Genomic DNA, 57671 nt, shown 5'->3' with positions numbered 1-57671 from the left:
TGAAATCAAGCTCGAACTGATCGGTCTCGATGCGCGCCGCATCGCTCAGATCGGTAACCAGCATCACCAGCGAGTCGATATTGGAGCGTATGTTCGAGATGTACTCCTCGACGGTCGGGGTGAGCTGCCCAGCAAAGCCCATGCTCATCAGGTCGGTGTAGCCGCGGATGGCGGCCATCGGCGTCTTCAGCTCGTGCGAGACAAACGAGATAAACTCGGTCTTGGCCACATTTGCATCCTCGGCATCCTGCTTGGCGTGGGCGATCTGGGCGATCAGATCCGACTGTGCATCGTACATGGCGCGCAGCGCGGTCTCGGTGCGCTTGCGGTCGGTCACATCGTGGAACACCGCCACATGGCCGCGCAGCCGCCCGCCCTGCCGCAGCAGCGGCGTGAGGCGAATGTCGAAGTGGCGCTGCTCGCCCTCGTACTCTAGCGCGATCTCGCTATGCTCCTGCTGCACGATCTGGCCCCACCAGGGCAGCACATTGGTGATGTAGTGCCCCACCAGCAGTGTGCCTTCCTGGCCAAGGATCGGCGCGGTGCTGGTGTTGGTGGTGGCGATCCGGCCATGGGCATCCAGCACGATCACCGGATCGTGCATACCATCGACGATCAGCTTGTAGGCGATCGGGCCGATATGAAACATCTGAAAGCCAAAGATACTCCATGTGAACACAAAGGCGCTGACCGCAAAGGCAAAGGGGGTAAGATCGAGCTGCGGGATGGGGCTGAATCCAGCGATATAGATCACATTGCCGATAAAGGGCGTGATGCCGCCGATGATCATGGCGATCGTCTGATAGCGGTAGCGCCTGAGCACTGGCCGAGGCGAGCGAAACAGCGCGCTGGTGCCGATCAGCAGCGCGACGTAGGAGTAGATGGTGTGCACCCAGAAATATGGACCACGTGTGACGATCAGCGCGGGGAAGGTGCCGCGCCGAGGGGCGATGACGGTGGTCCAGTGCAGATGATGAAGGTCATTTGTCCAGATCACCAAGATCGTTATGGTGGGAATGATGCAGAGGAGAGCGATAGTGCGGCTGGTGAGAAACCTTGAGTTGATATAGCTCAGGCCAAAGACCATCCAGATGATCGGCATGATCGCGACCACCGAGATCTGCAGCTTGGCCCAGAACAGCTTCACCGCGAATGCCTGGGAGAGCAGCTCGAAGCTGTAGCCAAACGTCCACAGCGCGATGCCGATGGTGAGCAGGCTAAATGGTAAGACGGTGGGGGTATGACGCAGCGGCAGCGTGTAGGTGGTTAGGAGCAGCATTACTGCTGTGATGGTGAACAGCAAAATTGTGGCGGGCAGAAGCATGTTCATGGGCGTCAGCAGCTTGGCATATATGGGTAAACCAGCAGAGGTTTTGTCACAGTACGATAGGATTCTAACATGGTGCTATAACGTATAGGGGAAACCGATCTGCGTTAGTTCGATAGCATTATGGTGACAGAACGGCTGGTTTTATGCGCCAAGATCTGTGTGTAGATGGTTATACCTAGATTACGCGGGGTAGATGTGCTGTTAGGCTGGTGATTATCGAGAAGATTATCGCATTTCGATTGCAACTGTGTGAATCTTGGAAAGAATATATCTTTTTAAGAAAGAACGCCTTCTTAAACACATTTTGCACATAGAACTACAGGAGATAGCATGGCATAGGAAAGGGCGATGATGCAGATCATCGCCCTTTGGGTAGCGCTATGGCTTGCCATTCTTCTGGCGCTGCTTTTGGAACTTGTGCATCGAGCGGCCCCACTCCTTGCCCTGCTGCCTGCGCAGGTCTTTGGTGGTCTGGGCCTTGTCCGACTGCTTGGTTATCTGCTGAAAGGTCGGCTCGGCATCGCCGTCATCCCATGATTCGGGGTCGTACTGATGCGGCTTGATAGAAGCCATCGCGGGGTTCTCCTTGTGCTGGTGGTGGTTGGCAAACGTTGGTCTGCCGCTAGCCAGCGCCGGAAACCCGCATATGCGGCGGCGAGGCTAGCGGTGGCTTCTCACCGATGTCATCGCAGTTGTGGCATACATGGGTCTACCCTCCTTATTCTTGCTCTTGGCTCTATCGCCTGTGGGCTGAGTGTAGCATATGGGGCCGCCGCGCAGATCGTACGAGGGACGGATGGCGTTCCAGTGGGGGTTATGGTATACTTTTTGGCGCAATAGCGCCATGCTGGGAGTAGTAGGCACCCTTTGCAGAGAGCAGCCGGATGGTGCGAGGCTGCGCGCCCTGCCGAACTCGCCCGGCGGCTGTGCCAGCACAGCGGTGGCCTGGGGTGCGCCCCCTACAGCGCGCGCGAGGGCAGCGGGCCGTGGCCACCTGCCGAAGCGGGGTGGTACCACGAGGCGCTCGCCTTCGTCCCGGCGCGGGGCGGGGGCTTTTTTTATAGCTTGGGCTGGCATGTACCAATCCTACGCCGCAATCTACGATCTGGCCCAGCAGGGCCGCCTGGGCGAACTGCTGGCCTACCGCGCCCTGGCATGGCTGGCCACGCAGGGCCACGGCCCCTGGCGCGCGCTCGACCTGGCCTGCGGCACTGGCGCCGCCGCCCTAGCGCTGGCCCGCGCCGGCTGCCATGTGCTGGGCGTCGACCGCTCGGCGGCGATGCTGGGCGTGGCCCAGGCCAAGGCCCAGGGCCAGCGCACCCCGGCGCAATGGCTGGAGCGCGACATCTGCGCGCTGGAGGACGAGCGCAGCATCGAGCCGGGGTCGTACGACCTGGCCACCTGCCTGACCGACAGCGTGAACTATGTGCTGGACGAGCAGGCGCTGGCCGGGCTGTTTCGCGGGGCCGCGCGGGCGCTGCGCCCCGGCGGGCGGCTGCTGTTCGACCTGAACACCGAGGCCGAGTACGCCACCTGGCCCGACCGCGACGTGCTGGCCTACAGCAGCGGCGATCTTCTGCTCTACCAGCGCTTGCGTTATAATCAGCGCACGCGCCTGGGCACCGGCAAGATCGGCTGGTTCGTGCGCGAGATCGACCGCTGGTGGCGCGGCGAGGAGACCCACACCCAGCGCGCCTGGCGGCCCGCCGAGATCGCGGCGGCGCTGGACGCGGCGGGGCTGTGCATCCTCAGCTGCGAGCCCACCGAGGGCAGCCTGGATGGGCGGCGGGCCACCTACTGGTGCGAGAGGCGCACCGAAAGAAGCGAAACAAAATGATGATGGCAAGCGCACACACGCCATTTGAATATGCCGCCTGGGCCAGCCACCAGACCCTAGCCGCAGCGCGGGGCGCGCAGCATGGGCTGTGGCCATGGGCCGCAGGGGCCGACGTGTGTCTGCTTTTCTACGCTATATCTGTCAGCAGGAGCTTTTGCAATGACTGAGCCAACCGCCAAGAACCGAGGCGATCGCTTCGACCCAGCCATCGAGCCGAAGTGGCGCGAGTTCTGGGCCAACAACGGTATCTTCCGCGCCGACCGCCGCCACGATGCGCCGCGCCGCTATATTCTGGAGATGTTCCCCTACCCCAGCGGCGACCTGCACGTGGGCCACCTGAAGAACTATGTGATCGGCGACGCCCTGACACGCTACTATGTGGCGCGCGGGTTCAACGTGATGCACCCCTTCGGCTGGGACGCCTTCGGCCTGCCCGCCGAGAACGCCGCGATCAAGCGCAAGATTAACCCCGCCGACTGGACCTACAGCAACATCGCCGAGAGCAAGCGCTCGCTGGACATCGCCGGGATCATGTACGAGTGGGAGCGCGAGGTCACCACCTGCGCCCCCGACTACTACCGCTGGAACCAGTGGCTGTTCCAGCTGCTGTACAAGAAGGGCCTGGCCTACCGCGCCAAGTCGCTGGTGAACTGGGACCCGGTGGACCAGACGGTGCTGGCCAACGAGCAGGTGGACAGCGAGGGCCGCTCGTGGCGCTCGGGCGCAAAGGTGGAGAAGCGCGAGCTGGAGCAGTGGTTCTTCAAGATCACCGCCTACGCCGATCGGCTGCTGGCCGACCTGGACAAGCTGGAGCACTGGCCCGAGCGCGTGCGCACCATGCAGCGCAACTGGATCGGCAAGAGCGAGGGCGCCGAGGTGGTGTTCACCACCGAGCAGGGCGGCACGATCACTGTGTTCACCACCCGCCCCGACACGCTGTGGGGTGCGACCTTCATGGTGCTGGCCCCCGAGCACCCGCTGGTGCCCGCGCTGGCCGCCGCCGAGAAGAAGGCCGAGATCGACGCCTACATCGCCCAGGCCAAAATGCAGAGCGAGATTGACCGCTCCAGCACCACCAAGGAGAAGACCGGCGTCTTCATCGGCGCGTACGCCACCAACCCCGTGAACGGCGCGCAGATCCCGATCTGGATCGCCGACTATGTGATGATGGGCTACGGCACCGGCGCGATCATGGCCGTGCCCGCCCACGACCAGCGCGACTTCGATTTCGCGCGCAAGTTCGGCCTGCCGATCAAGGTGGTGGTGCAGCCCGAGGGCCAGAGCATCGACCCCGACACCCTGGCCGAGGCATGGCCCGACGAGGGCGTGATGGCCAACTCTGGCCCGCTGGATGGCATCCCCGCCGGTAAGGGCGAGGGCCAAAGCGTCAAAGCCGCGATCGCGTGGCTGGAGGCCCAGGGCAAGGGCAAGGGCACCACCACCTACCGCCTGCGCGACTGGCTGATCTCGCGCCAGCGCTACTGGGGCACGCCCATCCCCATGATCCACCGCGAGGACGGCTCGATCGTGCCCGTGCCCGAGGAGCAGCTGCCCGTGGTGCTGCCCAAGATCGACGACTACCTGCCCAAGGGCCGCTCGCCGCTGGCCTCGGCGGAGGACTGGGTGAACGTGGCCGACCCCGAGACGGGCAGGCCCGCCCGCCGCGACACCGACACCATGGACACCTTCGTGGACTCGTCGTGGTACTACCTGCGCTTCTGCGACGCCAAGAACGAGCAGGAGATCTTCTCGAAGGATGCCGCCACCCGCTGGATGCCGGTCGACCAGTACATCGGCGGCATCGAGCACGCCATCCTGCACCTGCTGTACTCGCGCTTCATCACCAAGGTGCTGTACGACGAGGGCCTGGTGCCCGTAGATGAGCCGTTCGAGAACCTGTTCACCCAGGGCATGGTGCAGCGCCGCGTGCGCACCGCGCTGGATGTGGATGGCGACAAGCTGCGCTTCCCCGAGGAGCTGGCCCGCAAGCTGGAGCTGCCGCGCGAGCCGCAGGGGGTGGATGAGGCCCGCGCCGCGCTGCGGCGCAGTGGCTACGCCTTGGAGCAGAACGGTACGACCTACGAGGCGGTCAGCGGCCCCGTGACCATGTCGAAGAGCGCCGGAAACGGCATCCCGGTCGGCCCGTTCGTGCGCCAGTACGGATCGGACGTGGCCCGCGTGGTGGTGCTGTTCGCCGCGCCGCCCGAGAACAGCATGGAGTGGACCGACGAGGGCGTGGCGGGCGCGCAGCGCTTCCTGAACCGCATTGTGGCGCTGTACGCTCAGACCGCGCAGGATCTGGCGAGCATCCCCGCCGCCGCGGCGCTGGACGCGGCCAGCCTGGACGCCGCGGACAAGGCGCTGTACCGCCGCCTGCACGAGACGGTGAAGAAGGTGACCCAGGACACCGAGCAGTTCCACTTCAACACCGCGATCGCGGCCCTGATGGAGCTGCTGAACGACGTGTACCGCTACCGCGCCGAGCGCGCCGAGGTCTCGCCCGTGCTGGCCAAGGTGCTGCGCGCCCTGCCCGCGCTGCTGTCGCCCTTCGCGCCCCACCTGGCCGAGGAGCTGCACACCCAGATCGGCGGCCAGGGCAGCGTCTACGACGCGGGCTGGCCCGAGGCCGACGAGGCCGCGCTGGTGCAGGAGGAGGTCGAGGTGGTGCTGCAGGTGAACGGCAAGACTCGCGGGCGTATCAGCGTGCCCGCTGGCGCGGATGAGCAGCAGCTGCGCGAGTGGGCGCTGTCCAACGAGCGTGTGCAGGGCTTCACCGAGGGCAAGCAGATCCGCAAGGTGATCGTGGTGCCCGGCCGCCTGGTGAACGTGGTGGTGTAGCGCCACCCCAACAGCGTCGTAACGCGGCAGAACGGCGAAGAGCTGGGTCTCTTCGCCGTTCCGCTGCCTGAAAGGATACAAGCGATGCCTCCACAACGGCGGCAGCGGCAGTCGCCCGCCGCGAAGACAAGCTGGGACGGCGTGGCCGAGTGGTACCGCGGCATGGTGGGCGAGGGCGGCCACAAGTTCCACCGCCGCCTGGCCATCCCCGCGCTGCTGGGCCTGCTGGCCCCCCAGCCCGGCGAGGCCGTGATCGACATCGGCTGCGGGCCTGCCCCGCTCGCGCCCTTCGTGGCCGAGGCGGGGGCCAGCTACACCGGCGTGGACGCCAGCCCGCGCCTGCTGGATGCGGCCCGCGAGCACCACGGCGGCGCTGGCACCTTCCTGCTGGGCGACGCCAGCAAGCTGTGGGCGGTGCGCGGCCTGGGCGCGGGCCAGTTCGACGCGGCCACCTTCCTGCTCAGCATCCAGGACATGGACCCGCTGCCCGAGGTGCTGCGCAGCGCGGCCTGGGCGGTGAAGCCCGGCGGGCGCGTGGTGCTGCTGATGACCCACCCGGCCTTCCGCATCCCCCGCCAGAGCGGCTGGGGCTGGGACGACGAGCGCAAGCTGGAGTACCGCCGCGTGGATCGCTACCTCTCGCCGCTGCACATCCCGCTGCGCGATGGGGCGACCCGCAGCTTCCACCGCCCGCTGAACGCCTACATCAACAGCCTGGCCAACAACGGCCTGTTGACCGAGCGCATGGAGGAGATCGACTCGTACGACGAGCAGGAGGCGGCCTCCAAGCCGCGCGCCGAGAACATCGCCGACCGCGAGATCCCGCTATTCCTCGGCCTGCGGGCGCGCAAGATCGGGTAGGGACGTTTTACCACGAAGACGCGAAGGCGCGAAGATGTGGGTAACGTCTTTTAGATAAACACAAGAAGGCCCCAAGCTCTTTTCAAAGCTTGGGGCCTTTTTTTGATAGAGAGCAATACCAGTTAGGCTATTTTCTTTGCAAAAAAGCTGCCCGCCGTAGCAGACAGCTTTTTCAAAAATAGCGGCAGGCTCAGCGCGCCTAGATGCGATCGAGGATGGCCAGGCTCTCTAGGTGTGGCGTCTGGGGGAACATGTCGTAGCCACGTAGCTCGGCCAGGCGAAAGCCCTTGAGCAGCACCGGGATATCCACCACCTGCGTGATCGGGTTGCACGAGACGTAGACCAGGCGCTTGGGCGCGATGCGCACCAGCTCGCGGCACACATCCTCGCCCAGGCCGATGCGCGGCGGGTCGACCACCACCACATCGAAGGCCCCGGGCACCTGATCCTTCAGGTAGGCCAGGGTGTCGGCGTGCACCGCCTGCACGTTGGCCACGCCGTTCTGCTGGATGTTGCGCTGGGCCAGGGCCGAGCTTTCGCCGAACTCCTCCACCGTCACCACACGGCTGGCACTGTCGGCCAGGTGCAGCGAGATGGTGCCCACACCGCCGTACAGATCGGCCACCGAGGGCAGGCCCGCGCCCAGATCGCAGGCGGCGGCTACATCATCCAGCAGCGGCCCGAGCAGGAAGATATTGTTCTGGAAGAAGGTGTTGGGGCCAATATCGAGCGAGCGCTGGCCCACCTGCATGGGCAGCAGCTCCTGGCCCCAGTGCTGGATGGAATCGCCCCACGAGAGATCGGTCAGGCGGTCGTTGAGCAGCCAGTGGAAGCTGACCACGTGCTCCTGGGCCAGCGCCACCTGGGCCAGCTGCTCCATCTCGGCGGCGTGCTCGCGCGAGGCGGTGACGACGGCCAGCATCAGGGTGCCCTGGGGGCTGCGACGCACCACAAAGTAGCGGGTGAAGCCCTGGTGCGAGCGCAGGTTGTAGTCGCGCAGGCCCAGCTCGACCGAGCGGTCGTACACAGCGCGGATGGCCGCGAACGAGGAGGGCGGGATGAGGTGGCACTCGCTGAGGTCGACCACCCAGTTGAACTTACCGCTGCGGCGCAGGCCCATGCGCCAGCGGTTGGCGGCGTAGTCCATGCGGGTGCGGTAGCCGAACGGCTCGGGCGAGGCCACCACGGCCAGCGGCTCGGGGGCTAGGCCGGGCAGGGCCTCATCCCAGATCTGCTGGAGCGCGCGGGTCTTCACGGCCAGCTGGGCCTCGTAGGCGCGGTCTTGGAAGGCGCAGCCGCCGCACTCATCGGCGTGCTGGCAGCGCATGGGGGTCGGCTCGGTCTCGCGCACCGCGCCGATCACAAACTGCTTGAGGGCTTTATTGGAAAGGATCATGCCGTGTTATCCACCTAGGTCTTCATCTTCAACAGCGCGGCGCATGTGGCCGAGCAGGGCAGCGCGGCGGGCGGCGGCCAGGGCGGCGGGCGGCAGCGGCGCGGCGGGGTAGCGCGCCCCGCCGCCGCGATCCTCCACTAGGCCCTTGGCCAGGTCGATCCGCACCAGCGCGCCATGGGGCAGGGCGCTGGCGGCCTGGGGCGCGGCCAGCACAGGCAGGCCATAGGCCCCCGCCGCCTGGCCAAACGCTGGGTCGGCCTCGGCGCAGATCGCTGCGGCCACGCCCAGCGCCTGCAGCGCCAGCACGGCCAGCTCGGCATCCGCGCCATGGCCCAGCGCGCCGCCCACCAGCAGCACGCCGCCCTCGGCCAGCGCATCGCCCGCAGCCGGGTCGGCCTGGGCCAGGCATGCCGCCGCCAGCTCGGCGGGGTCGGCCTGGGCCATGGCGGGCGGCACCACCTGGGCGCTTGAGATCGCGCCGTCTATTCGGTATATTGTCCCATAGAGCACCATTCCGGCTAGTATACCATGGCGCTCGTCCCGCCCCGCCCGACGCAGCCGCTCAGCCAGGGCTTCTGCGCTCTCAGCAGACCGGAGATTCTTCTACCACCAAGGCTCCAAGGCACCAATGGGACAAAAGGGAACGAATACCACGAAGGCACGAAGGCGCGAAGGGAAAAGGCAAACAGTCGCATAGGCCCCAGCCGATCAGAAGGAGCAAGCGAAATGAACAGCGACCCAACATGCTGGCAGATCAAAGGCCAGGAGACGATACGCGAGCTGAAGGAGCTGATGGGGATCACCGACGAGGATGCGACCACGCTGGCGGCGGCGCGGGGCGCGGCGGCCCAGCAGGCCGCGCCGCTGGCCGTGGCGCTCTACGGGCGGCTGGCGCAGCACGCCCCCTCCGCCGAGTTCCTAGGCCAGGTGGCGCGCGACGACATGCTGCGTCAGCTGACGCTCTGGTTTATCGACCTGTTCAGCGGCAGCTACGACGGTGCCCACGCCCAGCGGCGGCTGGATTTGGGCGCGGCATTCGTGCGTGCCGGGCTGCCGGTGCGCTACCCGCTGGCGCTGGTGGATGTGGCCATGCAGTATGGTGATCTGGCGGCGCAGCAGTGCCCCGACCCAGCCAAGGTGCTGGGCAGCTTCCGCAGGGCGCTCACGCTCGATGTGGCCCTGCTCAACCAGGCCTGCGAGGAAACCCAGCTTGGGCACCTAGCCGAGATGGTGGGCGGCGAGCGCCTGGCGCGGCGCGTGGTGATGGGGGGCGTCTAGCAGCGCGCGGGGCACCCTCGGCGGGAATATCCCTCACACGTATGTAGCACTGTAGTAGATAGCGTCCGGCTCCAATACCTAGGCACTATCCGTTTATACTGGTGCAGCCCCCAAGCAAAGGAGAAACGCATCATCGTGCCCACGGAGCCGTCAACAACTATGTCGGTTGGTACGCAGTTTGCTAGCAGTGTGGCATGTGATCGATCAAACCGTGCCTCGGAACCACGCCATCCCCGCCGCACCGCGATCACAGCGAGTATCCGCATCCTGAACCATGCGAGGTCTACTCTGGAAACAACACGCTCCGATGAGGTCACACAGCGCCCGTGGCGACAGGCCATCGAGGTGCTGGCGACCGGCGGCAGCATTGGCATCGCGGTGGTGCTCGCCCGGCTGTTCAGCACGCCGGGCACCACGATGCAATGGGTGGCCTTTGGCCTCGCCGCGCTCACGATCACGATCTTCCACTGCATCTTACGCCAGGGCATGCGCCAGCGCTGGGCCGCGATCCTGGGCCAGCTGATGGCCCACCAGCGCCGATCGCGGGTGTTCGAGCGCTTCGCCAACGAGGCCAACGCCAGCTGGATGGGGCTGCGCGACCCGCTCGACCTGGGCGAGCCGCTGAAGCCCAGCCACGAGGCACTTGTCCCCCGCTAGGCCGCTAGGATGCGGCAGAGGAATGCAGCGCGGCATTCCACACCCCTTCTCCCCCCAATGCTCTGAGAGACGAATCGAATACCACGAAGACGCGAAGGCACGAAGATTCTTTACCGCCAAGACGCGAAGATCTTTTACCACCAAGACTCCAAGACTCCAAGAAACACAAGAAGAATGTGGAGCGAAAAGGCGAGGCGTCTTTCTTCTCGTCGTGCCTTAGAGTCTTCGTGGTGAAAATGGTTCTCTCGTGTGGTGAAAATAGTTCTCCCGCGTGGTGATGCGGCTTGCCTATGCTATAATAGCACGGCTGTTCCCGTGGGCCATGGATGGCGCGGTGCCGTGCGGCATACGCCAAACGCGGCTGCGAGTGAGAAAGGCGCGAGGATGAGCGCTGCCGAAGAGCTTGGGCAGATCGCATCGGAGGTGCGGGGCTGCACGCAGTGCAAGCTGCACCAGACGGCAAACAAGGGCGTGCCTGGGGAAGGCCCAGCCGACGCCAAGATCATGTTTATCGGCGAGGCCCCTGGCTTCAACGAGGATCGGCAGGGCCGCCCGTTTGTGGGCGCGGCGGGCCAGTTTCTCGAAGAGCTGCTGGGGCTGGCCGGGCTGCGGCGCAGGGATGTGTTCATCACCAATGTGGTGAAGCATCGCCCGCCGAACAACCGCGACCCTGAGCCGGACGAGATCGCGCCGTGCGCGCTCTTCCTGGAGCGACAGATCGCCGCGCTGAACCCCAGCGTGATCGTCACGCTCGGTCGGTTCTCCATGGCCAGGTGGTTCCCGAACGAGCGGATCACGCGCATCCACGGCAAGCCCAAGAAGGCGGGCGGGCGGCTGATCGTGCCGATGATGCACCCCGCCGCCGCGCTGCACCAGCCGCAGAACCGCCAGCTGATCGAGGACGACTTCCGCAGGCTGCCCGAGTTCTTGGCCTACGCCGAGCGCATGGCCGAGCAGCAGGCCGCCGCAGCCGCCGAGGCCGCAGCGCAGCAGGCCGCCACCGAGGCCACCCGCGACGACCCGCCGATGGAGCAGCTCTCGATGTTCTAGCACGCTGGCGGCGGGGCCACGGCCCGCGCCGCCGCGCACACCACGCCATGCACACCTACCGCATAACTGCCGCTGGCCGCCGCATGCTGCTGGCCTATATCGTGGGCGCGCTGATCATCTGGGCGCTGGCCTTCTGGTCGCTGCGCGACACCCTGGGGGCCATGGCCACCGAGGGCTGGTTTGGCGGGCCGCAGGGGCTGGGCATCAGCCAGCTCGCGCCCGCGCTGCTGATGCTGGGCGCGGTGGTGGCGGTGCCGGTGGTGCTGTGGGGCACCCTGGCCGAGTACGACGCCCGCCTCTGGCTGGCCGAGGATGGCCTGCGCTACCAGAGCATGGGCATCGCCCACACCTTCCCCTGGGCCGACATGCGCGAGATCGCCCGCTCGGCGCAGCGCGACACCATCCTGCTGCGGCGCGACACCACCGCCGACATCGCCAGCCCGGCGGCGCGGCTGCTGCTGCGGCTGGCCTTGGGCAAGGGCCGCCTGCCGCTGCCGCGCGAGCTGGACGGCCACGAGCGGCTGGTAGAGGCCATCGAGCAGCAGATCGAGCAGCGCGCCTAACAGCTAATATAGCAACACAAGGCCCCTGGGCATATGCCCAGGGGCCTTGCTGCGCTGCCGGGGTGCTACTCGCCCCAGAGCAGCGCTGCGATCTGCGGGGTGAGCGTGATCGAGCGCCCGCCACGGCTGAGCGTGGTGCCGAAGGCGGGCGAGCTGCCCGAGACATCGAAGCGCTCGCCAGGAACCAGGCCGCCCTCCTGCAGGTAGCGCATCAGGTCGGTGTCCTCCTCGGCCTCCTCGGCGATGCGGCGGATGGTGAAGGTGTGGCCGACCTCGGCCTGGATCAGCCGGTGGGTGCCGCCGGGCAGGCTGCCGGTGCCTGGGATGGGGTTGCCGTGCGGGCAGGTGGTCACGCCGCTCACCAGCGCCTCGATCCGCTCCTCCATCAGCGGCGAGAGCGCTGGCTCCAGCCGCACCGCCTCCTCGTGGATGGCGTGCCAGGGAATACCCATCACATCCACCAAAAAGCGCTCTAGGATGCGATGTCGCCGCACCACGTTCTCGGCCACCTCGAAGCCCTCGGGGGTGAGCTTGATCTCGCCGCGCGCATCGCGGGTGATGTAGTGCTTGTCCTCCATGCGCTTGAGGATGTTGGTGACGGTGGGCGGCGTGACCCGCATCCACTCGGCCAGCCGCGCCGCGATCACTGGCTCGCTGCGGGTCGAGAGGTAGTAGATCACCTCTAGGTACTCGCGCATCTTTTCGGTCGGGCCATCTTGCCCCTGGCGCTTGCGCGCCTCGATATGTGGCATAGAGCTGCTCATGGTGTCTTCCTTCTGCACTGGGCGCGGGAGAGGGCAAGAGGGCTGGACTCGCCTGGGCGTAGGTTGGTTTTGGTATCGTAATATAAAATAGTAATTTGTTGACAAATAGCCGATATTAAAATATACTAACCCCGGCTTGAACGGTTCCCAAAGTCATCCACGATGGAGAGCAGGATGCAGATCCTGCCCATTATAGCCCGCCCACTAGGGCCACGCAAGCAGCGCTGGCTTAGTTTTCTGCGCCCATATTCCCAACGAGGAGCTTTCCGATGCGTCGCCTTCTGCCCTTCGCCCTTTCTGGCTTGGTGCTGCTGAGCGCGTGCGGCTCGACGCCGCAGGCCGCAGCGCCCGCCACCGCAGCGCCCGCCGCCGAGGCTACCACGCCCGCCACCGCAGCGCCCGCCACCGCACCCGCCGCCGAGGCCACCGCAGCGCCCGCCGCCGAGGCTACCATGCCCGCCGCCACCACAGCAGCTGCGCAGGCCGACCTGACCACGGTAAAAGCCTACCTGCTGGACAACGTGGCCAAGCTCAAGGGCAGCACCGCCGAGCTGGTGACGGCCAGCAGCGCCTACTACGACATGGCCAAGGCCGCCAACTTCGACTACGCGGCGCTGTGGAAGGCCGACCCCAAGGCCACACAGGCTGCCGTGGAGAAGGCCCGCGATGCCTGGAAGCTGGCCAGCCCCGGCTACGAGAAGATCGAAGGCCTGGTGGCGGGCGTGCCTACCCTGGCCGACTACGACGTGATCCTCGACGCCGGAGCCTCGGCGGAGGAGGGCGGCGATAGCGTTGTGCCCTTCGACCTGAGCCTGCCCGACGGGCGCACGCTGGCCAAGCCCGGCAACCTGTTCGGCGTGACCGAGAAGAGCCTGTGGGGCACTGAGAAGGCCTACACCGCCCCCGCCGAGGCCGACTTCGACGGCGACGGCAAGATAACCTTTGGCGAGGCGCTGCCCGACGCCAATGTGCTGAAGGCTGGGGCCGAGGCGCTCGACCGCTACACCGGCGAGCTGTCGGTGGCCGCGCAGAACTGGCAGCCCAGCGAGTCCGATGCCTTCACGGCGCTGGTGGTGATGGTGCCGACCATGAACGAGTACTTCGAGTCGTGGAAGAACTCGCGCTTTGTGGCGGGCGATGCCTCGACCCAGGGCGACTTCGTGGCGATCTCGCGCCTGGCCGACATGCAGGACATCCTCTCGGGCCTGGAGGTGGTGTACGGCGGCATCAGCCCGCTGGTCGACACCGTGGATGCCGCCCAGAGCAAGCAGATCGGCAGCGACCTAACGGGCCTGCGTAGCTTCATCGCCGACATCTACACCAAGGAGCAGGGCGGCCAGAAGTTCACCGCCGAGGACGCCGACCTGCTAGGGGCCGAGGCCCAGAACCGCGCCACTGCGATCACCGGCCAGATCAGCCAGGTGGCCGCCAAGCTGAACGTGTCCATCCAAGAGTAGCTCGAACTGCCGCGATGCCTGGGCCAGCGCCGATCTCACGGCGCTGGCCTCTGGCGTTCTACCAGATCTGCGAGGGCTGGAGTATGTTTCGCCGTATCTTCCCTATCATCCTCGGGCTGCTGCTGGCGGCCCTGATCGCGCCCGCCCTGGCGGCAGCGCAGGCCGCCACGCCCGCCGCCAGCGCCGAGCAGGTGCGCAGCGCGCTGGTGCAGGCCCAGATCCACATGGCCAGCGACGCCACCGCCGCGCGTGAGCTGCTGGCCCAGGCCCAGACCACCTACCAGGGCGCGCTGGCCAGCGCCATGCCCGCCGAGGCCGCGCAGCGCATCGACACGGCGTTTGGCGAGGCGGGCCGCGCCCTCGCGGCGGGCGACAGCGCCGCCTTCGCGGTGGCGCGCGCGCGGATCTGGACCGGGCTGCTGGCCGGGGGCTACGCCCAGGTCGAGCAGGCCGTGGCCAAGGGCGATGCGGCGACCGCCCAGCGCTGGCTGCCGCTGCGCGAGTTCCGCCACGCCACCCGCTTCTCGCGCCCCGACGCCGACGCCACCAAGGCCATCGACGGGCTGGCCACGGGCACCGTGAGCCAGGCCGACGCCCAGGCCGCCCTGCGCGCCGACCTGCTGGACACCTACCAGGCCCGCCTCACCGAGGCCCTGCACGACACCACCACCGCCCAGCAGCAGGGCTTCGCCGCGCGCCGCGCCGAGGCCGCCGCCCTGGCCGAGGGCTACTTCGCGCTGCTGGCCCCGGCCTACGCCGAGCAGCGCGGCCAGCAGCCGCTGGCCCAGGCCCAGGCCGCTCTGGCCGCGCTGGTGGCCGCCAAGGGCGAGGCCAACGCCGCCGCGCTGGCTCAGGTCGAGCAGGCGCTGCAGGGCTTCCGCGCCGCCCCGCTGAGCGCCGAGGAGCAGGAGCGCCGCGCCGGGCAGATGCTGCGCTTCCTCAGCCTGGTGCCGGTGGAGTACAAGCGCGGCGTGAGCGGCAACACTGTGACCACCGACCTAGAGATCCGCGAGGCCGTGACCTTCCACGAGGGTGCGGCGGCGGCCTTCGCCGACCTGCGCAGCCTGCTGGATGCCCGCGACCCGGCGCTGGCCGCCCAGGCCGCCGCCCAGTTCGCCACCGTCGAGGACATGCTAGCCAAGGCCAGCGCCCGCAGCGCCGTGGCCAGCGGCCCCCAGCTGCAGCAGGCCACCGACGCCCTGCTGGCCACCCTGCAGCAGGCCATGCCGCCCGAGTGGCAGCAGCGCAGCAGCGCGGGCGACTTCGACGTGATCGACTCGATGCTCGACCAGATGGAGGCGGCGGTGGCGGCGGGCCAGTACGACCTGGCCGAGTCGGCGCGGCTTGAGGCCTACGCGGTGCTGGAGAGCGGCCCCGAGGCCAAGCTGGTGGTGTTCGCGCCCGAGATGAAGCAGCCGATCGAGGAGCTGTTCTGGTACGGCGTGGGCGAGCAGAAGGGCCTGGCCAGCCTGATCGCCAAGAGCGCCACCGCAGGCGAGATCAAGGCCAGCCGCAAGGCGCTGGACGCCCAGCTGGCCCAGGCCAAGGTCGCGATCAGCGGCCAGAACGCGCCGGTGGCGGTCGCATCCAACGCCGCGATCATCGTGTTCCGCGAGGGCCTAGAGGCCGTGCTCATCCTGGCCTCGCTGATGGGCAGCTTGAAGACCGCCGAGATGCGCCGCTACCGCATGCCCATGTGGGTGGGCGCGGCTCTAGCCTTCGGCTTCACGGCGCTCACCTGGGTTATGTCGCACACCCTGCTGAACGCGCTGCTGCAGTACGGCATCAACTCCGAGATGCTGGAGGTGATCGTCTCGCTGATCGCGATCGGCGTACTGCTGCTGATCACCAACTGGTTCTTCCACCAGGTCTACTGGACGGGCTGGATGGCCAATTTCCACCAGCAGAAGCGCCGGATCGTGGGCGGCGAGGCCGGGAAGTGGATCGGTCTAGGCGTGCTGGGCTTCTCCAGCATCTACCGCGAGGGCTTCGAGACCGTGCTGTTCCTGCAGGCCCTGGTGCTGGAGAGCACCACGGCGGTGGTGCTGGGCGGCGTGGCGGTGGGCCTCGCGGCCACGCTAGCCGTGGGCGTGCTGGTGTTCTTCGTGCAGGCCAAGCTGCCCCACAAGCGCATGCTGATCGTGACCGGCGTGATGATCGGCGCGGTGCTGCTGCAGATGGTGGGCAAGACGGTGCACGTGATGCAGGTGATCGGCTGGGTGCCCACCAACCCCATCCGCGAGATCGCGGGGGCGCTGCCCTACTGGGCGGGCATGTGGTTCGGCATCTACGCCACCTGGGAGGGCATCATCCTGCAGTTCGCCGCCGCTGCCTTCGTGATCGGCAGCTTCTTCCTGGCCGAGGGCCAGAAGCACAAGAAGCCCGCGCCCAAGGCGCAGGAGCCAGCGGCCCAGCAGGCCCCGGCCAGCTCCACCAGCACGCAGGGCACCGACTAGGCCCTGGCGCACACCCTAGCCCTCGCGGCAATAGCCCGGCCATATGGCTGGGCTATTGCTTTACACGCGCTTAATGCAGCGTTCACAGCTATTTAGTTTTTAGCCCGCATAATTCCAGCGCAATACCTTTTGCCTCACAAAACATCTCTTCAGGCCGTGCTATAATCGCGCGGTCTTCCCACCCTTGGTAGAGAGAGGATACTATGGCGAACATCTCGCGACGCGCATTCCTCAAGCGCGTGGTCGTCGGCGCTGGCACGCTCACCCTGTACGCAAATGGCGGCTTCCAGTTCACCAACGCGCTCGCAGCCGCGCCGGTGTACAAGCTGCGCATCCTGCACACCAACGACCACCACTCGCACATCGAGCCGGTGAGCGACAGCTACAAGCACGGCGGCGTCTCGCGGCGGCAGACCTACATCGCCAGCGTGCGCGCGGCCCAGCAGGCCGCCAAGGGTGGCAGCGACCCCTACGACCTGCTGCTGGTGGATGCGGGCGACTACTTCCAAGGCTCGCTCTACTACAGCCAGTACAAGGGCTACGCCGACCTCGACTTCTACCGCCGGATGGGCTACCAGGTGGGCACGATCGGCAACCACGAGTTCGACGACGGCAACGCCAACCTGGCCAAGTTCATCCATGGTGCGGCCACCGGCACCTACCCCGACGTGCCCGCCGGAGCGCCCGTGCTGGGCGGCACCAGCTTCCCAATCATCAGCGCCAACATCGACGTGCCCGCTGGCGACCCGCTTGCGGGCCTGATCCAGCCGAACACGGTCATCGCGCTGAGCGACACCGGCAGCGAGCAGAAGATCGGCCTCTTCGGCCTGACCACGCCCGAGACCACCGAGATCAGCAGCCCGGGCGCGGGCACCACCTTCGCCGACCCTGTGGCCCGCGCCACGGCCCAGGTGGCGGAGCTGCAGCCGATCGTGGGCGCGAAGATCATCGCGCTGACCCACCTGGGCTACGGCGTGGATGTGGAGCTTGCCAAGAACACCTCGGGCATCGCGCTGATCATCGGCGGGCACAGCCACACGCCGCTGGGCGGCCAGCCCAACGCCCAGGGCGACTACCCCACCGTCGTCACCAACGCCGCAGGCAAGCCCGTGCTGGTGCTGACCGACTGGGAGTATGGCCGCTGGTGCGGCGATATCGTGGTCGGCTTCGACGCCGACGGCAACGTCTCGACCGTCACATCCTCGCCCACCGAGATGCAGGCCGACAATACCAAAGAGGGCTACATCGAGCCGGATGCGGATTTCGAGACGCTGATCGGCACCGAGACCACCGGCTACAAGAAGCAGATCGCCGAGGTTTCGGCCCGTGCCGTGGGCAAGAGCGAGATCGCGCTGGATGGCGTGACCGCCAACGTGCGCAGCCGCGAGACCAACCTGGCCAACCTGCTGACCGACGCCGTGCTGGCCAAGGTGGCCGAGGACGCGGCCAAGGTCGCCTATCCCAAGGTGGTGATCACCAACGGCGGCGGCATCCGCGCCAGCATCGCGGCGGGCGACATCAACTACGGCAACGTGCTGAGCGTGCTGCCCTTCGGCAACACCATCGCCCGCACCGACATCACCGGCGCGCAGCTGCTGGCGGCGCTGGAGAACGGCCTGGGCTATGTGGGCGGCGCATCCAACACCGGGCGCTTCCCGCAGGTGGCCGGGCTGCGCTACAGCTTCACCACCAGCCGCCCGGCGGGCAGCCGCGTGCTGAGCGTGGAGATCAAGACCGCCGACGGCTATGTGGCGCTGGATGCGGCGGCGACCTACCGCGTCTACACCAACAACTACATGCTCACCGGCGGCGACGGCTACACCGCCTTCACCGAGGGCAGCAACAAGCTGGACATCGGCTTCGTGCTGGCCGACGCGCTGGCCGAGCACATCGCCGCGCTGAGCGCCGACGGCGGCGCGGTGGCCGACGCCGACATCACCGGAGGGCGCATCGCGCGCAGCTACCTGACCTGGATTCCGATCGTCGAGACCGTGCAGTAGCCCACACGCGGCAGCGCCCCTCCCCGAACGCTCGGGGAGGGGTGCTTTTTGTGTTGGGGGTGGGCAGGACAAAGGCCAGCATCGGCCACATATCTGCTGCGCCATGGGCGTCGGCGGTAGCGTGAGGACATCACCACGCTGCGTTCGCCGGGTGCAATCAGCAGGGAGGGTGCAGGTTTTTTAGGAGAAGGAGCTAATCTTATCTCACCAACTAGGTACTCGGAAAGTCAATCTCTTCCCTGACAATATCACTTCCTCGCCAATTTTCCACACCCGTATAAAAGCGATAGATATTCTGGATACTCTGGATACCGGGCCGGAAACCTATTGATATCGGCATCCCAACAATCTGTATACTGACAGAATCGTCAATAAAGAACAAGCAGCTATGGGCAATCATATGCTGCTGTAAAAATTCGCGTATCGCTAGTAAATGTGTAGTACGGATAAGATCATACCAATGAATATCAAATGTCTCTAACCATGTCTGTTGCTCGTATTCCTCAAAAAACAAGATCTTAATCTTGAGCAACTGGTCGTTCTCAAAGGTACACTCAAAATTCTCAAAAGTAAATAGTGTGTAGGGCGGTTATATAGGTTTTAAATAAAAATCAGTTTCGCCAAAACAACTACATCAAAATTGGTGGTATAAGTACAAACGATTGTGCTCCGCGAAAAAAGAGGAGGTTATCTAAACCCTCTTCTATAGTTTCGCTAACTCTTTCATAAACACTAAAATCAGTTATATATAATCTCCCCTGAGAGTCCACATATATTGGTCTAGATACCCACATACCAATGGCATAAACTTGCAAATCATTTGCTACTGCCCAAGGTTGTATACTATGTAATGTACCTAAACCTTCACCGGCATGAAAATCTATAGCGGTATGTAATCCCAAACGAGGCTCTATTTTCAACCCGTGCAAGTTTCTTAAGAATTTTTCAGCAACATCAAATATTTGGAAACCCTCTTCAGATAATTTATCAATAAATGTTGTAATATCGACAGAACGTTCTGGCGACCATCCATAATTAACAAAAACACGACTAACTCTTTCCGACAAATTAATCATAAAGCCTCCAAGGAATATATTCCACATATACTATAAAATATACAATCAATAGCTGCCTATTTTATAGTATATGTCTTTCTAAAATTCTAGATAGAATATTATATCAAAATAGTATCTGTCTAGAGTATCTTAATTGTATAGACAAAAATCACAAGCGATCAACACCTCGAATACCCAACATAGGCAAAACAATAGAGCAGTTTGCCTCACATGGTGCAGCCAGTGTCAGATGCTTAGGATTCTCTACATTACTACGGACAAACACTGAGACTATAGTCGATCCTACTAAATCGTCTAAGCTATATCCTTTATCCATAGCTATACTTATAGCTCTTGCTTCGCCACAAGCTCCTGCTGTGGCATCCTTACACGGATTATTTTGGTAAATTTTCATCACCTCATCCCGAATAGGATATCTATCTAGCCGATTACTTCCTGCATAAAATAGCTCGCCATCAGGGGCTTGTAGAACAGTATATACACCATTCTCTTGCGATCTATTGCTTTTAGGTGCTCTCGCTCTTACTAGATCAAAAAGTTCCTGATCAGATCGAAGTGGGCAACCGGCATTATGCACGAGCGCCCGCTCGACGCCCACGAAGAAGGTGTGTGCGGTTGCGACGGTGAGATTGTACATCATCTGCGGCTGGGCATCCAGCCACAGCACCAGGGTCAGGGCGTAGCTGCCGTCGGCGCGGCGCACGTGCGCGCCATCCCACAGGTCGCCAGCATTCACCCAGCCGCGCTCCAGGGTGTAAAACGGGTGCTCGGGCGTGGTCTCCACGTGCTCGCCGCCCACGCTCAGGTGGACCTGGGCCGCGTCGGTGTGCAGCATCACGGCGGTCACGGTGTAGTAGCCGGTGGAGCGCGTGGTCGCATCCCAGGCCAGCACCAGCTCGCCCACCGCAATCGTGCTGATCGGGCGCAGGCCCGGGGAGGGGCACTGTTGTGTTTGGGGGTGGGTGTTGGTATGAATCCTTCCGCTGGATTAGGTACTACCTAATCCTCACCCTCGCTATGCGCCCAGGGCGTCGATCTGCTGCCAGGTGCGCTGGCCGGTGCGCTGGTGGCTCAGCATCTCGCGGAAGGGCTGCGGCAGGAGCGCGGCGATGCGCGGGCGCACGCGCCAGATGTGGCACCGGCCAATCACCACATCGGCGCGGGCCAGCAGCAGCAGGCCGCACATCCACCGCAGCGGCTCGCTGGCCGAGAGCAGCGGGAACAGCCCGCCCGTGTGGAGCGTCTCCGGCGCGGGGAGCGGGTGCAGCATAACCTGCTGACCTGGGTAGAGCAGTCCGCCCTCGCTATTCAGATGGCCGCGTACCCAGTGGCTGACTTGGCCCGAAGGCTTGGTGTATCGCGTAATTTCCCATGGCACGGCCAGCGGCGCATCTGTGTAAAAGCGCTGCTTCCCCCAGGCGATGCCGCCACGGTCAGTCTTCAGCACCAGCGAGACCAGCAGCTGCTCGCTGCGGATCGTGGCGCGCAGCAGGTGCTCACCCCTATCCCACGGCGTATCATCGATACCACCGCGCCGCACATCTGCAAGCCATGCGGCAGTGCGGGTCAGCCCAGCGAGCGGCGTATCCCACAGCCATGTGCGCTCCTCGTGGCGGCTCTCAAGCGCGATCCGATCTCTTTTGACCAGGGGTTCGAGCATAGCAGTACTCGCATTCTCATCTACACGCCTATGGCGATGCGCTATTCAGGCGTAGGAGCCTCTACCCTCGCCAGCCCGCCGAGCGCCACAACATCACGCACAAAGGCCTGAGCTGCCTCTTCTGTCTCAAAGGAGAAGCTGACCTCCTGATACGCCAAAACACAATCGAGCATATCCGCCGCCTCTTTCAGGCCTGTGTTCGCACTTTGCCTCAAAAGCTTGATAAAAGATATTTTTTGAATCCCTCTTCCCAGCCATAAACCACAACTTTTGACATATTTCCTCCAAACAGCGCATATGTTTGAAATAAAACCAGGAGAATAATGCGCAGAGCGTGCTGCTATGCTTCCCGCACACCTCACGGAAATTCGATCACCCCGCGAACAAGATCACTTCCCCGCCAATCTGTCATCCCCACATAAAAGCGATAGATATTCTGGATATTCTGGATACCTGGTCGGAAGTTTATTGATATCGGCATTCCAATAATCTGTATACTGACAGAGTCGTCAATAAAGAACAAGCAGCTATGAGCAATCATATGCTGCTGTAAAAATTCGCGCATCGTTAGTAAATGTGTAGCACGGGTGAAATCATACCAACGAATATCAAATGTCTCGAACCATGTCTGTTGCTCGTATTTCTCAAAAAACAAGATTTTGATTTTGAGCAACTGGTCATTCTCAAAGGCACACTCAAAATTCTCAAAACTAAATAATGTATAGGGCGGTAAGGTAGCCCCCTTGGCTTCCCAAAGCTCTGGAAGGATCTGCAATAGTTCTTCCTTGGTGATATTCGCATGCAGGGGACCAAAGCAACCATCGCGTAAAAAGGTGATGAATGCCTGCTCGGCGGCGCTCACAGGTTCGATGGCGGTGCTCCTTTGTGCGAGCCGCGCTCCCACGGGCGCAGCTCGGATGCAAGCCCAGCGCACAGGGCGGCCAGCCCATCGGTGCCAGGCGGTATGGCCAGCGCCGCCAGCACCGCGCGGGCGCGCGGGTAGTCGATATGGCCAAACGAATCGCTCCAGCTCATCAGCAGGCTGCGGAAGATCTCGGCGTGCCATGCATGATCGGGCAGCAGCCGACGGTAGAGCGCATCCTTGAGGGCAAACTCGACCGGGCCGGACACGCTCAACAGCCGACGGGTGGTGCTGGCATCCATCCCATCGCCCGCCAGGGCGGCCCAGGCGGCGGCGCTGCGCGACTGCCGTGCGAAGAAGTCGCACCAGAGCATGTAGCACACCGGCCTCGCCAGCGCCTCATCGTCTATGGCGAGCAGGGCTTGCACTTCTGCCCAGAAGACAGAGCACTGGCTGGGGAGAAGTCATCGTAGTGGAAGACGGCGAGATCCGACAGCCATGCGTAGTCGGGGATGTCGCGGTAGCACGCAAACAGCAGCCGGATCTTGCCCTGCGCATCCAGCTCGGCCTCGGGCGTGGCCCAGACCAGCGCGCCGATCTCCTCGGGCACGGTTGAGGCGTAGGCATAGGGAGGGCCGCGGTAGCCCGTGTGCGGCGCTGCGCGGCGGGCAGCCGCACCCTCGCTGGCGTAGACCTCCTCGCCCAGCATCGCGATAATGGTCTGTCGGTCCATATGTCGTATTTCCTGCCAGAATAGGCGCAGCGGGATCAGCGCCCCGCAGCCGTAGAGCGGTACTGCATGCTGTCGACCAGGCAGCTGCCCACGCCGCACACGATCTGCACCCCGCATGCGGTCTCCAGGCCGGTTTGGTCGCCAAAGGTCAGCAGTGGGTGCTGGCAGTAGGGGATGGCGTGGGTCGCCATGAGTCGCTCGATAGAGGCGCGGGTGTATACCTCGGTCGGCGGCACGTCGAGCGCCAGCCGGGCGGGCGCGGCCAGCATGCCGCCGCGCAGATACAGGCCGATGAAATCGGCCTTGTGCTGCCAGAAGTGGATCGGCACGCCCTGGTACTTGTAGGCCAGCCTGTTATGCGAGATATCCTCGGGAGCGCCGAGGGTCGCCAGCACCACATCGAGACTCATACCGATGCAGATATCGCCCAATACACCGCTGCGTAGAAAATCTTTCAGATAGGCTCGCATATATATTCACATCCTATCATAGAAGCTACCCAACGTATAGATGCATCATTGAGGAATATAGGGCCTATGCGTTCTTGATTCACCGAAGATTTTGAACCACGAAGACGCGAAGGCACGAAGATTTTTTCATCCTTTTTATGAATGTTTGCACCTTTGTGGGGGCGTTCCTTTTGTTCTTGGAGTCTTGGTGGTAAAAGAATTGGCGTTCTGTCGAGAACGCAGAGGCCCTATTGAGGAATGGGGAAGAGCAGAGCCTCGCGTCTTCGCGTCTTCGTGGTATGGTTCTTTTCTTGAGGATAAAGCAGCGGCCCGCAGGCAGAAGCCTGCGGGCCGCGTGTGGCTGGCATGTGCGGTGTGGGGCTAGGGCAGCGGGATGACCGCCGCCACGCGGGTGCCGCGCCCGATCGCGCTCTCGATGCCGAACTCGCCGTTCAGCAGCGACTCGGCCTGCTGGCGCATGGTCGAGATGCCCAGGTTCCGATGTGAGCTATTCTCGCTCATCACCTCGTTCAGCGGGAAGCCGCTGCCGTCGTCCTCCACCGAAACATGGATGGAGCTGCCGGTGTTGTCCACCACCACGCGCACCTGCGAGGCGTTGGCGTGCTTGGAGACATTGGTCAGCGCCTCCTGCACAAAGCGGAAGATCGCGATCTCGTAGTGGGGCGGCAGGCGCGAGTCGAGGTTGGGGGCCATGAAGTTGACGTCGACCTTGTTCTTCTCGGTGTACTGCTGGATGTAGCGGCGCAGCGTAGGCACCAGGCCCAGGTCATCCAGGGTCATGGGGCGCAGCTCAAAGATGAAGCGGCGCACATCCTGCAGCGTGCCGTTGATCGCAGACTTCAGGCCGCTCAGCTCGGCGCGGGCCATCTCGGCGTCGCGGTCGAGCATGCGCTGGCAGATCTCGGCGCGCAGCACCAGGTTGCTCATCGACTGGGCCGGGCCGTCGTGCATCTGCAGCGAGATGCGCAGGCGCTCGTTCTCCTGGGCCTGGATGATGTTGGCGATCATGTCGCTCTCCTCGGAGCGACCCGCGCCGCCGCCCGAGTCTGCGGGGGCGATGCCCTCCAGCGCAGTCGTCAGCTCGAACAGCTGGCTCTGGCGGGCCTTGAGGCTCTGCTGGCGAAACTGCAGCTGCTCCAGCTGGCCGCGCATCATCAGCAGGCGCATCTGCACCTCCTGTGCGGAGGTGTAGAAGTTCTTGATGTCGGCCTTGTTGTACTTATCGATGTTAATCTCAAGATCGCGCAGGCGGTTGGCGACGGTTAGCTCGCGCTGGGCCAGCTTCTCGACCTCGGACTGGGTCTGGCGCAGAAGGGTCTCCAGCTCGGCTAGCTCGCGCCGCGCTTTGTCAAGTTCGGCATTCGCATTCGTGCGCAGTTCTTCGATTGTCGCGTTCGCTTCGCTTGATGGCACGGTGAGTCTCCCGTGGTAGAGGCTGCCAGCACGTTGGCCGCCAGCGGTTTGGCCGTGTATGTCCTGATCAAATTATAGATGCCGCATTAGGTCGCGTCAACAGCGCCTTGATTACAGGGCGGTGTAGGCGGCTACTTGGTGAATCGCATGCGCCACACGTTGATCAGGGCCTCGAAGACGATCCGGCGCGACATCTTCGACTTGCCGACGCGGCGGTCGGGGAAGATGATCGGGATCTCGCCCACGCGGAACCCGGCCTGCACGGCGCGGTAGGCCATCTCGACCTGGAAGGCGTAGCCATTGGAGCGGATGCGGTCGAGCGCGATCGTCTCCAGCACCGTGCGGCGGTAGCAGCGGTAGCCGCCGGTGGCGTCGCTCACGGGCAGGCCCAGGATGAGGCCGGCGTAGATGTTGCCGCCCCGGCTGATGAACTTGCGCACCGCGCCCCAGTCGGTGGTGCCGCCGCCTGCGGTGTAGCGCGAGCCGAGCGCTAGGTCGAAGCGGGTCTCGGCGGCCTCTAGCAGCTTGGGCAGGTAGACGGGGTCGTGCGAGAAGTCGGCGTCCATCTCGAAGATGTACTGCGCGCCCTCGGCCAGCGCGCGCTTGAACCCGGCGATGTAGGCCGTGCCCAGGCCCAGCTTGCCCGAGCGCGAGAGCAGGCCGACGCGCTCGTTCTGCGCGGCCAGGTTGGCCACCAGCGTGCCGGTGCCATCGGGCGAGCCGTCGTCCACCACCAGCACGCGGAAGCGCGGGTTCTCGAGCACGCGGTCGATCAGGGTGGCGATGTTCTCGATCTCGTTATAGGTGGGGATCACAACCGTGCAGTCGGCGGTTGCGGCGGCGTGTGTGCTATTGGTTGATGCCATAGGTTTGCGATCCAGTGTCGCTTTCCAATCAACTACCAGTGGCTGAAATTCTCAACAGACGCTATTATAGGCACGAATGCCAGTTCTCACAAACGGCGCTACGACGTGCGGTGAGATCGGCCCGCCAAACGATGTGCGCTGACCGCGCCGAGGCTGCTCGGGCGGCCCAGACGAGCGGAGACCATGAGCAACATCCCTTCCCCCCGGCCCGCGATCACCCTGGAGCACGTGTGGGTGGCTGCGGTGCTGGCCCTCATCCTGATCGGCCCGCTGGTGACGCCGGTGCCGCCAAACGACCTGTGGTTCCACGTGGCCACCGGCCAGCGCATGGTGGCCGAGGGCGCGGTGCCCGCCACCGACAGCTTCTCGTACACCCGCGCCGGGCAGCCCTTCGCCAACCAGCCCTGGCTGGCCCAGCTGCTGCTCTACGGCCTGAACGCGCTGGGCGGCGTGCCGCTGCTGCTGGTGGCCCACGCGCTGACGCTGCTGCTGGCCTACGGGCTGCTGCTGCGGCTGTGCCTGCGCCGCAGCCCGCGCCTGCGCGTGGTGGTGCCGGTGTTCCTAGCCGCGCTGCCGGTGTCGTTCCCCGACTGGAACATCCGCCCGCAGACCTTCGTCTTCCCGCTGTTCGCCGCCTTCCTGTATGTGCTCACCGCCTATCGGCTGGGCTGGTTCCGCCGCCTGTGGCTGCTGCCGCCGCTGATGGCGCTGTGGGTGAACCTGCACGGCTCGTTCCCGCTGGGCCTGGCGCTGCTGGGCGCCACCTTCGTGGGCACGCTGCTGCGCCGCGACGAGGCGGGCGGGCCGCCGCTGCCGCTGCTGGGCTGGGGCGCGGCCACCGCGCTGGCCACGCTGGCCAACCCCAGCGGCCTGGGCGTGCTGGCCTATGTGCGCAACCTCACCAGCAACAGCGCGGTGACGCAGCTAGTGAGCGAGTGGGCCGCGCCCACCGTGCGCAACCCGGGAGGCCTGATCTTCTTCGCCTTCCTGATCGTGGGCGGACTGGTGCTGATCTATAGCCCGCGCAAGCCCGACCTGACCGACTGGCTGATGGCGCTACCCTTGCTGTGGATGAGCCTGAGCGCCAGCCGCAACACCGTGTGGTTCGCCTTCGTGGCGGTGCCGCTGGTGGTGCGCGCCGCCGCCCGCCCGCTGGCCGAGGACGAGCCAGCGGCGGCGAGCGGCTCGTCGCTGGCCAACGGCGCGATCGTGGCCATGCTGGGGCTGGCGGTGCTGCTGTGCCTGCCCTGGGTGAAGCCGCTGTGGATGGCCGGGCCGCAGGGCCAGCTGCTCAAGCACACGCCGGTGGCGGCGGTGGCCTGGCTGCGCCAGCAGCCCGACAGGCCCCAGCGGCTCTACCACACCGAGGCCTACGGCTCGTACCTCGACTACGCCGCGCCCGAGCAGAAGGTGTTTATCGACACGCGCATCGAGCTGTACCCCTTCGAGCAGTGGGCCGACCACCTGGCGCTCAGCGGCGGCCACGACGTGCAGGCGCTGATCGACAAGTACCAGCTCGACGGCATGCTGCTGAGCAAAGAGCAGCAGGGGCCGCTGATCAAGCAGATGCGCGCCATGCCGGGCTGGCAGCAGCAGTACGAGGATGACGAGGCGATCTACTTCCGCCGCAGGCCCTAGCGCCGCAACCTGCGCGTGCCCCGCCCCGTACCACGAGGCGGGCCATCCATCCCTTTTGTGGCGCGGCCTGGGTGCGCCGCAGCCAAGCAGTGGAGCGAGAGACATGAGCATAGCGATAGACCAGCCGGTGATCGAGGCGCGCGGCCTCCAGAAGCGCTACGGCGACACGCTGGCCGTAAAGGGCGTGGACCTGCAGGTGCGCCCTGGCGAGATCTTCGGCTTCCTGGGGCCAAATGGCGCTGGCAAGACCACCACGATCAAGATGCTGATCGGGCTGCTGCGCCCCAGCGCTGGCGTGGCCAGCATCGGCGGCCACGACATCCAGCGCGAGCCGATCGCCGCCAAATCGCTGATCGGCTATGTGCCCGACCAGCCCTACCTGCCCGAGAAGCTGACCGCCCGCGAGTACCTGACCTTCATCGCCGGGCTGTACCAGATGGACCGCGCCGAGGCGCGGCGGCGTGGCGAGGAGCTGCTGAAGCTGTTCGGGCTGGAAGATCGCGGCGACGAGTTCGTGGGCGGCTTCTCGCACGGCATGCGCCAGAAGACCGCGCTGGCCGGGGCGCTGCTGCACAGCCCGCGCGCCTTCTTCCTCGATGAGCCGACCGTGGGCCTCGACCCGCGCAGCGCCCGCCTGATCAAGGACATCCTGCGCGGCGTGGCCGACCGCGGCACCTCGGTGTTCCTCACCACCCACATCCTGGAGATCGCCGAGCGCATGTGCGACCGCGTGGCCATCATCAGCGGCGGCACCGTGATCGCCACCGGCACCCTGGATGAGCTGCGCGCCGGGAGCGCCGGGGCCAGCCTAGAGGACATCTTCCTCAAGCTCACCGGCGGCGACGAGGAGGCCGAGATCGCGGCGGCGCTAGCCTGACATAGCTACCACTAGGGCTGCTGGACGCCGGGCGTCGCGCCTTGGTGGTAAGAGCAGAGAAACGAATGCTTCATGCGATTGGGGTGATCACGCAGTCCAAGCTGATGGTGCTGCGCAACAATATCTGGCGGGGCGACCTGCGCAAGAAGCTGCGCTGGGGCATGCTGTTCTTGGTGCTGGGCCTGCTGGCCCTCTCGATCTACGGCCTGATGCGCGGGGCGGTCAGCTCGCTGCGCAACGAGTTTTTCCTCGACGCGCTGCGCGAGGCCGCGCAGGAGAACCCGCGCCTGCAGGTGCCCACCACCCTGGCCGAGCTCGACGCCTACCTGGTGGGGCTGCCCAGCACCGCGCTGCTGATCGCGCTGCTGATGATGCTGCTCACCAGCTTCAGCACGGTGCTCTCGTCGCTCTACCTCTCGGGCGACATCGACATGCTGCTGGTCGCGCCGGTGCCCATGCGGGCGGTGTTCGTGGTCAAGTTCTTCGGCGGGCTGTCGTTCCCCTACCTGCTGCTGTTCATGCTGCTGGCCCCGGCGCTGCTGGGCTTCGGCCACGGCATGGGCTACGGCCCAGCCTACTACGTGGCCGCGCTGCTGGCGGTGCTGCTGCTGCCGCTGCTGCCCTTCTCGCTGGGCGCGCTGCTGGTGATGGCGGTGGTGCGCATCATCCCCGCCAAGCGGGCGCGCGAGATCGTGGGTGTGCTGGGCGGCCTGTTCGGCCTGGCATGGTACGCCTTCTCGCAGCTGTCCTACCGATTCAGCCCCAGCAGCGGCGGCGCGCAGATGGTGGGGCTGCTGGGTCGGCTCAACAGCCCGCTGCTGCCCTCGGCCTGGGCCGGGCGGGCCGTGGCGGCGGCGGGCGCGCACCAATGGGCCACCACGCTGGCCTACGGCCTGCCGTTCGCGCTGGTGTCGCTGGGCGGCTTCGCGGCGGCCCTGGTGCTGGGCGAGCGCATCTACTACGCGGGCTGGGCCAACATGTCCTCCGAGAGCGGGCGGGTGCGCCGCCGCGAGCCGCGCGGCCAGGGCGAGCCGCAAGCCCCGCTGGCCATGCGCATCCCAGGCCTGCCCGTGGATGCCGGGGCCATCCTGTTCAAAGACCTGCGGCTGTTCGCCCGCGACCTGCGCAATGTGCAGCAGCTGCTGTTCCCGCTGATGATGAGCGGGTTCTGGATCTACCAGCTGTTCACCAGCAGCCCCACTATCGAGGATGCACCCAGCGCCGTGAACTCGGCGCTCGGCCTGCTCACGCCTGTGGGCATCAGCACCTTTATCTGCCTCACCTTCTCGTCGGCGCTGGGCGGCCCCAACATCAGCCGCGAGGGCAAGGCCTTCTGGATCCTGCGGCTCGCGCCGATCAGCACGCGGCGGCTGCTGCTGGGCAAGTTCGCGCTGGCCTTCCTGCCCTACCCCATCATGGGCACGCTGTTCATCGGCCTGATCTCGTACCTGCAGCACGCCCTGCCGCAGCACGCGCTGGTGGCCTGGCTGATCGTGCAGATCGTGGGCGTGGGTCTGAGCGCGATCACGCTGGGCATCGGCGCATCGTTCCCCAAGTTCGACTGGGAGAAGCCCACCGACCAGAATAGCCTGCAGGCGGGCTGCCTGATGCCGATCTTCTACATCCTCTACCTGGCGCTGGCGCTGGGGGCGATCGTGGGGCTGCCGCTCACCGGCACGCTGCTGCCCGCCTGGGCCTGGCTGCTGGGGCTGCTGGGCTGGGCGCTGGGGCTGGGCCTCACCGCGCTGGTGGCGTGGGGCTTCCTGGGCCTGGGCGCGCGCCAGCTGGACAAGCTGGAGTTCTAGCGGCGGGAAAAGCGGGGCTGCCACGCTGGGGCAGGCCCCGCCGCTGCGGGCGGGATTATGGCCAGCGGCATGGGCGCGGCGGCCTCGCGAATGGGCGAGGCCGCTGGTTCCGCCATACCTTCGCGACCTTCCATCACATCTTCGCGACCTTCCGCCACCCCTTCGCGGCCTTCTGTCATCCCTTCGCGGCCTTCCGTCACACCTTCGCGGCCTTCCATCACATCTTCGCGACCTTCCGCCACCCCTTCGCGGCCTTCCGTCACACCTTCGCGGCCTTCCGTCACACCTTCGCGGCCTTCCGTCACACCTTCGCGGCCTTCCGTCACATCTTCGCGGCCTTCCGTCACACCTTCGCGGTCTTCCATCACATCTTCGCGACCTTCCGTCACACCTTCGCGGCCTTCTGCCATTCTTCACGCCAAATATCACACTATTGTGAGAAAAAACATCGCTTCCTCTATCTCTTTCATCAAGCCACGCTATACCATCGTATGTACATCTATGGTAAGCTTGGGCCATTCCACCAAGCTACTGAAGGAGCTGACATGCGCCTCCACCTTTCACCATGGCCCATCGCCGCCCTGACCGTGGCATGTCTCGGGTTCGCAGGCGTGACCCACGCCGACACCGCCGTGCCGCTGCTGCACCGCCTGGCGGGCAGCGCCAGCGGCGAGCGCGGCTCCGCCGACGGCGTGGCCGACGCCGCCCGCTTCAACTACCCATCGGGCATCAGCCTGAGCGCCGACGCCAGCGTGGCCCTAGTGGCCGACGCGCAAAACAACATCATCCGCCGCGTGGATGTGGCCACCGGCAGCGTCACCACCATCGCGGGCACGGCGGGGCAGCGCGGCTGGAACGACGGCACCGGCCCGGATGCGCAGTTCGCCTACCCATCGGGGGTGGCGCTGGCGGCGGATGCCAGCTTCGCCCTGGTGGCCGACGCCGACAACCGCATCATCCGCCGCGTGGATGTGATCAGCGGCACCGTCACCACCGTCGCGGGCACGCCCGGCGCGGCGGGCAGCGCCGACGGCGTGGGCGCTGCGGCGCGCTTCGCCAGCCCCTCGGCCATCGTGCTGGCGGCGGATGCCAGCTTCGCCCTGGTGGCCGACACCGACAACCACGCCATCCGCCGCATCGACCTGACCAGCGGGGCCGTCACCACCGTGGCAGGCTCGCCGGGCACCTCGGGCAGCGCCGACGGCGTGGGCGCGGCGGCGCGCTTCAGCAGCCCGCGCGGCGTGGCGCTGGCGGCGGATGCTAGCTTCGCCCTGGTGGCCGACAGCGACAACCACACCATCCGCCGCATCGACCTGGCCAGCGGGGCCGTCACCACCGTGGCGGGCACGGCGGGCCAGCCCGGCAGCACCGACGGCACGGCGGCGCTGTTCAACTTCCCGCGCGGCATCGCCATCGCCCCCGACGGCGCGGCGCTCATCGCCGATTTCTCCAACAGCACCATCCGCCGCGTGGATCTGGCCAGCGGCGCGGTCAGCACACTGTTCGGCACGGCGGGCCTGCCGGGCAGCGCCGACGGCGCAGGCAACAGCGCGCTGCTGCGCTTCCCGGCTGGCGTGGCGGCGGCGGGCGAGCGCATCCTGATCGCGGACACCTACAACCACAGCCTGCGCGGCAACGGCGGCAGCATCACCGTCAGCCCGCAGGTCTACCTGCCGATCGTGGCGCGGTAGGAGAAGGCGCGAAGGGAAAGACCGTTTTACCACCAAGGCTCCAAGGCTCCAAGGGAACAAAAAAGGGCGGACGTTATGTCCGCCCTTCGGCGTGTCAATCAGGGAAAAGCCCCATCGCGCCGCCATGCCCGCCATGCACAACACCGACGCGGGGCAGGCCTTGCGCCCGCCCGCCCCGCCCTACTCCTCGATGGTCGTGAACAGGTTATTGAGCGACTCCGCGAAGGTTGGGTGGGCGAAGGTGGCGTCGCGCAGCGCCGTGTAGGGCAGCCCGCCCATCATGGCCAGCTGGATCATCGACATGATCTCGCCGCCCTCCACACCCAGGATGGCGCAGCCCAGGATCTGGCCGCTGTCGGCGTCCACCAGCGCCTTCATCAGCCCGCGCGTCTCGTCGGTCTCCAGCGCGCGCGCCACGCTCGACATGGGCATGGATGCCACCTTGATGCGGCGGCCCTGCTCGCGGGCCTCGCGCTCGGTCAGGCCCACGCGGCCAAGCTGCGGGTCGGTGAACACGGTGTAGGGCACCATGCGGCCATCCGCCGTGGCCTCGCCGCCGTGCAGCATGTTGGCGCGCAGGATCCGGAAGTCGTCGTAGGCGATGTGGGTGAAGGCCGGGCCGCCCTTCACATCGCCGATGGCGTAGACGCCCGGGGCGCTGGTGGCCAGCCGCCCATCGACCGTGATGAACCCGTGCTTGTCGGCCTCGATGCCTGCGGCGGCCAGGTTCAGCGTGTCGGTGTTGGGCACGCGGCCAGCGGCCACCAGCAGGTGCGAGCCATCCACCTCGCGCTCGCCGCCCGAGGCGGTGCGCACCACCACGCGCACCCCGCTGGCCAGCCGCTCCACGCGGGTGGGGCTGGCCCCCAGCAGCACCTGCACCCCATCCTGATGCAGGATGCCCGCCACGGCCTGGGCGATATCGGCATCCTCGCGCGGCAGCAGCTGCGCCCCGCGCTGGATGATCGTCACGTGGCTGCCGAAGCGGCGGAACATCTGGCCGAACTCCAGCGCGATGTAGCCGCCGCCCACCACCACCAGGTGCTCGGGCACGCTGTCCAGCTCCATGATCGAGGTCGAGTCGAGCGCAGGCACCATGTCGGCCCCCGGCACATCCAGCGGCGCTGGCCTGCCGCCCGTACTGATCACGATCTGGTCGGCGGTGAGCGTGGCGGTGCCACCCTCGCGCAGCGCCACCCGCAGCTCTCTCGGCCCGCTGAAGCTGGCGTCGCCCCAGATCACATCCAGGTTCGGGGTGGCGTAGGTCTGGCGCTCGCTGCCGCCCCGGAAGCTGTCGACGATCACGCGCTTGCGCTCGCGCACCCGCACCATGTCGATCGACATGCCGCCCGAGCGCACGCCGTAGTCGGCGCCGCGCCGCGTGAGGTGGGCCACCCTGGCGCTGGCCACCATGGTCTTGGTGGGCGTACATCCCTCGTTTACGCACGTGCCGCCGATGTGGGCGCGCTCCACCAGCGCGGTGCGGTGGCCCGCCCGCGCGAGCGTGGTGGCCAGCGGCCCGCCGCCCTGCCCCGACCCGATCACGATGGTGTGGTAGTGTGTCTCCATGTCCCCTCCTCGTATGGCGCAGACTGCATCCTATGTATAGCACATCTGGGGCCGAGATGGGGATTAGGGATCAGGGGTTAGGGATTGGGGCATAGAGGAGGATAATGATGGCAAGATGGTGATAAAACTGCCCTTTTGCGCACTTCGTATCTTCGCGCCTTCGTGGTATTCGTTCTCCTAATGTCTTGGCGTCTTGGTGGTGAATCAGCCCCTTTCTCCCCTTCGTGCCTTCGCGCCTTCGTGGTATTCGTCCCCGTGTGTTCCTTGGTGCCTTGGCGTCTTCGTGGTAAATCCGTTCTCCTCCCGCTCGCGCAGGCTTGACATAGCTTCAAGCCCTCGGCTACAATGCGGAATGTACCTCATTTCCGGCACAATTAGATATTAGATACGATTCGTGCGAGGAGGCCCCCGTGACAACTCTGGAATCGCCCGCATCCACCCCCGAACTGCTGAACACCCCAGGGCCTCGCGCCCAGTCGCTGGTCGCCCGCGATCAGGCCGTGTACACCCCCGCCGCTGGCCGCGTCTACCCCTTCGCGATCGAGCGCGGCGAGGGCTGCTACGTGTGGGATGTGGATGGCAACCGCTACCTGGACATGAACGCCGGCATCGCGGTGGTCTCCGCTGGGCACTCGCACCCGCGCGTGGTGAAGGCCGTGCAGGAGCAGGCCGCCAAGTTTATCCACATGGCCGGGACGGATTTCTACAGCGAGCCGATGGTGAAGTTTGGCGAGAAGCTGATCTCGCTGATGCCCAAGAGCCACGAGTGGCAGCTGTTCCCCACCAACTCGGGCACCGAGTCGGTAGAGGCGGCGGTGAAGCTGGCGCGCTACAGCACGGGCCGCCAGGGCGTGATCGCCTTCCTGAGCGCGTTCCACGGGCGCACCTACGGCTCGCTCTCGCTCACCGCATCCAAGCCCGCCCAGCGCGGCGGCTTCTTCCCGCTGGTGCCCGGCACCTTCCACGGCTTCTACGCCAACCCCTACCGCACGCCGTTTGGCGTGCCGCAGGAGAGCGTGGCCCAGATCTGCCTAGACTACATCGAGAAGACCCTGTTCCAAACGGTGGTGCCCGCCCGCGATGTGGCGGCGATCATCCTTGAGAGCATCCAGGGCGAGGGCGGCTACGTGGTGCCCGCCCCCGGCTTCTTGCCCGGCCTGCGCGCCCTGTGCGACAAGTACGGCATCCTGCTGATCTGCGACGAGGTGCAGAGCGGCGTGGGCCGCACCGGCAAGATGTGGGCGTTCGAGCACGAGGGCGTGGTGCCCGACATCGTGGCCTCGGCCAAGGGCCTGGGCGGCGGCGTGCCGATCGGCGCGATGATCGCCCGCCGCGAGCTGATGGAGCGCTGGGAGCCAGGCTCGCACGGCAACACCTACGGCGGCAACGCGCTCTCCTGCGCCGCCGCCTACGAGGTGCTCTCGCTGGTGGAGGAGGAGCTGACCGACAACGCGGCCCGCGTGGGCGCGTACCTGATGGATGGCCTGCGGGCGATGCAGGCGCGCTACCCGCAGATCGGCGACGTGCGCGGGCGCGGCCTGATGGTCGGCATCGACCTGGTGAAAGACCCGGCCACCAAGGAGCCGGACAAGGAGCTGTCGCACAACATCGCCGACGAGGCGTTCCGGCGCGGCATGCTGCTGCTCACCTGCGGCGCGTCCACCATCCGGCTCTGCCCGCCCCTGGTGATCACCGAGGCCCAGGTGGATGAGGCGCTGGCGATCTTCGAGGCCACGCTCAAGTCGCTGATCTAGCGCGGCGGGAAGAGGCGCGGGCACCGGCGCGGCTGGTGCCCGCTTTTCTTTGGCCTACCATGGGCGTATAATCCCTAACCGCGACACGCACTCAGCACCGCGAGAAAGGAACACCCATGCGACACCGCGCACTGGCCACGATCGCCTGCGCCGCGCTGCTCAGCGCCTGCCTTGGCCCGCAGGGGCAGGGCGAAGCGCCGCTGGACCTGCCCACACCCGCCCCCGCGCCCACCATAGACCAAGGCCCTGCCACCATCAGCATCATGCTCGACGACTTCGGAAAAGATGCCTACGGCCCGCTGATCGACCGCTTCATGCAGGAGCACCCCGATGTGCATGTGGCCATTGTGGATTGGCCCGAGAATCTCGACAATGTGGTCGAGCAGCATGCCGAACAGGCCAAGCTGGCTGATATCAGCATTGCCGCCATTCTGCCGACTGCTATCTCGTTCTGGCACAAAAATGGCAGCCCATGGCTCGACCTGCGCCCACTGATGCTAGCCGACGCCAGCTTCGACGCCAGCGACTTCTACACCGGCACGCTCGATATAGCCAGCGATGGCCAGCATATGTACGCGCTGCCATCCGAACGCACCTTCAATCTACTGGTCTACAACCGCAAGCTCGCCGACCTCTCCGCCCTGGAGGAGAATGGCCACATCCGCTGGTCGGATGTGGCCAGCGCCGCGCGGCAAGCTACTACTCATCATGATGACAAAACACCTATTGTCGGTTTCCTTGACGATATGGGGGTATTTGCAACGCAGGCGGCGCTCAAAGAGGCGGGCCTGAGCGACCTCACGAATACGCCGATCGACGACCCCACGTTCGAGGCGGTGGCCAACGACCTAGCCGACATGGTGCGCAGCCACGCCCTCGCTGTTCCCAATGAGAAAGACACAATAGATGGGAGGATCCAACAGGCTACGTCAGGAAAAGTTGCGATCATGCTTTCAACATTGCTTCATGGAGATAGCTCTGACAACTTCGGCTATCTACCAAATGTAGCAGATGGCTACGCTACCGAAAGGAGCGGAAGCTCCTTTATGATCAGCAGCGGCACGGCCCACCCCAAGCAGGCCTGGGATCTGATCGCCTACTTGAGCCGCAGCGAGTCGCCCAGTCTCGAATTCATGGGTCCGGGCACGGTGCCCGCCCGCCGCTCGGTGGCCGAGCGCATCGGCTTCTGGCAGTCGCGCCGCCCCGATCAGGCGCGGGCCATCCGCACCATGCTCAGCCGCCCACCTGCTGATATCTCGATACAGATGCGGTCGCGCAGGAAGCTGTTTTTGCTCAGCCAAGTGCTGTGGTTGGTGCAGAATAAGGGCTATAGCAACCAGCGCGCCCTGGCCGAGGCCCAGGCCAGCTATGAAAGAGATCAAGCCGAGCCGACCAGCACGCCCCTGCCCACGGTCGTCATCGCGGTCAACACGCCGCAGCCCACCGCCGTGGCCGCGCGGCGCGTGCGCGTGGGCGAGATCGGCATGGATCGGCAGGCCCTCGCCGCGCTGGCCCAGGGCTTCGCCCAGCGGCAGCCCGGACTGAGCATGGATGTGGAGCGCGCCAGCATGGCCAGCGGCGCGCCCGATCTGCCCGCGCTGGCCGCAAAGTACGACTGCTTCATTGCTCCCGCCAGCGCCGCAATCACCACCCCCGAGCTGCTCGACCTCCAGCCGCTGCTTGCCGCCGATCCCGCGTTCCACGCCGACGACTACCCGACTGGCGTGCTGGCCCCATTCCAAGGCGGCGCGGCCATACGCGGCCTGCCGCTGTCCGTGGCCCTGCCGCAGCTGGGCTACCGCCCCGAGCGCGTGGCCGCGCCCGCCCAGGGCTGGACGCTAGGCGACCTGCGCCAACAGGCCCACGCCCAGCCCGGCGGCGCGGCCTACGGCTTCGCCGCGCCCGGCTACCAGACCTTCTTCCTTCAGGCGTGGCTAGAGGCCTCGGGGGCGCAGGTGGCCGCGCTGGAGCAGGGCCGCGTGACGCCGCACCTGGATGCGCCCGACGTGCGCGAGGCCCTGGCCGACGCCCTGTCCCTGCTACGCGAGGACTCGCCCCACCGCGCGGTGGCGGGCTACGCCGGGCACACCAGCTACGAGGATGGCGCACAATATGACGCGGCCTTCTGGTACGCGGATGGGGAGAGCATGCCCGACGGCATGGCCGTGGCGGCCTTCCCCGCTGGCGCGGGCGGCACGCGGCCCCGCGTGCGGCTGGGGTTAGCCTTCTTCATCAGCGCGCGCTCGGCCAACACGGATGCGTGCTGGGGCCTAGGCCGCACGCTCAGCGAGCAGACCGCGCTATTTGATGGCTACCCCGCCCGCCGCTCGGTGGCGCAGGCCTTCCTCAGCGCCGCGCCCCAGGGCAGCGCCCAGCTGTACGCCGCCGCCCTGCCCCAGCTTGAGCGCGCCGACGCCGCCCTGCTGGCATGGGACGCCTTCGACGACCCCCGCATCGACATGTACTGGCTCTACCGCGCCGCCGACCGCGCCCTCCAGGGCGGCGATTTGCGCCGCGAACTGGCCGAAGCCCAGGCCCACACCCAGGCCTACGTCGACTGCGCGGCGGGCGGCGGCCAGCCCCGGCAGTGCGCCGCCCAGGCCGACCCCAGCTACGGCCAGTGAACGAGAGAAACGATTTACCACGAAGACGCGAAGGCACGAAGGGGACGAGAGAGCCATTTACCACCAAGACACCAAGACACCAAGGAAGCAAAAGGTGATGAAACATGGCGATAGGCCAGAATCCTCCCCACCCGGCCCATGCGGCGAAGGTGCCGCTACGGTGTTGATGGCCCTATGCACGAACACCAGCCGCTAGGAAACAGCACGGGAATGCCTCAAATTGGGGGTTCCAAGGGGGCGTAGCCCCATGGCGTGGTCGCTAGGGGCTGGCCCCTAGCCGCCGCCCGCGCAGGGCATTCGCCAAACAACCAAGAGGATCTATCATCATCGAGGCCGCAGTCGGTCGGCCCGACCTTGTAACTCGCACCTTCGCACCCACTCGTCCCCTTTTTCCTTGGTGTCTTGGGTGCCTTGGTGGTGAAGAATCGTGGTGGCAGCAAAAACGCATCGGCCCTGCGCAACCTGCCGCGCCAAGATCCTTTTCTGGTATCATACCGTAGCTTTTAACGGCATCTATCAAGGAAAAGGAACCATGAGCGACTTCACCCCCGCACCGATCAAGGCCGAAATCGACTTCAGCCTGATCGAGCAGCTCGATATCCGCGTCGGCACCATCAAGGCCGTCGGCGACGTGCCCAAGTCCGACAAGCTGATGCAGCTGACCGTCGACTTCGGCGACCGCGACCGGATCATCGTGGCCAGCATCAAGGGCGAGCGCGAGAACCCGCAGGAGCTGGTGGGCAAGCAGGCGCTGTTCGTGCTGAACCTCGCGCCGCGCAAGGTCAAGGGCATCACGTCCGAGGGCATGCTGTTCGACATCGGCTTCGCCGACGGCATCCGCCCCGTGCTGGCCATGCCCGAGGCCCCGGTGCCCAACGGCACGCGGGCGGGCTAGGCACCCCCGCTGGCAGCATACGAGGCTTGGCGGGAAGCCCCGCCAGGTCTCTTTTTTCGCCATACGGCGTGGCAAAGCCCTACCAGACGCGCGACATCTGGCGGGGCGAGGACACCGCTATGTAGCAACAGAGGAGAGCGAGAGATGGCAGAGCACAAGCTGAGCGTGGGCGACGCCGCCCCCGACTTCGAGGCCCCGACCGACACCGGCGCGAAGCTGCGCCTTTCCGACCTGCGCGGCAGGCGCGTGGTGCTGTACTTCTACCCCAAGGACGACACCAGCGGCTGCACCACCCAGGCCTGCGGGTTCCGCGACAGCTACCCCCAGATCGAGGAGAAAAACGCCGTGGTGCTGGGCGTCAGCCCGGATGGCGTGGCCTCGCACCAGAAGTTCAAGACCAAGTACGACCTGCCATTCACCCTGGTGGTGGATGAGGACCACCAGATCGCCGAGGCCTACGGCGTGTGGGCCGAGAAGTCGATGTATGGCCGCAAATACATGGGCGTCGAGCGCTCGCACTTCGTGATCGACGAGCAGGGCAACATCGCCGACGCGCAGGTGAAGATCAGCCCCAAGGACAGCGTGGCCAAGGCCGTGGCCGCCCTGGGCTAGGCCCCGCGCGGGGAGGGGCTGGCTAGCCCTCCCCGCCGATGCGCACCTGGGCGGGCATGCCCACAAAGGCCGCGTAGCGCTCCACCTGGGCCAGCGCGGCCTGGCGCTGCGCCTCGCCCAGCGGCGCGAACGGCTGCAGCTCCAGCTCCAGCCGCGTCTTGCGGCCCACCCGCCGCCACACCCCCGCCACCTTGCCATCGATCACCATGGCTGGGTTGAAGATGCCGTTGGTCTGCACGATCTGGCGCACCTGGGCCTCATCCAGCACCGCGCCGCGCTCGGCGTAGCCCACCACAAACTCATCGAAGCCCGGCAGCAGCCACAGCCCGCCCGTGGGCGGCGCATCCGCCTCCTCTGGGGCGTGCCAGTAGCTTGCGCCATCCTGCTTCAGGCAGGCCAGCTGCGGCGCGGCGGCCAGCGCGGCCCGCGCCTGCCCCACCGGCAGCCCCGACCACCACGCGAAGTCGTGGGCGGTGGCCGGGCCGTGGCTGCGCACGTAGCGCCGCGCTAGCTCGGCCAGGGCCTCGTCGGCGCTGCGCGCGGGCGCGGGCGGCAGCCACTCGTCCAGCAGGGCGTAGGTGTCGCGCGGGCCGCTGGAGCCAGCGATGCAGATCAGGCGCTCGGCGGCGGCGCGGTAGAGCAGGAAGGCCATCAGGTCGGTGCGCTGCCCGGCCTCCTCCAGCGCCGCCGCCAGCTGCTTGCGGGTCAGCTGCCTGCCGCCCTGCAGCGCGCGGCAGATCACATCCACGCAGCGTGTCACCGTGGCCGAATCCATGTCGAAGCGCCGGAAGTAGGGCTGCAGCCGCGCCATCGCGCCCGGCCCGATCAGCCCCAGCACCCAGCGCACATCCTCCGCCGCCAGGATGTGCAGCGTGCCGCGCAGCGCCCAGGTGCGCACGATGTCGCGCGTGTCCAGCGCGTGGGCCACGCTGGCCGCGGTCGCGCCCACGGCGCGCAGGCCGATGGCCCACGCGGCGGCGGGGTACTCCTGGGCCTGCACCGCGCCCATCCAGGCCACGGCGGCGGCGGGGCTGGCCAGCGGGCGGCCCACCCGCAGGCTCGCGAGCCGCGCCATGCCAATATTCACCCATGCCATGCTGCGCCCCCCTACACTGGCCCGAGCGCGCGGCGCGGCTCGGGCGGCAGCTCGACGCGGATGCCGTCGCCGGGGCGCACCACGCCGCCAGCCCGCACCACCCCCATCACCCCGGCCTTACGGATCAGGTTGCCCTGCTCGTCCCGATCCAGCACGGCGGCCAGCATGCCCGTGCGGAAGCGCTCGATCTGCAGGCATGGGTTGCGCAGCCCCGTCACCTCCACCACCGCGCTCGCGCCGATGTGCAGCAGCGCCCCGGCGGGCAGCCCCAGCAGATCCACCCCGCGCGTGGTGATGTTCTCGCCCAGCTGCCCGGCCTCGACCGCAAAGCCCGCGCCGCGCAGCTCGTCGTGCAGCTCGGCGTGGATGAGGTGGACCTGGCGCAGGTTGGGCTGGGTGGGGTTCTGGGCCACGCGCGAGCGGTGCTGCACGGTGATGCCTCGGTGGGTGTCGCCCTCCACGCCGGTGCCCTCCAGCAGCCGGATGCTTGGCCGGTTCTCTTTGCTGAAGTGGTGGTCGGCGCTGGCGCTCACGGCCAGGACGGTGCCTTCCATAGGGTCTTCCTTTCTCTTCGCTGGGCCACAGCATACCGCCTCGGCACGCGCAGAGCAAGGGGCTGGGGAAGGAGATCGGGGGTCGAGCGCCGTTTACCACCAAGACGCCAAGGCACCAAGGAAAAAAGGGGCGGATAGCCGCGAAGACGCGAGGGCGCGAGGGAGGTATTGGCCACCAAGGTTTGGGAGGAGCAGGCCCCACGCCCGCATTGACCCACGATAGACATGCGATGATCGCCACGGGTGTCGGGGCGGACCTTGTGCCCGCCCGCATCGAAAGACGCCGCCCACATTGCGTGCATTGCCATGCCTGCCCCAGGGATCGCAATGCGGGCGGCGCGGCGCGATGCCGCCCGCAACGATACCGCAATGCCCCATCGCTCGCCCGCACCATGCCGCCCATGCCCCGCCATGATGTAGGGGCGGACCTCGTGTCCGCCCCATCGGAAGACGCCGCAATCCCCACGCCCCGCGCGTCGCGATGCACGCGATGCGTGCGCCGTGGGCGGGCAGATACGAAATCCGCCCCATTCCCTATTCCCTACCCCTTGACCTGGACACCTAGCTTCTCCAGCAGCTGCGGGTGCTCATCCAGCGCCACACGGGCGATGGGGATAAACTCATCCATCCAGTCCTCCAGCGCCTCGAAGGCGACCTCGCGATGCTCGCTGGCATCCTGGGAGTCGCCTCGCTCGCGGTCGTAGATGTTCTTCGCCTCTAGCATGGCCTCGAAGCTGGCACGATCGGCGGCCAGCCGCGCGGCGGTGATGCCGTAGCGCGTAAGCGCGGCCTGGTGGCTTGGGGTGCGCTCCAGCGCGGTGTAGAACTGGCGCGCCTGGCCCACCCAGCCGTTGATCGTGCGCTTGCGCGGGCCGACCAGCCCCAGCTCCTGAAGTGCGGCGGCATCGCGGCTCAGGGCCACGCGGGCCACCTTCACCAGCCGCATGTAGGCGGTGTCGGCGGCCTCCCTCGCGGCCTGGAAGCTGGCCGAGGCGCTGTTCTCCTCGCCCTGCTCCTTGCGCTGGCGGGCCAGGGTGTCGAGCGCGGTATCGTAGAGCGCCTGCCCCTCGGCGATCCGCGCGCCGTCGTAGCCGTAGGCGGCGAGGAGCGGGGCGATGATCGGGTCGGCGGCGTTGCTGATGGATGCCTCGGCGGCGGCGAGCAGGTCGTCTATGGCATTCTTGTAGGGACTCGGCATATACGATCCTCTTTCTTAAACGATCTTGGCCACTGGCGTACATTCGTGGGCCGCAGGCGTGCAATCGCGGGCCGCTGGCTTACATTCGCGGGCCGCTGGCTTACATTCGCGGGCCGCTGGCTTACATTCGCGGGCCGCTGACGTGCAATCGCAGGCCACTGGCATGCAATCGCGGGCCGCTGGCATGCAATCGCGGGCCGCTGGCATGCAATCGCAGGCCGCTGGCTTACATTCGCGGGCCGCTGGCTTACATTCGCAGGCCGCTGGCCTGCAATCGCAGGCCGCTGGCATGCAATCGCAGGCCGCTGGCTTACATTCGCGGGCCGCTGGCCTGCAATCGCGGGCCGCTGGCATGCGCGGCCTCTTTCTTTGCCATCACCACCCTTCGCATAGAGCCATGACCTATCAGCAAGCCATGAATACATACATCTCGGAACCACACCGCTCGATCATGTGCTTTTTGCCAATGAATACACTGCCACACGTCATATCAAACCGCCACAACAATATCACGAATGAAATCAATATATACCGCCGAATTATTCCTCTTTGATCAATATATGTTGTCTTTTTAGCGACTATTTACACATAAGAATAATTCACATCTCGATATATTCGCCGCACAAATAATGTTAATATCCGCGCTATCCATGCTGTAGGGGCGGGTTGTACGCCCGCCCGCATCGAAATACGCCGTGTTCATCGACATCATCGAACGGCCACGCGATGCCCGCGATGCGCACATCGTGGGCGGACACGAGATCCGCCCCTACATCGGCGCGGCGCATGGCACGCCGCGCACGCCCCCCATCCCCCTTCGCGCCTTCGCGTCTTCGTGGTTATTCGTCCCCTTGGTGTCTTGGCGTCTTGGTGGTAAACGTTTCTCCCATCCCCCTTCGCGCCTTCGCGTCTTCGTGGTTATTCGTCCCCTTGGTGTCTTGGCGTCTTGGTGGTAAACGTTTCTCCCATCCCCCTTCGCGCCTTCGCGTCTTCGTGGTTATTCGTCCCCTTGGTGGTAAACGTTTCTCCCATCCCCCTTCGCGCCTTCGTGTCTTCGTGGTTATTCGTCCCCTTGGTGTCTTGGCGTCTTGGTGGTAAACGTTTCTCCCATCCCCCTTCGCGCCTTCGCGTCTTCGTGGTTATTCGTCCCCTTCGCATCTTCGTGGTAGACGGTCCCCCCGCCTTGTGGTGCGCTTTTTTGCCATATGCTACAATTGCGCGACAGCCACCAAGGGAGACAAAACCGCCATGAGCGACCATCACTACTACGTCAACTTTATCTGGCAGATCGCCGATCTGCTGCGCGGCCCCTACCGCCCGCCGCAGTACGAGCGGGTGATGCTGCCGCTCACGGTGCTGCGCCGCTTCGACTGCGTGCTTGCGCCCACCAAGCCCCAGGTGCTGGCCGAGCACCAGCGGATCGAGCAGGCGGTGCAGGGCAAGGCGCTCGACGCCCGCCTGAACAAGGTGGCGGGCCAGCGCTTCCACAACCACTCCAAGCTCGATTTCCAGCGGCTGAAGGGCGACCCCAACAACCTGGCCCTGCACCTGAATGACTATATCAATGGCTTCTCGGAGGATGTGCGCAAGATCTTCGAGCGCTTCGAGTTCACCGCCGAGATCGAGCGCATGGAGGAGGCCCAGATCCTCTACCTGGTGATCTCCAAGTTCTGCGATGTGGATCTGCACCCCGATAAGGTGGACAACATCCAGATGGGGCTGATCTTCGAGGATCTGATCCGCAAGTTCAACGAGGCCGCCAACGAGACGGCGGGCGACCACTTCACCCCGCGCGAGGTCATCCAGCTGATGGTCGACCTGCTGTTTGCGCCCGACGATGACACGCTGGCCACCGACGGCAAGGTGTTCAAGCTGCTCGACCCCACCTGCGGCACCGGCGGCATGCTTTCCGAGGCCCAGAACCACCTGCGCCAGCTCAACCCCGACAATCGGCTGTGGGTGTTCGGCCAGGATTTCAACCCGCGCTCCTACGCTATCGCCGCTTCCGACCTGCTGATGAAGGGCAACGAGCAGAGCGATATCCGCTACGGCGACTCGCTGATCGACGATCAGTTCCCGCCCGCCGACGAGCTGACCGAGGGCCAGTTCGACTACTTCTTGGCCAACCCGCCCTTCGGCGTGGACTGGAAGCGCCAGCAGAAGAAGATCCAGGAGGAGCGCGACCGCAACGAGTCGTGGAACCGCTTTGCGGCAGGGCTGCCACGGGTGAACGATGGTGCGCTGCTATTCTTGCAGCATATGGTCAGCAAGTTTGTGCCCTACCAGCCGCACATGCAGCGTATGGGGTCGCGGCTGGCGGTGGTGTTCAACGGCTCGCCGCTGTTCACCGGCGGCGCTGGCAGCGGTGAGAGCGAGATCCGCAAGTGGCTGATCGAGGCCGACATGCTGGATGCGATTGTGGCGCTGCCCGAGCAGATGTTCTATAACACCGGCATCGGCACCTATATCTGGCTGGTGACCAACCGCAAGACCGCCGAGCGCCAGGGCAAGATCCAGCTGATCGACGCGCGCCAGCGCTGGAAGCCGCTGCGCCGCAGCCTGGGCGACAAGCGCCGCGAGCTGGGCCAAGATGATATCGCGGATGTGGTGCGCGAGTATGGCAATTTCGCCGAGACGGCCACCAGCAAGATCTTCGAGAATGTCGACTTCGGCTACCACCGTGTGCCAATCGAGCGCCCGCTGCGCCTGGTGTACCAGATGGACTCCGAGCGCAAGAGCCGGTTCCTGGATGCGGCCCCGCACCTGCTGGATGATGTGCAGCTGATCGACCGCGAGTATGGGCGCGACCAGCACGAGGACTGGAGCAGCTTCGACGAGCTGATGACGGCGCTGCTGATGCGGCAGGGGCGGCGCTGGAAGGCCCCCGAGCGCAAGCTGTTCCGCAATGTGTTCACCGAGCGCCACGCCGAGGCGCTGCCGGTGGTGCGCGAGCGGCGGCGCAAGCGCCCTGGCGACGAGCGGATCTGGGGCTGGTTCGCAGCCAAGAAGCAGGGCTGGGTCGAGCAGTACGAGCCGGATGCCGACAAGCGCGATTTTGAGAATGTGGTGCTGCGCGAGGATGTGGCCGAGCATGTGCGCACGCAGGTGCTGCGCCACGTGGGCGATGCCTGGGCCGACCGCGAGGGCGTGCGCTCGGCCTACGAGGTCAACTTTAACCGCCACTTCTACACCTACACGCCGCCCCGCCCGCTGGCCCAGATCGACGCCGACCTCCGCGCCGTCGAGGAGGAGATCCTCCACCTGCTGCGGGAGGTGGTGGGGTGAGTGTGACATCTGAACATACAAAACTACTCTTAAAGTATGCGGCCAGTATTAACGATGAAGCTTTGAGTGAAACAACAGATCCAGACTTTGAGCTACAGTATATAGATATTGGAAATGTTGATTCCAATGGCTTAATCCATGATATTGTCGAATATAAATTTAAGGATGCGCCCAGCCGTGCAAGACGTATAGTACGACATGGAGATGTCATCATCTCAACAGTGCGAACATATCTTAAAGCAATAGCGCCCATTGAATCGCCATCAACAAACTTGATCGTCTCAACTGGTTTTGCCGTTGTTCGTCCACAACCTGATGTGCTTGACACAAACTTTTGTAAGTATGCCCTTCGTGAGCCGCATTTCATTCACGAAGTAATTAATCGATCTACTGGTGTAAGTTACCCAGCAATAAATGCATCCGATCTAGGTCTCATTCCCATTAGCCTCCCCCCCCTCGCCACACAGCGGGCGATCGCGAGCTACCTGGACCGCGAGACGGCGCGGATCGACGGGCTGATCGGCGCGAAGCAGCGGCTGCTGGGGCTGCTGGCCGAAAAGCGCCGCGCCCTGATCACCCACGCCGTGACACGGGGGCTGGACCCCAGCGCGGCCACGCGGCCCTCGGGCGTGCCGTGGATCGGGGATGTGCCTGCGGGGTGGGAAGTTGAATATGCACGGCGGCTATTCAATCTGATCGATATGCGCTCTACCACAGGGCAAGAAGAGCTTTTGAGTGTCTCGCATCTTACTGGAGTGACACGTCGAGCAGATAAAGACGTCAACATGTTCATGGCAGAAAGCCTAGAAGGCTATAAAAAATGCCAGCCTGGAGATCTCGTCATCAATACACTCTGGGCATGGATGGGAGCCATGGGTATAGCATTTCAAGAGGGGATTGTCAGCCCTGATTACCATGTCTATCGACCGTCCCCTAAATATGCGCCATCCTATATCGATCTGTTTGTACGAACGCCGCACTTCGCAACAGAAGTCTCACGCTATTCAAAGGGCGTATGGTCATCACGGTTACGACTTTACCCTGAAGAGTTTTTTGAAATACTCTTGCCGGTTCCGCCACTTGCAGAACAAAAACAAATCGTAGATTATGTGCAAAGCCAAGTAACTGCCATTGATAACCTCAACCAAGAAGTACAAAAAGGGATTGCGCTGCTCCAGGAGCGCCGCACCGCGCTGATCGCGGCGGCGGTGACGGGGCAGATAGACACAGCCGAGGTTGTATGAAGGTCACATCGCTCACCCTCAACCAGATGCGCGGGATCGAGCAGGCCGAGTTCCAGTTCCAGCCGGGGATGAACCTGATCGTCGGCGTCAACGGCGCGGGCAAATCCAGCGTGCTGGATGCGCTGCGGGTTACGCTCAGCCGCATGCTGCCGCGCCTGACCAGCGTCAAGATGCGGCAGGAGAGCTTCAGCGCCAGCGACATCACCAACGGGCGCGGCTCGCTCACCGTGCAGATGCAGATCGCGCTCGGCGGGCAGACCCTGGAGCAGCTCATCCACCTACCGCGCGAGCGCTACGCCGAGACCGAGCAGAGCGGCGAGGTGCGCGACCAGACCTATGGGCTGGAGCCGCGCGACGAGCTGACCCTGCACCCACCCGACGGCGCGCCGCTGCGGGTGGAGGCAAAAAAAGACCTAGCGGCGCATGTCAAGATCAAAAAAGCCACCCCGCTGGCCATCTACTTCGCCGCCCGCCGCTCGCTCTACAGCGAGGCCGCAGGCAGCCAGAGCGCGCGCAGCGGCGGCGGGCCAACCTTCGCCTTCGCCGATGCGCTGCGCCCGCGAGAGCTACGCATCCGCGAGTTCACGAGCTGGTGGCGCGTGCAGGAGGAGATCGGCAGCCCCGAGCGGCTGGAAGCGCTGCGGGAGGCCGTGCTCACCTTCCTAGATGACTTCAGCGACGTGCGGGTGACCGACGAAAGCGAGCCGACCATGGTGCTGCGCAAGGGCCAGCGCACGCTCGGCGTCAGCCAGCTCTCCGACGGCGAGCGCGGCATGCTCTCGCTGGTGCTGGATGTGGCGCGGCGGCTCTCGCTGGCCAACCCCACGCTGGCCGACCCGCTGCGCGAGGGCCAGGCCGTCATCCTGATCGACGAGATCGACCTGCACCTGCACCCGCGCTGGCAGCGCAGCGTGGTGGGCAGGCTGGCCGCCACCTTCCCGCAGTGCCAGTTCATCGCCACCACCCACTCGCCGTTTGTCATCCAATCGCTCAAGCCAGGGCAGCTCATCAACCTCGACCCCGAAAGCGACGAAGAGGGCTATGCCGAGGACTACGCCGACAAAAGCATTGAGGACATCTCCGAGGATGTGATGGGGATCGAGCTACCCCAAAAAAGCCAGCGCTACCTGGACATGATGAAGACCGCCGAAGAATACTACCGCATTGTGCACAAGGCCAAAGGCGCACCGAGCGAAGAGCGAGAAGCGCTCAAGCACCGCCTCGACGAGCTTTCCATACCCTACAGCGACGATGCCGCATTCACCGCATTCTTGAAGTTCCAGCGAGAAAGTGCGCTACGCGAAGATGAGACCGATCAATAAAGGGGCAGCCCCCAGAGTCTACCGCGAATATGGCGATGCTCAACTAGATCTTATCAGCACCATTGGAAAATTTTGCTCATATTGCGAGAGGCGCATAACCACAAGTATTGCGGTTGAACATAAAAAACCAAAAGATCCTTACCCCCAATTCAGATTAGATTGGGCAAACTTTCTCTTGGCATGTCCGAACTGCAATTCCACCAAGAGCGACCAAAAAATCAAGCTCTCGCGCTATTTCTGGCCCGACACCGACAATACCTTCTGTGTGTTTGAATACACCCCTGAGGGTTTCGTAAAACCCCGCAGATCGCTGCCTAGATGGGCGCGTAGGAAAGCACGGCGCACGCTGGCGCTCTTTGGGCTAGACCGCTACCCCAATCATCGGCATCGCCCACATCGCTCAACCAATAAAGACAGCCGGTGGAATGATCGCCGCAACCAATGGGAAAAAGCCATATCAATGCGGGACACCCTGGCCGAGTTAGATACGCCAAGAATGCGAGAGTGTATCATCATAAATGCACGAGATGGTAACTTCTCGATCTGGATGGAAGTCTTCAAAGACGACATCGACATGTGCCAGCGGCTGATCGCCGCCTTCCCAGGGACCGCGAGCGACTGCTTCGACGCCCACGGCAGATCCTTCCCATACCCGGGCAGGTAACGCCAACTGACAAACGGAGAGAAAACACCATGAGCACCAGCGCCCGCCACAGCGAGACCGCGTTCGAGCGCGTGATCGAGGCCCACCTGCTGGGGCACGGCTACGTGCGGCAGGCGGGCGGCTACGACCGCGAGCGGGCGATCTTCCCCGACACCGTGATCGGCTTCATCCAGCGCACCCAGCCCGCCGAGTGGGCCAAGATCGAAATGTTGCTGGGCGAGAAGACCCGCGCCCAGGTGCTGAGCGACCTGGTGTTCTGGCTGGACACCCACGGCGCGCTCGCCACGCTGCGGCACGGCTTCAAGTGCTACGGGCGCACGCTGCGGGTCGCCTACTTCAAGGCCGCCCACCAGCTCAACGCCCAGCTTGAGCAGCGCTATGCCGACAACCAGCTCGGCATCACCCGCCAGCTGCACTACAGCGAAAAGCAGCCGCTGCGCTCGCTGGACATGGCGATCAGCCTCAACGGCATCCCGATCATCACGCTGGAGCTGAAGAACCCACTCACCGGGCAGACGGTGGAGCACGCGCGGCAGCAGTACCGCGCCGACCGCGACCAGCGCGAGCCGCTGCTGGCCTTCAAGCGGCGCACGCTGGTGCACTTCGCGGTGGACACCGAGGAGGTGTGGATGACCACGCGGCTGGCGGGCGAGGCCACCCACTTCCTGCCCTTCAACCAGGGCCACCAGGGCGGCGCGGGCAACCCGCCCGACCCGCAGGGCCGCAGCTACCGCACCGCCTACCTGTGGGAGGATGTGCTTGAGCGCGACAGCCTGCTCGACATGCTGGCGCAGTTCCTGCACCTTCAGAACGAGCAGCGGCGCGACGAGAACGGGCGGGCCTACACCAAAGAAAGCATGGTCTTCCCGCGCTACCACCAGCTCCAGGCCATCCGGCAGATGGTGGATGCGGCGCAGCGCGAGGGCGTGGGCCACAACTACCTGATCGAGCACTCGGCGGGCAGCGGCAAGAGCAACACCATCGGCTGGCTGGCCCACCGGCTGTCGTCGCTGCACAGCGGCGACAGCCAGCGCGTGTTCGATAGCGTGGTGGTGGTGACCGACCGGCGCGTGCTCGACCGCCAGCTCCAGGATACGATCTACCAGTTCGAGCACCGCCAGGGCGTGGTGCAGAAAATCGACGAGGACACGCGGCAGCTGGCCGAGGCGCTAGAGAGCGCGGTGCCGATCATCATCACCACGCTGCAGAAGTTCCCCTTTTTGGCCCAGCAGCTCCAGCGGCTGGCCGAGCGGCGCAGCGAGGGCGACACCCCAGCGGCCAGGGGGCTGCTGGCCACGCGGCGCATCGCCGTGATCGTGGATGAGGCGCACAGCTCGCAGTCGGGCGACACATCCACCACCCTCAAAGGCGCGCTGGGCGGCGAGCGGCTGATGGAGGCCGCGCAGCAGCAGGCCCGCGACGAGGGGAAAGAAGACTACCAGAAGGTGTTTGAGGGCATGGCCAAGCGGGCCAGGCAGAAAAACATCAGCTTCTTCGCCTTCACCGCCACGCCCAAGCATGAGACCCTGGTGCTGTTCGGGCGGGATGGCAGGCCGTTCCACCGCTACACCATGCGGCAGGCCATCGAAGAGGGCTTCATCTTGGATGTGCTGCGCAGCTACACCAGCTACCAGGTCTACTACGGGCTGCTGCAGAAGAGCGAGAAAGACCCGTTTGTCGAGCGCAAGCAGGCCGCCAAAGCGCTGGCGCGGTTCGCGCGGCTGCACCCGCACAGCATCGCCCAGAAGACCGAGGTGATGGTCGAGCACTTCCACGCCTTCACCCGCCACAAGATCGGCGGGCACGCCAAAGCCATGGTCGTCACCGACTCGCGGCTGATGGCCGTGCGCTACAAGCAGAGCTTCGACCGCTACATCCGGCGCAAGCGCTACCCCATCCAGACCCTGGTGGCCTTCTCGGGCGTCGTCGCCGACGACAAGGCCCCCGGCAAAACCTACACCGAGGAGGCCATGAACGGCGGCATCCCCGAGCGCGAGCTGCCCGAGCGCTTCGCCAGCGGCGAGTACCAGGTGCTGCTGGTGGCCGAGAAATACCAGACCGGGTTCGACCAGCCGCTACTGCACACCATGTATGTCGACAAGCGGCTGGCCGGAATCCAGGCCGTGCAGACGCTCTCGCGGCTCAACCGCACCCACCCGCTGAAGGAAGACACCTTCGTGCTCGACTTTGTGAACAGCCCCGACGAGATCCGCGAGGCATTCAAGCAGTTCTACGACGGCGCGACCATGGGGCACGAGGCCGACCCCAAGCAGCTCTACACCATCAAGGCCGAGCTAGACGCATCGGGCATCTACCAGCAGGCCGAGGTCGAGCGGTTCTGCGCGGTCTACTTCCGGCCTCGGCAGAAGCAGAGCTACGCCGACCACCAGGGCATGAACGCCGCGCTCGACCCCGCCGTCGACCGATTCGCGGCGCTGGCCAAGCGCCAGCCCGAAGAGGCCGAGCTGTGGCGCAAGAAAGTAACCGCCTTCCGCGATCTCTACGCCTTCCTGAGCCAGATCATGCCCTACCAGGACTCCGACCTTGAGCGGCTGTACGTCTTCCTGCGGCACCTGGCGGCCAAGCTGCCGAGCCGCCCCGACAGCGCGCAGTACGACTTCGACAGCGAGGTGCGGCTAGAGTACTACCGGCTCCAGAAGGTGAGCGAAGGCTCCATCGACCTTTCGCAGGGCGAGGCCCGCCCGCTGAGCGGCCCGGCCAGCGTGGGCAGCGGCGCGCTGCGCGAAAGCGAGATCGCGCTCTCGCAGCTGATCGACATCATCAACGAGCGCTTCGGCACCACCTTCACCCAGGCCGACCAACTGTTCTTCGACCAGATCGCCGAGGTCGCCGCCAGCACCCCCGAGCTACAGAAGGCCGCACAGGTCAACTCGTCGGACAAATTCACACTGCTGTTCCGCAAGGTGCTGGAGGAGATCTTCATCGACCGCATGGATCAGAACGAGGCGATGTTCGCCCGCTACATGAACGACCCCGAATTCCAGCGCGTAATCGCCGAGCGGCTGGGGGATGACCTCTACCAGCGGCTCTCGAAGAAGTAAGCCGCCGCCTACAGCGCAAACAGACACCAAGGCACCCCTCCGGCGGCGCAAGGCGTGCACAGCCCGCCCGATACAAACGTGGTATTCGCGTCCTCTGCCCGCTTGGTGGTTTGGACTCTTGGTGGTAAGAAACAGCACCGCCCCCTCTTTTGGCGTATGGAATCGAGCGCGGCAGCGTGCTAGCATAGACTCCAGCGACGCACCGACCGAGGACAGGAGCCACATGAGCGAGCCACGCAAAGCCAGATCCGACTACCGCCTGCGGCGACAGGATGCCTACCGGCTTGAGCTGCCGAACCGCCACGGCGTGCCCGTGCGGATCTTCGCCAGCGAGCAGGTGCCGATCGAGCGCACGGCGGTGGATGAGCTAGAGCAGCTGCTCGACACCCAGCAGACCATCGAGGCGCTGCAGGCGGCGGCCCCCGACCTGTTCGAGGGCGATGCCAGCATCGAGGCTGTCTCGCTCTCGTCCGACTTCCACCGTGGCTCGGGCATCCCCATAGGCACCACGCTGCGCACGCGCGGCGTGCTGGTGCCCCAGGCGGTGGGCACCGATGTGAACTGCGGCATGCGCGTCAACCTCACCGGCCTGAGCTACGAGCAGGTTGCGCCGCACCTGGATGCGCTGGAGCGAGCCATCCGCCACAGCTTCTTCCAAGGCGGGCGCGGCATCGCGCTCTCGCCCTACCAGCGCGAGGCCATGCTGCGCGGCGGGCTGCCCGGGCTGGTGGATGCGGTAGAGTATGCCGAGGGCGAGCAGGATCTTGACTGGGGCGGGCTGCTGGAGCAGCTGATCGACGAACTGCCCTACATCCACGGCGGCGGCGGGGCGCAGGCCAGCGTCCCGGCCATGCTGGCCGACTACATCCGTGGCTCGGGCGGGCACTCCTACGACGCGCACATCGGCAGCCTGGGCGGCGGCAACCACTTCCTAGAGCTGGACCGCATCGCCAAGATCCACGACCGCGCCACCGCCCACGCCTGGAGCCTGCGCGAGGGCCAGGTGGTGGTGATGGTGCACACCGGCAGCCTGGGCGTGGGCCACACCGCCAGCGCGATCTGCCGCCAGGCCATGCGCGAGCTGCTGCCGCACGGCTTCCCCGCACCGCCCAACGGCATCGCCATCCTGCCCATGGGCCAGCGCTGCGCCGCCCAGCGCCAGGCCGCCCGCGACGCCATCCAGGCGGCGGCCAACTTCGCGTTTGCGAATCGGTTCTTTCTGGCCCACATGGCCATGCGTGTGCTGCAGAAAACGGTGGGCGATGTGGAGCCGCGCCTGCTGTGGGACTCGCCGCACAACCTGCTGTGGGAGGAGGAGGGCGGCGCGGTGGTGCACCGCAAAGGCTCGACCCCGGCCCGCAGCCCCGAGGCCCTGATGGCCACGCCCTACCCCTGGGGCGAGCCGGTGATCGTGCCCGGCTCCATGGGCGCGCCCAGCTACATCCTGCGCAGCCTGGGCAGCGCCGACGCGCTCTACAGCGCATGCCACGGGGCGGGCCGCGCCCTGGCGCGCGGCGAGGCCCAGCGCGGCCACGACGCCGAGCTGGACGCCTTCCTACGCGAGTTCCGCCTCGTCACCCCCGTCGAGCCAGCCCAGCTGCAGGCCCGCGCCGACCTGCTGGCGGCCTGGCGGCAGGATGTGAAGCAGGAGGCCCCCTTCGCCTACAAGCAGATCGGCCCGGTGATCGAGACACTGCGCGGCGCGCAGGTGGCCGAGCCAGTGGTGGAGCTACACCCCATCCTCACGGTGAAGGGGTAGAAAAAGGGCGCTGGGAGATTTTCTCCCAGCGCCCACATCCGCAGCCGCCGCTACTCCACCGTCACGCTCTTGGCCAGGTTGCGCGGCTGGTCCACATCCGCGCCGCGCCGCACTGCTACGTAGTAGGCCAGCAGCTGCAGCGGCACGGCGGCCAGCAGCGGCGAGAGCAGCGGCAGCGTGGCGGGGATCTCGATCGCCACATCGGCCAGCGAGCGGGCGCGCTCATCGCCCGCGCTGATCAGCGCGATCACCCTGCCGCCGCGCGCCTTTACCTGCTCGATGTTCGAGATCATCTTCTCGTACAGCGCGTCCTGAAGGGCGATGCACACCACCGGCAGATGCTGGTCGATCAGCGCGATCGGGCCGTGCTTCATCTCGCCCGCCGGGTAGCCCTCGGCGTGGATGTAGCTGATCTCCTTCAGCTTCAGCGCGCCCTCCAGCGCGGTGGGATAGTTGATATTGCGGCCCAGGAACAGCGCGTTGCTGGCGCTCTCCAGCTGGGCGGCCAGATCCTGATAGATCTGCTGGTGCTCAAGCAGCTGGCCGACCTTGCCAGGCAGCTCGATCAGGGCCTGGATGTGGCTGCGGATCTGGCTGGGCGTCAGCGTCTTGCGGGCCTGGGCCAGGCGCAGCGCCAGCAGGTACTGCACCACCAGCATAGAAGTGTAGGCCTTGGTCGAGGCCACACCGATCTCCGGCCCGGCGTGCAGGTAGAGCGCGCCCGCGTCGGCCACGCGCGCCGCCTGCGAGCCGATGGCGTTCACCAGGGCCACGCTGGGTGCGCCCTGCCGCCGCGCCTCCTCCATGGCCGCCAGGGTGTCGGCGGTCTCGCCGCTCTGCGTGATCGCCATCAGCAGCGTATCCTCGCCCAGCAGCGGGTCGCGGTAGCGGAACTCCGAGCCGTAGTCGACATCCACGCGCAGCTTGGCCAGCGACTCGATCAGGTACTTACCCACCAGCCCGGCGTGCCAGGCGGTGCCGCAGGCCACGGTGTAGACACGGCCCAGCCGCGCCAGCTCGGCGTCGCCCAGCCGCAGGTCGTCCAGCACGATCCGGCCCTGCTCCAGATCTACGCGCCCGCGCAGCGCGTCGGTGAGGGCGCGCGGCTGCTCGTGGATCTCCTTCAGCATGAAGTGCTTGAACTCGCCCTTGGCGGCGGCGATCGGATCCCACTGGATGGTGGTAACGGCCTTCTTCACCAGCGCGCCGTCCATCCTGGTGATGCTGACGCTCTCGCTCGTGATCACGGCCATCTCCTGGCTGTCCAGGAAGATCATCTGCTGGGTGTAGTCGAGGATGGCGGGGATGTCGGAGGCCACGAAGTGCTCGCCCTCGCCCAGGCCCACCACCACCGCGCCCGCGTTGCCCAGCCGCGCCGCCACCAGCTTGCCCGGCTCGCGGGTGGTGAGCGCCACGATGGCGTTGCCGCCGCGCAGCTCGGCCAGGGTCAGCCGCATGGCGGCGGCCAGATCGCCCACCTGCCTGTAGTGCTCGCCCAGCAGCCGCGCGATCACCTCGGTGTCGGTCTGCGACGCGAAGGTGTGGCCCATCTCGATCAGGCGGCCCTTCAGCTCTAGGTAGTTCTCCACGATGCCATTCTGGATGACCACGATCTCGCCGGAGGCGTCGCGGTGCGGGTGGGCGTTGGCCTCGGTCACGCCGCCGTGGGTGGCCCAGCGCGTGTGGCCGATGCCGCACGACCCGGCGATCGGCTGCGCCCGCAGCTGCTGGGTGAGGTTCACCAGCTTGCCCACGCTGCGCCGGATCTGCAGGCGCGCGCCATCCAGCACCGCGATCCCCGCCGAGTCGTAGCCGCGGTACTCCAGGCGGCCCAGCCCGCCGATGATTACATCCGTCGCCTCGCGCGGGCCAACGTAGCCAACAATGCCACACATGGTGTTGCTCCTTTTCGTGCGGCGGCGCGCGGCGCGGCCATGCCCGCCGCCCGCGCGGGCCGTGGGCGCGGCATCACAGCGCCGCCCGCAGGCCATGGGGCAGAAAGCTCGGCTGGCGCGCGACGCGGCCACCATCGTTTTATGCTTTACAGATTGGGAGCAAGCAGAGACCACGGGGCACGTAGCATAGCCCGCTTTGCTGAGGTTTTGTTCACCACCGCGCCCCGCTTTCCTCTCGCCCGTCGCCGGGGAGCCTTGTGGGGACGCTCGCAGGCGATGGTGCGCCTGGGAGGCATCCGCTGGTCTTTCGATTTTCCGGCCAGCCTGCGGGCTTCCGCCCGTGTGGCCGTTAGCCCCACCCCGCGGTGGGGAACCTCCGCCCTCGTTAACTGCCGTGCGGCACAGCAGCCCTAGCGCTCATAGCGAAAAAGTTGGTGCCTTCTCCTCTTCTGTGCCCTTCGTCGGATGGGCTAGAGTATACCATCAGCCCGCGCCCGCGTAAATGATAGCGCCGTGATGCGCCATCCATATTCTTTACCACAAAGACACGAAGGCGCGAAGGGGGAAACTAGGAGAGAACTTCGTGTCTTCGTGGTTCTCCCCTCTTCTTCCCCTTTGTGTCTTGGAGTCTTGGTGGTAAAAAAGGGGGAAACTTCGCGTCTTCGTGGTTATTCTTCCCCTTCGTGTCTTGGAGTCTTGGTGGTAAAAGAAAAGGGAAGAAACTTCGTGCCTTCGTGTCCTCGTGGTATTCGTCCCCTTGGTGTCTTGGTGGTAAGGGCTGCGCCTTCCCGTTTCCGCATCAAACTTGAGCCAGATAGTTCAGATTTCAGCTGCCCCAAGGTATGCTATGCTTGCGAGCACATGTAGCACAGGAAACCAAGCGGGTGACACAGGAGCGGCCATGCGATCGATACCACTTGCCCACCGCGTCAGCGGCTTTGGAACCTCTATCTTCACCGAGATCACGGCGCTCGCCATCCGCCATAGCGCTATCAACCTTGGCCAGGGCTTCCCCGACTTCGCCTCGCCCGACTTTGTGAAGCAGGCTGCGGCGGATGCCATCCGCGCCGACATGAACCAGTACGCCCCGGCCAGCGGCCTGCCCCAGCTGCGCCAGGCCATCGCCGCCCAGTGGGAGCGCGACTACGGCCACGCGCCCGACTGGGAGCACGAGGTCACCGTCACCAGCGGCGCGACCGAGGCGCTCTGCGACGCCATCCTAGGCCTGTGCAACCCGGGCGACAAGCTGATCGTGTTCGAGCCAGCCTACGACGCCTATGTTGCCGACCTGACCATGGCCGGGGCCGAGCCGATCTTCGTGCGGCTGTACCCGCCGCTCTACGAGTCGGGCGCGTGGAGCTTCGACGAGGGCGAGCTGGAGCAGGCCTTCGCGCAGCAGCCCAAGGCCATCCTGATCAACACGCCCCACAACCCCACCGGCAAGGTCTTCACCACATCCGAGCTAGAGCTGATCGCGCACCTCTGCCGCGAGCACAACGTGCTGGCCATCACCGATGAGGTGTACGACCGCATCGTGTTCGACCTGGCGTCGCACGTGCCGCTGGCCACGCTGCCCGGCATGTGGGACCGCACGCTCACGATCAACAGCATGGGCAAAACCTTCAGCGTCACGGGCTGGAAGGTGGGCTACGCCATCGGGCCGCAGCCGCTCATCCACGCGGTGCGCCAGGCCCACCAGTGGGTCACGTTCGCCACAGCCACGCCGTTCCAGCAGGCGGCGGCCCAGGCCATCGCGCACAGCGGCGAGGCCGGCTACTACACCCAGCTGGTGGCCGACTACGCCGAGCGCCGCGCCATGCTGCAGGCCAGCCTCGCGCAGGCCGGGCTGCCCGCCCTGCCCACCGAGGGGTCGTTTTTCACATGCGTGGACATCGGCTCGCTGGGGGTGATGGATGCCAACGCCTTCTGCTACCGGCTGATCACCGAGGCGGGCGTGGCGGCCATCCCGATCTCGGCATTCTACCGCGAGCCAGAGGCCGCGCCCGCGTTGGTGCGCTTCTGCTTCGCGAAGACCCACGAGACGCTCGCGGCGGCGGGGGAGCGGCTGGCCAAATTTCGCATATAATCAGTGCCCATAAACTATGCGCAAGGAGCACGATTATGAGCAGCGATCCCGAGGCCATCGGCGATCTTCTTTTTCAGCCTAACCCCGACTACCCCTACCCCTTCCCGGTGGAGACGCCGCCGCACTTCTGGATGACCGAGCAGACCGGCAAGCTGTCGGAGGCGATGGATGAGTACTTCGCGGGCCAGAAGCTCACGCCTGAGAATCTGAGCTTCATCAAGCTGTACCTACAGCAGTTTATCGAGCGCGCGGTGATGACGGGCGACGCGCCGCGCGCCAAACTGCTCGATCGGCTCAAGAAGCTGCGCACCACCAGCGACATCGAGAACTACGCCGACGAGCTGGCGGAGTATGGCATCGAGCCGTTCTAGCGGCGCGGCAAAACACAGCGGGGGGGGGGGGGGGGGGGCCCCCCCCCCCCCCGGGGTTGTGTGGCGGGGGGGGTGTGGGGGTTTGGGGGGGGGGGGGGGGGCG

General features: G+C 65.5%; 47 protein-coding genes (1 of these 47 only partly in view). 27 read left to right on the top strand and 20 right to left on the bottom strand.

The annotated features are described in order from the left end of the window. Positions 1–1330: the 5' portion of a PAS domain-containing protein gene (locus F8S13_15240; protein KAB8142338.1), read on the bottom strand. 512 nt of this gene lie to the left of the window's left edge; 1330 of the gene's 1842 nt are visible here — the first part of the coding sequence; it begins with the start codon at positions 1328–1330; its stop codon lies beyond the left edge, outside the window. 378 nt (positions 1331–1708) lie between these two features. Beyond that, positions 1709–1903, bottom strand: a complete 195-nt coding sequence (locus F8S13_15235) for a hypothetical protein (protein ID KAB8142337.1) — start codon at positions 1901–1903, stop codon at positions 1709–1711. 190 nt (positions 1904–2093) lie between these two features. Between F8S13_15235 and F8S13_15230 the strand changes: the two genes are divergently transcribed. From F8S13_15230 to F8S13_15220, 3 genes are all read left to right on the top strand, one after another. Further along, positions 2094–3167 (top strand): class I SAM-dependent methyltransferase, encoded by a 1074-nt coding sequence (locus F8S13_15230; protein ID KAB8142336.1) that lies wholly within the window; start codon positions 2094–2096, stop codon positions 3165–3167. A gap of 159 nt (positions 3168–3326) precedes the next feature. Further along, entirely contained in the window at positions 3327–6005 is a 2679-nt protein-coding gene (locus F8S13_15225) for a leucine--tRNA ligase (GenBank protein KAB8142335.1), read from the top strand. 84 nt (positions 6006–6089) lie between these two features. Continuing rightward, complete coding sequence (locus F8S13_15220; GenBank protein KAB8142334.1) at positions 6090–6866, top strand: class I SAM-dependent methyltransferase; 777 nt, start codon at positions 6090–6092, stop codon at positions 6864–6866. 199 nt (positions 6867–7065) lie between these two features. Here the strand turns inward: F8S13_15220 and rlmD are convergent, their stop codons facing one another. Together rlmD and F8S13_15210 are read right to left on the bottom strand one after the other, a co-directional pair. After that, positions 7066–8262 carry a 23S rRNA (uracil(1939)-C(5))-methyltransferase RlmD gene (gene rlmD / locus F8S13_15215; GenBank protein KAB8142333.1) on the bottom strand — a complete coding sequence of 399 codons (1197 nt, stop codon included), beginning with the start codon at positions 8260–8262 and terminating at the stop codon, positions 7066–7068. A 6-nt stretch (positions 8263–8268) separates the two neighbouring features. Then, positions 8269–8775 carry a hypothetical protein gene (locus F8S13_15210; protein ID KAB8142332.1) on the bottom strand — a complete coding sequence of 169 codons (507 nt, stop codon included), beginning with the start codon at positions 8773–8775 and terminating at the stop codon, positions 8269–8271. 15 nt (positions 8776–8790) lie between these two features. Between F8S13_15210 and F8S13_15205 the strand changes: the two genes are divergently transcribed. The 4 genes from F8S13_15205 to F8S13_15190 all read left to right on the top strand — a co-directional run bounded on the left by F8S13_15205 (position 8791) and on the right by F8S13_15190 (position 11810). Then, the gene (locus F8S13_15205) at positions 8791–9540 is read left to right on the top strand and encodes a Globin-coupled histidine kinase (protein ID KAB8142331.1); all 750 of its coding nucleotides are present in this window, start codon (positions 8791–8793) and stop codon (positions 9538–9540) included. Positions 9541–9885: 345 nt separating this feature from the next. Further along, entirely contained in the window at positions 9886–10197 is a 312-nt protein-coding gene (locus F8S13_15200) for a hypothetical protein (protein ID KAB8142330.1), read from the top strand. Between the two features lie 384 nt (positions 10198–10581). After that, entirely contained in the window at positions 10582–11247 is a 666-nt protein-coding gene (locus tag F8S13_15195; protein KAB8142329.1) for a uracil-DNA glycosylase, read from the top strand. A 47-nt stretch (positions 11248–11294) separates the two neighbouring features. Then, complete coding sequence (locus F8S13_15190) at positions 11295–11810, top strand: hypothetical protein (GenBank protein KAB8142328.1); 516 nt, start codon at positions 11295–11297, stop codon at positions 11808–11810. Between the two features lie 65 nt (positions 11811–11875). On the opposite strand, the gene F8S13_15185 is transcribed toward F8S13_15190, so the two are convergent. Then, positions 11876–12574, bottom strand: coding sequence for a metal-dependent transcriptional regulator (locus tag F8S13_15185; protein ID KAB8142327.1), 699 nt, complete (start codon positions 12572–12574; stop codon positions 11876–11878). A 452-nt stretch (positions 12575–13026) separates the two neighbouring features. On the opposite strand from F8S13_15185, the gene F8S13_15180 reads away from it, so the two are divergent. The 3 genes from F8S13_15180 to F8S13_15170 all read left to right on the top strand — a co-directional run bounded on the left by F8S13_15180 (position 13027) and on the right by F8S13_15170 (position 18487). Further along, the gene (locus tag F8S13_15180; protein ID KAB8142434.1) at positions 13027–14031 is read left to right on the top strand and encodes an EfeM/EfeO family lipoprotein; all 1005 of its coding nucleotides are present in this window, start codon (positions 13027–13029) and stop codon (positions 14029–14031) included. 83 nt (positions 14032–14114) lie between these two features. Continuing rightward, positions 14115–16487, top strand: coding sequence for an iron permease (locus F8S13_15175; protein ID KAB8142326.1), 2373 nt, complete (start codon positions 14115–14117; stop codon positions 16485–16487). A gap of 203 nt (positions 16488–16690) precedes the next feature. Further along, complete coding sequence (locus tag F8S13_15170) at positions 16691–18487, top strand: multifunctional 2',3'-cyclic-nucleotide 2'-phosphodiesterase/5'-nucleotidase/3'-nucleotidase (protein ID KAB8142325.1); 1797 nt, start codon at positions 16691–16693, stop codon at positions 18485–18487. A 629-nt stretch (positions 18488–19116) separates the two neighbouring features. On the opposite strand, the gene F8S13_15165 is transcribed toward F8S13_15170, so the two are convergent. From F8S13_15165 to F8S13_15125, 9 genes are all read right to left on the bottom strand, one after another. Continuing rightward, on the bottom strand, positions 19117–19590 hold the full coding sequence (locus F8S13_15165; GenBank protein KAB8142324.1) for a hypothetical protein: 474 nt from the start codon (positions 19588–19590) through the stop codon (positions 19117–19119). A gap of 121 nt (positions 19591–19711) precedes the next feature. Continuing rightward, the gene (locus F8S13_15160; GenBank protein KAB8142323.1) at positions 19712–20539 is read right to left on the bottom strand and encodes a hypothetical protein; all 828 of its coding nucleotides are present in this window, start codon (positions 20537–20539) and stop codon (positions 19712–19714) included. 39 nt (positions 20540–20578) lie between these two features. After that, a complete protein-coding gene (locus F8S13_15155; GenBank protein ID KAB8142322.1) occupies positions 20579–21223 on the bottom strand; it encodes a hypothetical protein in 645 nt (214 codons plus the stop codon). 358 nt (positions 21224–21581) lie between these two features. Further along, complete coding sequence (locus F8S13_15150; protein ID KAB8142321.1) at positions 21582–22085, bottom strand: hypothetical protein; 504 nt, start codon at positions 22083–22085, stop codon at positions 21582–21584. Further along, complete coding sequence (locus F8S13_15145) at positions 22082–22459, bottom strand: hypothetical protein (GenBank protein KAB8142320.1); 378 nt, start codon at positions 22457–22459, stop codon at positions 22082–22084. Before F8S13_15145 ends, F8S13_15150 begins: the two co-directional genes overlap by 4 nt. 32 nt (positions 22460–22491) lie before the next feature. Next, positions 22492–22818: a hypothetical protein gene (locus F8S13_15140; protein ID KAB8142319.1), complete on the bottom strand. Its 327-nt coding sequence runs from the start codon at positions 22816–22818 to the stop codon at positions 22492–22494. Positions 22819–22853: 35 nt separating this feature from the next. Further along, positions 22854–23228, bottom strand: coding sequence for a hypothetical protein (locus F8S13_15135; protein KAB8142318.1), 375 nt, complete (start codon positions 23226–23228; stop codon positions 22854–22856). Between the two features lie 420 nt (positions 23229–23648). Next, on the bottom strand, positions 23649–24701 hold the full coding sequence (locus F8S13_15130) for a sensor histidine kinase (GenBank protein ID KAB8142317.1): 1053 nt from the start codon (positions 24699–24701) through the stop codon (positions 23649–23651). Between the two features lie 131 nt (positions 24702–24832). Continuing rightward, positions 24833–25567, bottom strand: coding sequence for a polyprenol monophosphomannose synthase (locus tag F8S13_15125; GenBank protein KAB8142316.1), 735 nt, complete (start codon positions 25565–25567; stop codon positions 24833–24835). A 183-nt stretch (positions 25568–25750) separates the two neighbouring features. Between F8S13_15125 and F8S13_15120 the strand changes: the two genes are divergently transcribed. The 3 genes from F8S13_15120 to F8S13_15110 all read left to right on the top strand — a co-directional run bounded on the left by F8S13_15120 (position 25751) and on the right by F8S13_15110 (position 29887). Continuing rightward, positions 25751–27205 carry a hypothetical protein gene (locus F8S13_15120; GenBank protein KAB8142315.1) on the top strand — a complete coding sequence of 485 codons (1455 nt, stop codon included), beginning with the start codon at positions 25751–25753 and terminating at the stop codon, positions 27203–27205. Positions 27206–27308: 103 nt separating this feature from the next. Beyond that, complete coding sequence (locus tag F8S13_15115) at positions 27309–28082, top strand: ABC transporter ATP-binding protein (GenBank protein KAB8142314.1); 774 nt, start codon at positions 27309–27311, stop codon at positions 28080–28082. A 65-nt stretch (positions 28083–28147) separates the two neighbouring features. Beyond that, positions 28148–29887 (top strand): hypothetical protein, encoded by a 1740-nt coding sequence (locus tag F8S13_15110; GenBank protein ID KAB8142313.1) that lies wholly within the window; start codon positions 28148–28150, stop codon positions 29885–29887. On the opposite strand, the gene F8S13_15105 is transcribed toward F8S13_15110, so the two are convergent. After that, a complete protein-coding gene (locus tag F8S13_15105) occupies positions 29884–30297 on the bottom strand; it encodes a hypothetical protein (GenBank protein ID KAB8142312.1) in 414 nt (137 codons plus the stop codon). The two genes, F8S13_15110 and F8S13_15105, sit on opposite strands and share 4 nt — an antisense overlap. 135 nt (positions 30298–30432) lie before the next feature. Here F8S13_15105 and F8S13_15100 point away from each other — a divergent pair, with 135 nt between their 5' ends. Further along, entirely contained in the window at positions 30433–31578 is a 1146-nt protein-coding gene (locus tag F8S13_15100) for a hypothetical protein (GenBank protein ID KAB8142311.1), read from the top strand. Between the two features lie 180 nt (positions 31579–31758). On the opposite strand, the gene F8S13_15095 is transcribed toward F8S13_15100, so the two are convergent. Further along, positions 31759–33147, bottom strand: coding sequence for a mercuric reductase (locus F8S13_15095; protein KAB8142310.1), 1389 nt, complete (start codon positions 33145–33147; stop codon positions 31759–31761). A 410-nt stretch (positions 33148–33557) separates the two neighbouring features. On the opposite strand from F8S13_15095, the gene F8S13_15090 reads away from it, so the two are divergent. The 4 genes from F8S13_15090 (at position 33558) to F8S13_15075 (ending at position 39032) form a co-directional block, all read left to right on the top strand. Then, positions 33558–34901, top strand: coding sequence for an acetyl ornithine aminotransferase family protein (locus tag F8S13_15090; GenBank protein ID KAB8142309.1), 1344 nt, complete (start codon positions 33558–33560; stop codon positions 34899–34901). A 116-nt stretch (positions 34902–35017) separates the two neighbouring features. Then, complete coding sequence (locus F8S13_15085) at positions 35018–37525, top strand: extracellular solute-binding protein (GenBank protein ID KAB8142308.1); 2508 nt, start codon at positions 35018–35020, stop codon at positions 37523–37525. Positions 37526–38057: 532 nt separating this feature from the next. Beyond that, positions 38058–38420, top strand: a complete 363-nt coding sequence (locus tag F8S13_15080) for a tRNA-binding protein (GenBank protein KAB8142307.1) — start codon at positions 38058–38060, stop codon at positions 38418–38420. 144 nt (positions 38421–38564) lie between these two features. Then, positions 38565–39032: a thioredoxin-dependent thiol peroxidase gene (locus F8S13_15075; protein ID KAB8142306.1), complete on the top strand. Its 468-nt coding sequence runs from the start codon at positions 38565–38567 to the stop codon at positions 39030–39032. A gap of 22 nt (positions 39033–39054) precedes the next feature. Here F8S13_15075 and F8S13_15070 read toward each other — a convergent pair whose 3' ends face one another. The 3 genes from F8S13_15070 to F8S13_15060 form a co-directional block, all read right to left on the bottom strand. Beyond that, positions 39055–40128, bottom strand: a complete 1074-nt coding sequence (locus F8S13_15070) for a winged helix DNA-binding domain-containing protein (protein KAB8142305.1) — start codon at positions 40126–40128, stop codon at positions 39055–39057. An 11-nt stretch (positions 40129–40139) separates the two neighbouring features. Further along, on the bottom strand, positions 40140–40682 hold the full coding sequence (locus F8S13_15065; GenBank protein ID KAB8142304.1) for an MOSC domain-containing protein: 543 nt from the start codon (positions 40680–40682) through the stop codon (positions 40140–40142). Positions 40683–41223: 541 nt separating this feature from the next. Then, positions 41224–41880: a hypothetical protein gene (locus tag F8S13_15060; GenBank protein ID KAB8142303.1), complete on the bottom strand. Its 657-nt coding sequence runs from the start codon at positions 41878–41880 to the stop codon at positions 41224–41226. A gap of 163 nt (positions 41881–42043) precedes the next feature. On the opposite strand from F8S13_15060, the gene F8S13_15055 reads away from it, so the two are divergent. The 7 genes from F8S13_15055 (at position 42044) to F8S13_15025 (ending at position 53216) form a co-directional block, all read left to right on the top strand. Continuing rightward, positions 42044–42433: a hypothetical protein gene (locus F8S13_15055; GenBank protein ID KAB8142302.1), complete on the top strand. Its 390-nt coding sequence runs from the start codon at positions 42044–42046 to the stop codon at positions 42431–42433. 695 nt (positions 42434–43128) lie between these two features. After that, the gene (locus F8S13_15050) at positions 43129–45165 is read left to right on the top strand and encodes an SAM-dependent DNA methyltransferase (protein ID KAB8142301.1); all 2037 of its coding nucleotides are present in this window, start codon (positions 43129–43131) and stop codon (positions 45163–45165) included. A gap of 2 nt (positions 45166–45167) precedes the next feature. Further along, positions 45168–46409, top strand: a complete 1242-nt coding sequence (locus F8S13_15045; protein KAB8142300.1) for a restriction endonuclease subunit S — start codon at positions 45168–45170, stop codon at positions 46407–46409. Beyond that, entirely contained in the window at positions 46406–47731 is a 1326-nt protein-coding gene (locus F8S13_15040; GenBank protein KAB8142299.1) for an AAA family ATPase, read from the top strand. Before F8S13_15045 ends, F8S13_15040 begins: the two co-directional genes overlap by 4 nt. After that, complete coding sequence (locus F8S13_15035; protein KAB8142298.1) at positions 47715–48395, top strand: HNH endonuclease; 681 nt, start codon at positions 47715–47717, stop codon at positions 48393–48395. Before F8S13_15040 ends, F8S13_15035 begins: the two co-directional genes overlap by 17 nt. A 29-nt stretch (positions 48396–48424) precedes the next feature. Continuing rightward, a complete protein-coding gene (locus F8S13_15030) occupies positions 48425–51457 on the top strand; it encodes a type I restriction endonuclease subunit R (protein ID KAB8142297.1) in 3033 nt (1010 codons plus the stop codon). Positions 51458–51680: 223 nt separating this feature from the next. After that, positions 51681–53216, top strand: coding sequence for an RtcB family protein (locus F8S13_15025; protein KAB8142296.1), 1536 nt, complete (start codon positions 51681–51683; stop codon positions 53214–53216). A 50-nt stretch (positions 53217–53266) separates the two neighbouring features. Here the strand turns inward: F8S13_15025 and glmS are convergent, their stop codons facing one another. Next, positions 53267–55111, bottom strand: coding sequence for a glutamine--fructose-6-phosphate transaminase (isomerizing) (gene glmS, locus F8S13_15020; protein ID KAB8142295.1), 1845 nt, complete (start codon positions 55109–55111; stop codon positions 53267–53269). 901 nt (positions 55112–56012) lie between these two features. Between glmS and F8S13_15015 the strand changes: the two genes are divergently transcribed. Beyond that, positions 56013–57197, top strand: coding sequence for an aminotransferase class I/II-fold pyridoxal phosphate-dependent enzyme (locus F8S13_15015; protein KAB8142294.1), 1185 nt, complete (start codon positions 56013–56015; stop codon positions 57195–57197). Positions 57198–57232: 35 nt separating this feature from the next. Next, positions 57233–57568, top strand: a complete 336-nt coding sequence (locus F8S13_15010; protein ID KAB8142293.1) for a hypothetical protein — start codon at positions 57233–57235, stop codon at positions 57566–57568. The last annotated feature ends 103 nt before the right edge of the window (positions 57569–57671 follow it).

This window comes from Chloroflexia bacterium SDU3-3, assembly GCA_009268125.1.
In the GTDB taxonomy this organism is placed as follows: domain Bacteria; phylum Chloroflexota; class Chloroflexia; order Chloroflexales; family Roseiflexaceae; genus SDU3-3.
This window is presented reverse-complemented; position numbering and strand designations above follow the sequence as displayed.

Coding starts and splice junctions, on each gene's coding strand:
- F8S13_15105 (KAB8142312.1), bottom strand. CDS start 30,297: ATGGCAGAAGGCCGCGAAGGTGTGACGGAAGGTCGCGAAGATGTGATG.
- F8S13_15095 (KAB8142310.1), bottom strand. CDS start 33,147: ATGGAGACACACTACCACACCATCGTGATCGGGTCGGGGCAGGGCGGC.
- F8S13_15115 (KAB8142314.1), top strand. CDS start 27,309: ATGAGCATAGCGATAGACCAGCCGGTGATCGAGGCGCGCGGCCTCCAG.
- F8S13_15235 (KAB8142337.1), bottom strand. CDS start 1,903: ATGGCTTCTATCAAGCCGCATCAGTACGACCCCGAATCATGGGATGAC.
- rlmD (KAB8142333.1), bottom strand. CDS start 8,262: ATGATCCTTTCCAATAAAGCCCTCAAGCAGTTTGTGATCGGCGCGGTG.
- F8S13_15145 (KAB8142320.1), bottom strand. CDS start 22,459: ATGCTCTGGTGCGACTTCTTCGCACGGCAGTCGCGCAGCGCCGCCGCC.
- F8S13_15010 (KAB8142293.1), top strand. CDS start 57,233: ATGAGCAGCGATCCCGAGGCCATCGGCGATCTTCTTTTTCAGCCTAAC.
- F8S13_15170 (KAB8142325.1), top strand. CDS start 16,691: ATGGCGAACATCTCGCGACGCGCATTCCTCAAGCGCGTGGTCGTCGGC.
- F8S13_15185 (KAB8142327.1), bottom strand. CDS start 12,574: ATGAGCAGCTCTATGCCACATATCGAGGCGCGCAAGCGCCAGGGGCAA.
- F8S13_15155 (KAB8142322.1), bottom strand. CDS start 21,223: ATGCTCGAACCCCTGGTCAAAAGAGATCGGATCGCGCTTGAGAGCCGC.
- F8S13_15125 (KAB8142316.1), bottom strand. CDS start 25,567: ATGGCATCAACCAATAGCACACACGCCGCCGCAACCGCCGACTGCACG.
- F8S13_15040 (KAB8142299.1), top strand. CDS start 46,406: ATGAAGGTCACATCGCTCACCCTCAACCAGATGCGCGGGATCGAGCAG.
- glmS (KAB8142295.1), bottom strand. CDS start 55,111: ATGTGTGGCATTGTTGGCTACGTTGGCCCGCGCGAGGCGACGGATGTA.
- F8S13_15205 (KAB8142331.1), top strand. CDS start 8,791: ATGGCGCTCGTCCCGCCCCGCCCGACGCAGCCGCTCAGCCAGGGCTTC.
- F8S13_15120 (KAB8142315.1), top strand. CDS start 25,751: ATGAGCAACATCCCTTCCCCCCGGCCCGCGATCACCCTGGAGCACGTG.
- F8S13_15100 (KAB8142311.1), top strand. CDS start 30,433: ATGCGCCTCCACCTTTCACCATGGCCCATCGCCGCCCTGACCGTGGCA.
- F8S13_15195 (KAB8142329.1), top strand. CDS start 10,582: ATGAGCGCTGCCGAAGAGCTTGGGCAGATCGCATCGGAGGTGCGGGGC.
- F8S13_15220 (KAB8142334.1), top strand. CDS start 6,090: ATGCCTCCACAACGGCGGCAGCGGCAGTCGCCCGCCGCGAAGACAAGC.
- F8S13_15060 (KAB8142303.1), bottom strand. CDS start 41,880: ATGCCGAGTCCCTACAAGAATGCCATAGACGACCTGCTCGCCGCCGCC.
- F8S13_15030 (KAB8142297.1), top strand. CDS start 48,425: ATGAGCACCAGCGCCCGCCACAGCGAGACCGCGTTCGAGCGCGTGATC.
- F8S13_15225 (KAB8142335.1), top strand. CDS start 3,327: ATGACTGAGCCAACCGCCAAGAACCGAGGCGATCGCTTCGACCCAGCC.
- F8S13_15180 (KAB8142434.1), top strand. CDS start 13,027: ATGCCCGCCGCCACCACAGCAGCTGCGCAGGCCGACCTGACCACGGTA.
- F8S13_15210 (KAB8142332.1), bottom strand. CDS start 8,775: ATGGTGCTCTATGGGACAATATACCGAATAGACGGCGCGATCTCAAGC.
- F8S13_15140 (KAB8142319.1), bottom strand. CDS start 22,818: ATGGACCGACAGACCATTATCGCGATGCTGGGCGAGGAGGTCTACGCC.
- F8S13_15065 (KAB8142304.1), bottom strand. CDS start 40,682: ATGGAAGGCACCGTCCTGGCCGTGAGCGCCAGCGCCGACCACCACTTC.
- F8S13_15190 (KAB8142328.1), top strand. CDS start 11,295: ATGCACACCTACCGCATAACTGCCGCTGGCCGCCGCATGCTGCTGGCC.
- F8S13_15085 (KAB8142308.1), top strand. CDS start 35,018: ATGCGACACCGCGCACTGGCCACGATCGCCTGCGCCGCGCTGCTCAGC.
- F8S13_15230 (KAB8142336.1), top strand. CDS start 2,094: ATGGGGCCGCCGCGCAGATCGTACGAGGGACGGATGGCGTTCCAGTGG.
- F8S13_15075 (KAB8142306.1), top strand. CDS start 38,565: ATGGCAGAGCACAAGCTGAGCGTGGGCGACGCCGCCCCCGACTTCGAG.
- F8S13_15015 (KAB8142294.1), top strand. CDS start 56,013: ATGCGATCGATACCACTTGCCCACCGCGTCAGCGGCTTTGGAACCTCT.
- F8S13_15135 (KAB8142318.1), bottom strand. CDS start 23,228: ATGAGTCTCGATGTGGTGCTGGCGACCCTCGGCGCTCCCGAGGATATC.
- F8S13_15080 (KAB8142307.1), top strand. CDS start 38,058: ATGAGCGACTTCACCCCCGCACCGATCAAGGCCGAAATCGACTTCAGC.
- F8S13_15165 (KAB8142324.1), bottom strand. CDS start 19,590: ATGTGGAATATATTCCTTGGAGGCTTTATGATTAATTTGTCGGAAAGA.
- F8S13_15110 (KAB8142313.1), top strand. CDS start 28,148: ATGCTTCATGCGATTGGGGTGATCACGCAGTCCAAGCTGATGGTGCTG.
- F8S13_15175 (KAB8142326.1), top strand. CDS start 14,115: ATGTTTCGCCGTATCTTCCCTATCATCCTCGGGCTGCTGCTGGCGGCC.
- F8S13_15050 (KAB8142301.1), top strand. CDS start 43,129: ATGAGCGACCATCACTACTACGTCAACTTTATCTGGCAGATCGCCGAT.
- F8S13_15070 (KAB8142305.1), bottom strand. CDS start 40,128: ATGGCATGGGTGAATATTGGCATGGCGCGGCTCGCGAGCCTGCGGGTG.
- F8S13_15025 (KAB8142296.1), top strand. CDS start 51,681: ATGAGCGAGCCACGCAAAGCCAGATCCGACTACCGCCTGCGGCGACAG.
- F8S13_15035 (KAB8142298.1), top strand. CDS start 47,715: ATGAGACCGATCAATAAAGGGGCAGCCCCCAGAGTCTACCGCGAATAT.
- F8S13_15055 (KAB8142302.1), top strand. CDS start 42,044: ATGCAATCGCGGGCCGCTGGCATGCAATCGCGGGCCGCTGGCATGCAA.